The organism is Mycobacterium sp. NGS69, from assembly GCF_059812165.1.
Window position 1 is genome coordinate 334,923 of record NZ_JCALCD010000003.1, and the last position, 56,403, is coordinate 391,325.

58 protein-coding genes and 1 tRNA gene (2 of these 59 running past the window's edge) are annotated in these 56,403 nt (G+C 68.3%); 39 read left to right on the forward strand and 20 right to left on the reverse strand.

Annotated features, from left to right (window positions below):
• On the forward strand, nt 1-977 hold the 3' portion of the coding sequence (locus AC5Y2S_RS10880; protein ID WP_499956171.1) for a hypothetical protein. The gene continues 376 nt to the left of window position 1, outside the view; only the last 977 of its 1,353 coding nucleotides appear in the window; the start codon falls outside the window, past its left edge; the stop codon is at nt 975-977.
• 7 nt (nt 978-984) lie between these two features.
• On the opposite strand, the gene AC5Y2S_RS10885 is transcribed toward AC5Y2S_RS10880, so the two are convergent.
• Together AC5Y2S_RS10885 and AC5Y2S_RS10890 are read right to left on the reverse strand one after the other, a co-directional pair.
• The gene (locus AC5Y2S_RS10885) at nt 985-2,016 is read right to left on the reverse strand and encodes a fused (3R)-hydroxyacyl-ACP dehydratase subunits HadA/HadB (protein ID WP_499956172.1); all 1,032 of its coding nucleotides are present in this window, start codon (nt 2,014-2,016) and stop codon (nt 985-987) included.
• Between the two features lie 115 nt (nt 2,017-2,131).
• On the reverse strand, nt 2,132-3,004 hold the full coding sequence (locus AC5Y2S_RS10890) for an alpha/beta hydrolase (RefSeq protein ID WP_499956173.1): 873 nt from the start codon (nt 3,002-3,004) through the stop codon (nt 2,132-2,134).
• A 173-nt stretch (nt 3,005-3,177) separates the two neighbouring features.
• Here AC5Y2S_RS10890 and AC5Y2S_RS10895 point away from each other — a divergent pair, with 173 nt between their 5' ends.
• Complete coding sequence (locus AC5Y2S_RS10895; protein ID WP_499956174.1) at nt 3,178-3,894, forward strand: hypothetical protein; 717 nt, start codon at nt 3,178-3,180, stop codon at nt 3,892-3,894.
• Here AC5Y2S_RS10895 and AC5Y2S_RS10900 read toward each other — a convergent pair.
• The gene (locus AC5Y2S_RS10900; RefSeq protein WP_499956175.1) at nt 3,879-4,139 is read right to left on the reverse strand and encodes an SHOCT domain-containing protein; all 261 of its coding nucleotides are present in this window, start codon (nt 4,137-4,139) and stop codon (nt 3,879-3,881) included. The genes AC5Y2S_RS10895 and AC5Y2S_RS10900 overlap by 16 nt on opposite strands.
• Nucleotides 4,140-4,356: 217 nt before the next feature.
• Here AC5Y2S_RS10900 and AC5Y2S_RS10905 point away from each other — a divergent pair, with 217 nt between their 5' ends.
• From AC5Y2S_RS10905 to AC5Y2S_RS10935, 7 genes are all read left to right on the forward strand, one after another.
• Entirely contained in the window at nt 4,357-4,692 is a 336-nt protein-coding gene (locus AC5Y2S_RS10905; RefSeq protein ID WP_499956176.1) for a hypothetical protein, read from the forward strand.
• 27 nt (nt 4,693-4,719) lie between these two features.
• Nucleotides 4,720-7,269 carry a heavy metal translocating P-type ATPase gene (locus AC5Y2S_RS10910; protein ID WP_499956177.1) on the forward strand — a complete coding sequence of 850 codons (2,550 nt, stop codon included), beginning with the start codon at nt 4,720-4,722 and terminating at the stop codon, nt 7,267-7,269.
• A gap of 8 nt (nt 7,270-7,277) precedes the next feature.
• Nucleotides 7,278-7,811 carry a pyridoxamine 5'-phosphate oxidase family protein gene (locus AC5Y2S_RS10915; RefSeq protein ID WP_499956178.1) on the forward strand — a complete coding sequence of 178 codons (534 nt, stop codon included), beginning with the start codon at nt 7,278-7,280 and terminating at the stop codon, nt 7,809-7,811.
• 124 nt (nt 7,812-7,935) lie between these two features.
• Nucleotides 7,936-8,226 carry a copper-sensing transcriptional repressor RicR gene (gene ricR, locus AC5Y2S_RS10920; RefSeq protein WP_499956179.1) on the forward strand — a complete coding sequence of 97 codons (291 nt, stop codon included), beginning with the start codon at nt 7,936-7,938 and terminating at the stop codon, nt 8,224-8,226.
• Nucleotides 8,227-8,478: 252 nt separating this feature from the next.
• Nucleotides 8,479-9,225: a YoaK family protein gene (locus AC5Y2S_RS10925; RefSeq protein ID WP_499956180.1), complete on the forward strand. Its 747-nt coding sequence runs from the start codon at nt 8,479-8,481 to the stop codon at nt 9,223-9,225.
• Between the two features lie 285 nt (nt 9,226-9,510).
• The gene (locus tag AC5Y2S_RS10930) at nt 9,511-10,170 is read left to right on the forward strand and encodes an ATP-binding cassette domain-containing protein (RefSeq protein WP_499956520.1); all 660 of its coding nucleotides are present in this window, start codon (nt 9,511-9,513) and stop codon (nt 10,168-10,170) included.
• Nucleotides 10,170-11,681, forward strand: a complete 1,512-nt coding sequence (locus tag AC5Y2S_RS10935; RefSeq protein WP_499956181.1) for an ABC transporter permease — start codon at nt 10,170-10,172, stop codon at nt 11,679-11,681. The genes AC5Y2S_RS10930 and AC5Y2S_RS10935 overlap by 1 nt, the downstream gene beginning before the upstream one ends.
• A gap of 28 nt (nt 11,682-11,709) precedes the next feature.
• Here the strand turns inward: AC5Y2S_RS10935 and AC5Y2S_RS10940 are convergent, their stop codons facing one another.
• The gene (locus AC5Y2S_RS10940; RefSeq protein WP_499956182.1) at nt 11,710-12,867 is read right to left on the reverse strand and encodes an adenylate/guanylate cyclase domain-containing protein; all 1,158 of its coding nucleotides are present in this window, start codon (nt 12,865-12,867) and stop codon (nt 11,710-11,712) included.
• Nucleotides 12,868-13,187: 320 nt separating this feature from the next.
• Between AC5Y2S_RS10940 and AC5Y2S_RS10945 the strand changes: the two genes are divergently transcribed.
• From AC5Y2S_RS10945 to chrA, 4 genes are all read left to right on the forward strand, one after another.
• Nucleotides 13,188-14,270, forward strand: coding sequence for an MBL fold metallo-hydrolase (locus tag AC5Y2S_RS10945; protein WP_499956183.1), 1,083 nt, complete (start codon nt 13,188-13,190; stop codon nt 14,268-14,270).
• Between the two features lie 128 nt (nt 14,271-14,398).
• Entirely contained in the window at nt 14,399-14,695 is a 297-nt protein-coding gene (locus tag AC5Y2S_RS10950; protein WP_499956184.1) for a PepSY domain-containing protein, read from the forward strand.
• Between the two features lie 14 nt (nt 14,696-14,709).
• A complete protein-coding gene (locus tag AC5Y2S_RS10955) occupies nt 14,710-15,090 on the forward strand; it encodes a hypothetical protein (protein ID WP_499956185.1) in 381 nt (126 codons plus the stop codon).
• Nucleotides 15,091-15,157: 67 nt separating this feature from the next.
• Nucleotides 15,158-16,354: a chromate efflux transporter gene (gene chrA / locus AC5Y2S_RS10960; protein WP_499956186.1), complete on the forward strand. Its 1,197-nt coding sequence runs from the start codon at nt 15,158-15,160 to the stop codon at nt 16,352-16,354.
• Here chrA and AC5Y2S_RS10965 read toward each other — a convergent pair whose 3' ends face one another.
• The gene (locus tag AC5Y2S_RS10965) at nt 16,355-17,326 is read right to left on the reverse strand and encodes a DUF1259 domain-containing protein (protein WP_499956187.1); all 972 of its coding nucleotides are present in this window, start codon (nt 17,324-17,326) and stop codon (nt 16,355-16,357) included.
• Nucleotides 17,327-17,478: 152 nt separating this feature from the next.
• On the opposite strand from AC5Y2S_RS10965, the gene AC5Y2S_RS10970 reads away from it, so the two are divergent.
• Genes AC5Y2S_RS10970 through AC5Y2S_RS10980 form a run of 3 tightly spaced genes read left to right on the forward strand, consistent with a single transcriptional unit; the run spans nt 17,479 to nt 20,509 of the window.
• A complete protein-coding gene (locus tag AC5Y2S_RS10970) occupies nt 17,479-18,174 on the forward strand; it encodes a response regulator transcription factor (protein WP_499956188.1) in 696 nt (231 codons plus the stop codon).
• A gap of 2 nt (nt 18,175-18,176) precedes the next feature.
• Complete coding sequence (locus tag AC5Y2S_RS10975) at nt 18,177-19,505, forward strand: ATP-binding protein (protein ID WP_499956189.1); 1,329 nt, start codon at nt 18,177-18,179, stop codon at nt 19,503-19,505.
• A 14-nt stretch (nt 19,506-19,519) separates the two neighbouring features.
• Nucleotides 19,520-20,509 carry a cation diffusion facilitator family transporter gene (locus AC5Y2S_RS10980; RefSeq protein WP_499956190.1) on the forward strand — a complete coding sequence of 330 codons (990 nt, stop codon included), beginning with the start codon at nt 19,520-19,522 and terminating at the stop codon, nt 20,507-20,509.
• On the opposite strand, the gene AC5Y2S_RS10985 is transcribed toward AC5Y2S_RS10980, so the two are convergent.
• Complete coding sequence (locus AC5Y2S_RS10985) at nt 20,506-21,798, reverse strand: NRAMP family divalent metal transporter (protein WP_499956191.1); 1,293 nt, start codon at nt 21,796-21,798, stop codon at nt 20,506-20,508. The two genes, AC5Y2S_RS10980 and AC5Y2S_RS10985, sit on opposite strands and share 4 nt — an antisense overlap.
• A 105-nt stretch (nt 21,799-21,903) precedes the next feature.
• Between AC5Y2S_RS10985 and AC5Y2S_RS10990 the strand changes: the two genes are divergently transcribed.
• Nucleotides 21,904-22,707, forward strand: coding sequence for a mycofactocin-coupled SDR family oxidoreductase (locus AC5Y2S_RS10990; protein ID WP_499956192.1), 804 nt, complete (start codon nt 21,904-21,906; stop codon nt 22,705-22,707).
• Between the two features lie 51 nt (nt 22,708-22,758).
• Here the strand turns inward: AC5Y2S_RS10990 and AC5Y2S_RS10995 are convergent.
• Nucleotides 22,759-22,844 (reverse strand) — tRNA-Tyr (locus AC5Y2S_RS10995).
• Between the two features lie 68 nt (nt 22,845-22,912).
• Between AC5Y2S_RS10995 and AC5Y2S_RS11000 the strand changes: the two genes are divergently transcribed.
• A complete protein-coding gene (locus tag AC5Y2S_RS11000; protein WP_499903244.1) occupies nt 22,913-23,404 on the forward strand; it encodes a YajQ family cyclic di-GMP-binding protein in 492 nt (163 codons plus the stop codon).
• A 108-nt stretch (nt 23,405-23,512) separates the two neighbouring features.
• Nucleotides 23,513-25,000, forward strand: a complete 1,488-nt coding sequence (locus AC5Y2S_RS11005; RefSeq protein WP_499956193.1) for a flavin-containing monooxygenase — start codon at nt 23,513-23,515, stop codon at nt 24,998-25,000.
• Here the strand turns inward: AC5Y2S_RS11005 and AC5Y2S_RS11010 are convergent.
• Nucleotides 24,997-26,472, reverse strand: coding sequence for a trypsin-like peptidase domain-containing protein (locus AC5Y2S_RS11010; protein WP_499956194.1), 1,476 nt, complete (start codon nt 26,470-26,472; stop codon nt 24,997-24,999). The two genes, AC5Y2S_RS11005 and AC5Y2S_RS11010, sit on opposite strands and share 4 nt — an antisense overlap.
• 148 nt (nt 26,473-26,620) lie before the next feature.
• On the opposite strand from AC5Y2S_RS11010, the gene AC5Y2S_RS11015 reads away from it, so the two are divergent.
• Nucleotides 26,621-27,646: an NAD(P)H-dependent glycerol-3-phosphate dehydrogenase gene (locus AC5Y2S_RS11015; protein ID WP_499903304.1), complete on the forward strand. Its 1,026-nt coding sequence runs from the start codon at nt 26,621-26,623 to the stop codon at nt 27,644-27,646.
• A gap of 229 nt (nt 27,647-27,875) precedes the next feature.
• Complete coding sequence (locus AC5Y2S_RS11020) at nt 27,876-29,387, forward strand: SulP family inorganic anion transporter (RefSeq protein WP_499956195.1); 1,512 nt, start codon at nt 27,876-27,878, stop codon at nt 29,385-29,387.
• Between the two features lie 28 nt (nt 29,388-29,415).
• On the opposite strand, the gene htpX is transcribed toward AC5Y2S_RS11020, so the two are convergent.
• Entirely contained in the window at nt 29,416-30,276 is an 861-nt protein-coding gene (htpX, locus tag AC5Y2S_RS11025; RefSeq protein WP_499956196.1) for a zinc metalloprotease HtpX, read from the reverse strand.
• 72 nt (nt 30,277-30,348) lie between these two features.
• On the reverse strand, nt 30,349-31,356 hold the full coding sequence (grcC1, locus tag AC5Y2S_RS11030) for a nonaprenyl/(2E,6E)-farnesyl/geranylgeranyl diphosphat synthase (protein WP_499956197.1): 1,008 nt from the start codon (nt 31,354-31,356) through the stop codon (nt 30,349-30,351).
• Between the two features lie 53 nt (nt 31,357-31,409).
• Between grcC1 and menJ the strand changes: the two genes are divergently transcribed.
• The 3 genes from menJ to AC5Y2S_RS11045 all read left to right on the forward strand — a co-directional run bounded on the left by menJ (nt 31,410) and on the right by AC5Y2S_RS11045 (nt 33,790).
• Entirely contained in the window at nt 31,410-32,630 is a 1,221-nt protein-coding gene (gene menJ / locus AC5Y2S_RS11035) for a menaquinone reductase MenJ (protein ID WP_499956198.1), read from the forward strand.
• A gap of 118 nt (nt 32,631-32,748) precedes the next feature.
• On the forward strand, nt 32,749-33,426 hold the full coding sequence (locus tag AC5Y2S_RS11040) for a class I SAM-dependent methyltransferase (protein WP_499956199.1): 678 nt from the start codon (nt 32,749-32,751) through the stop codon (nt 33,424-33,426).
• Between the two features lie 25 nt (nt 33,427-33,451).
• Nucleotides 33,452-33,790 carry a DUF732 domain-containing protein gene (locus AC5Y2S_RS11045; RefSeq protein ID WP_499903235.1) on the forward strand — a complete coding sequence of 113 codons (339 nt, stop codon included), beginning with the start codon at nt 33,452-33,454 and terminating at the stop codon, nt 33,788-33,790.
• Here AC5Y2S_RS11045 and AC5Y2S_RS11050 read toward each other — a convergent pair.
• From AC5Y2S_RS11050 to AC5Y2S_RS11060, 3 genes are read right to left on the reverse strand one after another with little or no spacing between them, the layout of a single operon-like run.
• On the reverse strand, nt 33,787-34,476 hold the full coding sequence (locus tag AC5Y2S_RS11050; protein WP_499956200.1) for a demethylmenaquinone methyltransferase: 690 nt from the start codon (nt 34,474-34,476) through the stop codon (nt 33,787-33,789). The genes AC5Y2S_RS11045 and AC5Y2S_RS11050 overlap by 4 nt on opposite strands.
• A gap of 18 nt (nt 34,477-34,494) precedes the next feature.
• Nucleotides 34,495-35,799, reverse strand: a complete 1,305-nt coding sequence (locus tag AC5Y2S_RS11055) for a DUF1214 domain-containing protein (protein WP_499956201.1) — start codon at nt 35,797-35,799, stop codon at nt 34,495-34,497.
• Complete coding sequence (locus AC5Y2S_RS11060; protein WP_499956521.1) at nt 35,789-36,895, reverse strand: sulfotransferase family protein; 1,107 nt, start codon at nt 36,893-36,895, stop codon at nt 35,789-35,791. The genes AC5Y2S_RS11055 and AC5Y2S_RS11060 overlap by 11 nt, the downstream gene beginning before the upstream one ends.
• A gap of 145 nt (nt 36,896-37,040) precedes the next feature.
• Between AC5Y2S_RS11060 and AC5Y2S_RS11065 the strand changes: the two genes are divergently transcribed.
• Together AC5Y2S_RS11065 and AC5Y2S_RS11070 are read left to right on the forward strand one after the other, a co-directional pair.
• The gene (locus tag AC5Y2S_RS11065; protein WP_499956202.1) at nt 37,041-37,508 is read left to right on the forward strand and encodes a MarR family winged helix-turn-helix transcriptional regulator; all 468 of its coding nucleotides are present in this window, start codon (nt 37,041-37,043) and stop codon (nt 37,506-37,508) included.
• Nucleotides 37,509-37,555: 47 nt separating this feature from the next.
• Nucleotides 37,556-38,380, forward strand: a complete 825-nt coding sequence (locus AC5Y2S_RS11070) for an SDR family oxidoreductase (RefSeq protein ID WP_499956203.1) — start codon at nt 37,556-37,558, stop codon at nt 38,378-38,380.
• Nucleotide 38,381: 1 nt separating this feature from the next.
• Here the strand turns inward: AC5Y2S_RS11070 and AC5Y2S_RS11075 are convergent, their stop codons facing one another.
• From AC5Y2S_RS11075 to AC5Y2S_RS11100, 6 genes are read right to left on the reverse strand one after another with little or no spacing between them, the layout of a single operon-like run.
• A complete protein-coding gene (locus tag AC5Y2S_RS11075) occupies nt 38,382-39,536 on the reverse strand; it encodes a glycosyltransferase family 4 protein (protein ID WP_499956204.1) in 1,155 nt (384 codons plus the stop codon).
• A 39-nt stretch (nt 39,537-39,575) separates the two neighbouring features.
• Nucleotides 39,576-40,109, reverse strand: a complete 534-nt coding sequence (locus AC5Y2S_RS11080) for a DUF3592 domain-containing protein (protein WP_499903228.1) — start codon at nt 40,107-40,109, stop codon at nt 39,576-39,578.
• Nucleotides 40,106-41,731, reverse strand: coding sequence for a 2-succinyl-5-enolpyruvyl-6-hydroxy-3-cyclohexene-1-carboxylic-acid synthase (menD, locus tag AC5Y2S_RS11085; protein ID WP_499956205.1), 1,626 nt, complete (start codon nt 41,729-41,731; stop codon nt 40,106-40,108). The genes AC5Y2S_RS11080 and menD overlap by 4 nt, the downstream gene beginning before the upstream one ends.
• Nucleotides 41,732-41,763: 32 nt before the next feature.
• Nucleotides 41,764-42,552: an alpha/beta fold hydrolase gene (locus AC5Y2S_RS11090; protein WP_499956206.1), complete on the reverse strand. Its 789-nt coding sequence runs from the start codon at nt 42,550-42,552 to the stop codon at nt 41,764-41,766.
• On the reverse strand, nt 42,549-43,520 hold the full coding sequence (locus tag AC5Y2S_RS11095; protein WP_499956207.1) for an o-succinylbenzoate synthase: 972 nt from the start codon (nt 43,518-43,520) through the stop codon (nt 42,549-42,551). Before AC5Y2S_RS11095 ends, AC5Y2S_RS11090 begins: the two co-directional genes overlap by 4 nt.
• Nucleotides 43,517-45,121 carry an amidohydrolase gene (locus AC5Y2S_RS11100; RefSeq protein WP_499956208.1) on the reverse strand — a complete coding sequence of 535 codons (1,605 nt, stop codon included), beginning with the start codon at nt 45,119-45,121 and terminating at the stop codon, nt 43,517-43,519. The genes AC5Y2S_RS11095 and AC5Y2S_RS11100 overlap by 4 nt, the downstream gene beginning before the upstream one ends.
• A 66-nt stretch (nt 45,122-45,187) precedes the next feature.
• Between AC5Y2S_RS11100 and fadD8 the strand changes: the two genes are divergently transcribed.
• Nucleotides 45,188-46,789, forward strand: coding sequence for a fatty-acid--CoA ligase FadD8 (fadD8, locus tag AC5Y2S_RS11105; protein ID WP_499956209.1), 1,602 nt, complete (start codon nt 45,188-45,190; stop codon nt 46,787-46,789).
• Here the strand turns inward: fadD8 and AC5Y2S_RS11110 are convergent.
• Nucleotides 46,786-47,340: a TetR/AcrR family transcriptional regulator gene (locus AC5Y2S_RS11110; protein ID WP_499956210.1), complete on the reverse strand. Its 555-nt coding sequence runs from the start codon at nt 47,338-47,340 to the stop codon at nt 46,786-46,788. The two genes, fadD8 and AC5Y2S_RS11110, sit on opposite strands and share 4 nt — an antisense overlap.
• Nucleotides 47,341-47,424: 84 nt before the next feature.
• On the opposite strand from AC5Y2S_RS11110, the gene AC5Y2S_RS11115 reads away from it, so the two are divergent.
• The 12 genes from AC5Y2S_RS11115 to AC5Y2S_RS11170 all read left to right on the forward strand — a co-directional run.
• A complete protein-coding gene (locus AC5Y2S_RS11115; protein WP_499956211.1) occupies nt 47,425-48,312 on the forward strand; it encodes an aldo/keto reductase in 888 nt (295 codons plus the stop codon).
• Nucleotides 48,313-48,322: 10 nt separating this feature from the next.
• Nucleotides 48,323-48,778 (forward strand): nitroreductase family deazaflavin-dependent oxidoreductase, encoded by a 456-nt coding sequence (locus AC5Y2S_RS11120; RefSeq protein WP_499956212.1) that lies wholly within the window; start codon nt 48,323-48,325, stop codon nt 48,776-48,778.
• Between the two features lie 5 nt (nt 48,779-48,783).
• On the forward strand, nt 48,784-49,479 hold the full coding sequence (locus tag AC5Y2S_RS11125) for a hypothetical protein (RefSeq protein ID WP_499956213.1): 696 nt from the start codon (nt 48,784-48,786) through the stop codon (nt 49,477-49,479).
• On the forward strand, nt 49,476-50,378 hold the full coding sequence (locus AC5Y2S_RS11130; RefSeq protein ID WP_499956214.1) for a 1,4-dihydroxy-2-naphthoyl-CoA synthase: 903 nt from the start codon (nt 49,476-49,478) through the stop codon (nt 50,376-50,378). The genes AC5Y2S_RS11125 and AC5Y2S_RS11130 overlap by 4 nt, the downstream gene beginning before the upstream one ends.
• 32 nt (nt 50,379-50,410) lie before the next feature.
• The gene (locus tag AC5Y2S_RS11135; protein ID WP_499956215.1) at nt 50,411-51,301 is read left to right on the forward strand and encodes an SDR family oxidoreductase; all 891 of its coding nucleotides are present in this window, start codon (nt 50,411-50,413) and stop codon (nt 51,299-51,301) included.
• Nucleotides 51,302-51,319: 18 nt separating this feature from the next.
• Nucleotides 51,320-51,709 (forward strand): VOC family protein, encoded by a 390-nt coding sequence (locus tag AC5Y2S_RS11140; RefSeq protein ID WP_499903213.1) that lies wholly within the window; start codon nt 51,320-51,322, stop codon nt 51,707-51,709.
• Between the two features lie 113 nt (nt 51,710-51,822).
• Nucleotides 51,823-53,040, forward strand: coding sequence for an inorganic phosphate transporter (locus AC5Y2S_RS11145; protein WP_499956216.1), 1,218 nt, complete (start codon nt 51,823-51,825; stop codon nt 53,038-53,040).
• Nucleotides 53,037-53,336 (forward strand): hypothetical protein, encoded by a 300-nt coding sequence (locus AC5Y2S_RS11150; protein ID WP_499956217.1) that lies wholly within the window; start codon nt 53,037-53,039, stop codon nt 53,334-53,336. The genes AC5Y2S_RS11145 and AC5Y2S_RS11150 overlap by 4 nt, the downstream gene beginning before the upstream one ends.
• Before the next feature lie 46 nt (nt 53,337-53,382).
• Nucleotides 53,383-53,688, forward strand: a complete 306-nt coding sequence (locus AC5Y2S_RS11155) for a DUF3349 domain-containing protein (protein ID WP_499956218.1) — start codon at nt 53,383-53,385, stop codon at nt 53,686-53,688.
• Nucleotides 53,689-53,756: 68 nt separating this feature from the next.
• The gene (gene menE, locus AC5Y2S_RS11160; RefSeq protein WP_499956522.1) at nt 53,757-54,833 is read left to right on the forward strand and encodes an o-succinylbenzoate--CoA ligase; all 1,077 of its coding nucleotides are present in this window, start codon (nt 53,757-53,759) and stop codon (nt 54,831-54,833) included.
• 14 nt (nt 54,834-54,847) lie between these two features.
• Nucleotides 54,848-56,200 carry a hypothetical protein gene (locus AC5Y2S_RS11165; RefSeq protein ID WP_499956219.1) on the forward strand — a complete coding sequence of 451 codons (1,353 nt, stop codon included), beginning with the start codon at nt 54,848-54,850 and terminating at the stop codon, nt 56,198-56,200.
• A 125-nt stretch (nt 56,201-56,325) separates the two neighbouring features.
• Nucleotides 56,326-56,403 carry the 5' portion of a methyltransferase gene (locus tag AC5Y2S_RS11170; RefSeq protein WP_499956220.1) on the forward strand. It continues 1,008 nt past the right edge of the window, so only the first 78 of its 1,086 coding nucleotides appear in the window; its start codon is at nt 56,326-56,328; its stop codon lies off the right edge, out of view.

Here is a 56,403-nt window from a genome sequence, read left to right on the forward strand (position 1 = left end):
CGGGGACGGCCGCCGACAACACGAGGGTCGTTTACGTGGTGACGACGACCAAGCCGGCGCAAGGGTCGCAGCCCGAGGTCACCAAGGCCACGGCCTACGCCTTCGACCTCAAGACGAGCCAGCCTGTGGTGACCAAGGAGCTGGCCCCGCCGACGCCCGACCTGAAATTGACAGCGGCGAACGAATGGGGCCTGGCGGCCACCGCGACCGGTGTGGCGTGGGTGAACGCCTTCACCGACGGGCACAGCGCCGCGTCGCCGCCGCGGACCGTCATCCTGTCCGGGACCGATCTGTCGATGATGTGGAACGACCCGCAGCCCGGCCGGGTGTGGCAGGACGTCCTGTCGTTCCAGCGCAACACCGACGTCGCCAAGGCGTCCGGAGCCGAGCTGCGCCGGCCGAGCGGGGAAGCGATCTATCAGGACAACGACATCTGGACCGTCGACGGCGAATTGTCCGACGGCCCGGACGAACTGGTGAAGATCACCCACTGGGATTCCTACAACCCCCCGGTGGTGTCGACGATGTTCTATGACCTGAACGCGAAATCCCTTATCAAGGTGGGCGATTCGGACCGGGTTTCCGGCGGCGGACTGTCCGCCACGTTGTCGGACGGGAAATTATTCGTCGACGGCCGCAACTCGGACAATTCGCAGTTCGGGTTCGGCGTGTGGAACCTGCGCACCCAGCACTGGGATTTGTTGAAGACGCGTGACGACGCGAAGAAGATGAATATCGCGAAGCTGGCCTTCTTCGAAGACCACCTCTACATCACCAACGTCGGCAACACGTTCGCCGTGCTCGCCCTACCCGCCCCGGATCCGGTCGCGACGACGTGGTCGGTCCGGCCGTTCGCGCGGATCTCGGGCTGGACCCTGGTGTGCCGCGGCGAGAACGCCGCCGCACTGAACGGCGACTGCAAGGACATCGTGATGGTCCAGGACCAGGACGGCCACTTCCCCGGACCGTGGTTCTGAAATTCGGTCAGCGAAAGCGGACGTTCAGCGTCGCCATGCCGAAGATCTTCTGACCACCCGACTTCGCCGCGACGACGACGACGCCGCTGCGGGTCTCCGGGTCCAGCGACTTGACCCGCCCGGTGAACTCGATGTCGGCGCCCTCGGCCGCCGACACGATCGCGGGCTGGGACAACCGCACCGCGTACCGGGTGACCGCGCCTGGATCGCCCGTCCACGCCGAGGCGAATCCGGCGCCCAGGCCCATGGTGAGCATTCCGTGGGCGATCACGTCGGGCAGGCCGGCCAGCTTGGCGATGCCCTCGTCCCAGTGGATCGGGTTGGCGTCGCCGGCCACGCCGGCGTAGTTCACCAGATCGCCGCGGGACAGTCGGGTGTGATGCGCCGCCAACTCGTTGCCGACCTTCACGTCCTCGAAGGACGGCGTCCCCGGCGTGCGGGTCGCGCCTTCCTGGGCGATCCGAACCTCACCCTCGGGGCGCACCGTCTTTTCGTACTCGGCGCCCGCTTCGGCGATTGCGAGGATGTCCACGTCGTGCATCATGATTTTCGGCGCGGCCAACTTGACCTGGGGATCGACATCTTCGGCGGTGACGCCGACGACGGTGGTGTGCAGGGTGTGTACCCGCTCGCCGGCGGCGTCGGTGAAGGTGTTGGTGACGGTGATGAAGTCCCTGCCGGCGGTCCTGCGCACCGATGTCAGCTCGACGTCGATGTACAGCTCGTCGCCGGCCACGATTGGGCGGTGCTGCTCGAAGACCTCTTCGGTCTGGAGGTAGGTGTCGTAGCCGACCACCACCGACTCGAACATGCGGCGATTGCACATCATGCCGGGGACCGACGTGAACGTCAGCGGCGCCACCAGGCCGGAGTAGCCCAGCTCGGCGGCCGCGGCGACGTCCCAGTGCGCGGGGTGATAGTCCTGCACCGCGCGGGCGTATTCGCGGACCTTCTCGCGGCCGACCAGGTAGGTGCCGTCCATCTGGTAGTAGTGGCCGACCCGCGATTGAAGCGCCGGTGCTTCCGCTGCTGCGGTCATGGATTTGCTCAACTTTTCTACCGGCTTGTTCGCTGGGGCCGGTCGCAACACCCTAGCGCGCCGGCCCGGTAGCGATACACGCCGACGCGTTTCGCCGGAGTGGTTCAGAACTTCGTCAGTCATCTCGTGTCAAGTGGCGCCGCAGAAAATCCGCCTCGAGTGAGCTGATCTCCTCGAAGAGCGAACCGGTGTAGACGTCGAAGTGCCCGACCGGATAGCGGTGCAGTTCGACGTCACTCATCAAGGATGCTATCCGTGCCGCGAACCTCGGCGAGGCTTGCTGGTCGTGGTCCCCCAGGCACGTCAGGACCGGCATGCGCAGTTTTTCCGCCGTGCCCGTGCGGTAGCGCGGCAAGGCGAAGAGCATGCGCGGTGCGAGCGCATTGCGCCAGCCGACGGCTTCGCCACCGAGCGCCTCGAACGCTGCTTTCGCCTCGGGCTCGGTGAACACCGCCACGTCTCCCGAATTGGCGACCACGGGAACCAGATACGGCCCCTTGCCCAACTTCGCGCCAACCGCATCGCGCACCGCCGCGACGCTGAATTGCAGCGTCCGCCGCGCCACATCCCAATTGAGGCGCTCGCCAAGCGTGCGCCCGCGGTGCCAGCCGTCGATCAGGGGTACCTGCGACACCACCGCGGCGATATCCGGATCCGTGGCGGCCACCGCCAGCACATGACCACCGCTGAGCGACGTCCCCCACAAGGCGACCCGATGCGGATCGATGTCGTCGCGACCCCGCACGTATCGCACCGCCGCGCGGTAGTCGTCCTGTTGTTCGGCAATGCTGATAACTTGCCGGGGCTCACCGCCGCTGTCTCCGAAATGCCGGTAATCGAACGCCAACGCCGCCAGGCCCGCCGTCGTGAACTTCTCCGCGTACGCGGGCAAGCCGAGGCGCTTGGTGGCGCTGCCGCCGTGCCCCATCACCACGCAAGGCGCGCTGCCCGCGGTCGCGGGCAGGTAGAGATCGGCCGCGCACCGCACACCGTCGGAGTCGAAGAACACTTCCTCGGGCACGGACACATCCATTCGGTCTGAGTCACCGCAACTCTGTCCTAATCTGCACCGCCGGCTGGACGGTAGCCAGGACCATATGGGCTGGTCTTCGGTGACCTTGGCCCCTACTGAACGGTCGCGCGGATGTCGATGCTGTCGACGTGGGCGAAAAACAAACCCACGCGCAGTTATTGCTCGACCAATTGCGCGACGAGCGCGGCCGGCAGGTGATCTTGGTGTCACACTGCCTGCTGAACGAGAACACCCGCTATGCCGGCGGGGCGACGCGACCGGGTGCGGTGGCCGAGGCGGTCGAGCAGCTGATCGGTGCCGGCTACGGGATTCACCAAATGCCGTGCCCGGAACGGCTGGCCTGGGGCGGGGTGCTGAAGCCGCACAGCCTTCGGCTTTATCACTCGAAGGGCGGCTGGCTGTATCCGTTGCGGGCCCCACTGCTGCGCGCGTTCGTGGTGTGGACCCGCCTTGTGTATCGACGATTGGCGCGCCGGGTAGCTCGCGACGTTGCCGACTACCAGCGCTCCGGGATCGCGACCGCCGGCATAGTCGGGATCGGTGCCTCGCCGTCGTGTGGCGTGGCGACGACATTGGATCTGCGGGCGTCGCTGGAAGTCGTCGCGTCCTGTCCGGCCGCCGCTCTCACTCGTGACGTCATGAACGAGCGAGCCGTGTTGGCGTGCAGGCGCAAGGGTGAGGGCTTGTTCATCGCCGAGCTGGATCGCCAGTTGCGCCGTCGGGGTCTGAAGGTCCCGGCGTTCGAGCACGATCTCGCTGCAGAGCTTCGCGGTTCACGGCAGGCGCTATTTACCACCGGTCCGTTGCGGACCCTAGGCGCGCGCGCGAATCACGGGCGCGCGTGATCCCGCAGCACGGCCATCCGATCGCGGTATTCGGCCTCGTTGATCTCACCACGCGCGAATCGGGCGGCGAGCACCTGTTCCGGCGAGGCGGGCGGCGTTATGCCTGAGCGGATTTGGCGATCTCCATTGATATAGGCGACGAGGGCGACAATGCCGGCGACAAGCAGCGCCCAGAACAGCACCATGCCGACGCCCATTCCGGCCCATCCCCACCACCCCATGTTGTGGTCATACCAGAACATCATCGCGTTTGCCTCCAATCGGACGACCCAAAAATCATTCACTCGCCATCAGTTTGACTCGTTGTCAGGGTGTCGTCAGGGGCCGGTGGGCACGAGCGTCAGGGACCTTCGACCCTCGATCCTTCCCCGGGACAAGTGACGCAAGTCCCTACCCCTAGGGGGTATGATGAGAGGATGCTGAACCGGTCGTGCAGTTGCGGCGGAAGAGGTGGGCACGGCCATGGCGGCGTCCGGGCAAGTTACCAGCGGCTCTTGGGCTGCGGTGCTGATAGGTGTGGTGTTGCTGCTCACCTTTTCGGCGACCACGTCCGCGGTGATCGCGCGGGCTTTCAGGGCGCGTCGCCGCGAAACGCCGCTCCAGCCCGGCGACGAGCTGTTCGATCTGTTGCCGTCGGGCATGGGCGCGAGCCTATGGAGGTGTCAGGCGCTCATCGCCGAGGCAGTCATCGTGCGACAGCGGCTGTCCGGGTCGATCGATGCCGAGACGTACCAGATCCGCATGAACGAGCTGGCGCGGCAGGCCACCCCCGAGCGCCGTTCACAGCCCAACCCCTAATCCGTTCCCGCCCTCGAGGAGTACATGGTGTCCGGTGTCGATATTGCCGTCCTGGTGGGTGCTGCCTCGGTGGTCGCCGGGCTGGCGTGGTACTTCTTCTCGCCGCGACGCGCGCACGCCGCCACGGTCAACGCCGGACTGCAGCAGCTCCAGGTCACGGTCCGCGGCGGTTACAGCCCCAACGTCATCCAAGTGCGCCAAGGCATTCCGGCCGAGATCGAATTCGACCGGCAGGAAGCGGGGGATTGCAGCTCGCGGGTGGTCTTTCCCGATCTCCAGCTGTCGGCGGCCCTGCCGGCGCATCAACGCACGACGGTCAGGTTCACCCCAACACAGGCAGGATCATTCGGGTTTGCCTGCGGCATGAACATGATTCACGGCACGCTGGTCGTCACCCCGGACGGCATGGCCGCTGAAACCGACAAGCCCGACGCCGGTGCCGGATATGCGCCACCCGACGGCGTCGACGAGCCTGCCGCCACGGAAATTGAAGCCGCTCAGGCCGAAGACCGGCGCGCGGAGATCGCCGATCTGACGCGCCGGGTGTTCGTCGGCGCGGTGCTCACCGTTCCGGTGCTGTATGCCGTGATGGCCGAACCCCTGGGCGCCCATTGGGTTCCGGCGTTCTTGCTCAACCATTGGGTGCAGCTGACTCTGATCACCCCGGTGATGTTCTACGTGGGATGGCCGATCCATCGCACCGGCTGGCTCGCGCTGGCGCACCGCAGCGCCGACATGAACAGCCTCATCACTTTGGGCACCCTGGCGGCCTACGGCTACAGCCTGCTCGTGACGGTCGCCGCCGGTGCGTTGCCGGCCGAAGTGCGCGACGTGTATTTCGAGGCCGTCGGAGTGATCCTGACGCTGATCATGCTGGGCCGACTGCTCGAGGCCCGCGCCAAGGCCGGCACCGGCGAAGCCATCCGCGCCCTGCTGGGCCTGCAAGCCCGCACCGCCCGTGTGCTGCGTGACGGCACCGAAACCGAAATCCCCGTCGACGAGGTCGTCGTCGGCGACGAGATCCTCATTCGGCCCGGCGAGAAGATCCCGGTCGACGCCACCGTGTTGTCCGGACAGTCCGCCGTCGACGAGTCGATGGTGACCGGCGAATCGATGCCGGCCACCAAACGCACCGGCGACACCGTCATCGGCGCGACCGTCAACACCACCGGCTCGTTGCGAGTGCGCGCCGCCAAAGTCGGCGCGGACACCATGCTGGCTCAAATCATCCGCATGGTTCAACAGGCGCAGGCTTCGCGGGCCCCGATCCAGCGCTTGGCCGACGCGATCTCGGCGTACTTCGTCCCGGTTGTGATCGCTACCGCCATAGCAACTTTCGCGATCTGGTTCGTCCTCGGCCCGGCACCCACGCTGACGCAGGCGTTGGTGTCGGCGGTGGCCGTGCTGATCATCGCCTGCCCTTGCGCGCTGGGCCTGGCGACGCCGCTATCGATCATGGTCGGCACCGGCAAGGGGGCCCGGGCGGGAATTCTGATCCGCTCGGCCGAGGCCCTCGAGACCGCGCACAAGCTCGACACCATCGTGCTGGACAAGACCGGCACCATCACCGCCGGCAGACCTGCTCTCACCGACGTCGCGGTGACCGGGACCGTGGCCGAGAACGAACTGCTCACGCTGGTTGCCGCCGCGGAAGCCGACAGCGAACACCCGATCGCCAGCGCCGTGGTGGCAGGCGCTCGCGATCGCGGTCTCACCCTTCCCGCCGTGTCGGCCTTCGATTCGATCACGGGCAAGGGGGTCCGGGCCACGGTGTCGGGCCGCGCCGTGCTCGTCGGCACCGCAAGATTGTTGGCCGAAAACGACGTCGACACAACCGAACTCGAGCACATCAGCGCCGACCTGGCCGCCGAGGGGAAGACCCCGATTCTCGCCGCCGTCGACGGGCACCCAGCCGGTGTGATCGCCGTGGCCGATACCGTCAAAGACGATTCCGTCGCTGCGATTTCCGCCCTGCGCAAGCTGGGCCTGCAGGTCGTGATGCTCACCGGGGACAACGCCCGCACCGCGGCCGCGATCGCCCGACAGGTCGGCGTCGAACGGGTGCTGGCCGAGGTCCTGCCCGAGCACAAAGCCGACGAGATCCGCCGTCTACAGGCCGAGGGACGCCGGGTGGGCATGGTCGGTGACGGCATCAACGACGCACCCGCCCTGGCCCAGGCCGACGTCGGACTGGCCATCGGCACCGGCACCGACGTGGCGATCGAAGCCGCCGACATAACCCTGATTTCCGGGTCACTGGCCGGTGTCGTCACGGCGATCCGGCTCTCGCGTGCCACCATGCGCAACATCCGGCAAAACCTGTTCTTTGCCCTGATCTACAACGCCGTCGGGATCCCGCTCGCGGCGGGCGTCCTGTATCCGGTGTTGGGGCTACGACTTTCACCGATGATCGCCGCCGCCGCGATGGCTCTGTCCTCGTTGTCTGTCGTCGGCAACGCCAACCGCTTACGCCGCTACCACGCCGACCCACTGCCACCCGCCGAGCCGCCCACGATTGAGCCTCGCGTGGAAACCTTCGCCGCCCGACGTCCGCCCCTGTCGTCGACAGCCCCATGAATCGGGCGGTGACGCCCGAGCTCGTGCTGCGCGAACTATCGACCCACAATTTCGCGATCCTCTCGACCGTCGACGGGCAGGGCCGGCCACACTCGGCGGGGGTCAACTATGGCGTCTCGGAACGCGGCGGCGAGGTCGCGCTGTATGTCATGACGAGGCGCCAGTTGAAGAAGGCGCGAAACGTCGCGCACAACCCACAGGTGTCGCTGGTCGCGCCGCTGCAGCGGCGGGTATTGCGATTCGTTCCGCCGGCGACGATCCAGTTGCGTGGCCGCGCCGAAATCCTCGACTGGACCGACGGGGACGGGACCAACGTCTTCCGCGGTTTCTGGATAGGCCGGCAGATTCTGAGTGCGTACGAAAAATCCCGGCGCAAAGGCGAAGCGGGGGTCTGCTTTCTCAGGATCACCCTGGATCCCGTGATTCGAACCTATGGGGTCGGCCGCAGCGTCGTGAGCATCCGCCGACATATGGAGGCTGCCGCCGGCAAGGTTCGACTGGCGCCCGTCGAGGTTCTTTCACCGACTCCGAGTGTGGCCTAGAACCCTCATAATCGATGGACGCCATTGGTAGGGTCTCGGACAAAGATGTCCTTGGCGGCCGACCACACCCGTCACCACGCGGCGACGCCGAGAACGACCTGATGACGCAGTGCCGGGAGATGACTTGGAAACCACGTACGGATATGTAGCCAACAAGGACAACTACGCCAGACGAATGCGCCGGATCGAGGGCCAGGTCCGCGGCATCGCAAAAATGATCGACGACGACAAGTACTGCATCGACATCCTCACCCAAATCAGCGCACTAAGTAGCGCTTTACGGTCCGTGGCGCTAAACCTGCTCGACGACCACCTCGACAATTGCGTAAGCCAAGCACTCGCAAAGGGGGGAGACGAAGCTGACGTGAAGCTGGCCGAAGCCTCCGCGGCCATCGCACGGCTTGTTCGCTCCTGATCGAATCGATATCGGCGGGCGATCCGAGCCGCAATCGACTGCCGACGCGCAGATCTGCGATTGACAGGGATACCCTACGGGGGTACCGTCTAAGACATGAACGAAACTCACATCTGCCACTGCAAATCCACCGGTTGTACTTGCGGCGAATCCGCCTGCACGCAAGCGGGCGGCTGCAACTGCGGTCACCCCGATTGCACGTGCAACGACTGATCACCTTCAGGGACCCCGGCGCTCCCAGCATTAGCGACCGTGATGCGTGAGAGATTCGACAGCGAAACACGATTGTCGTGGGTCCTGGCCGCGCTGGCCGGGCTGATCGGTGCCACGGCGTTCACTCACTCCGCCGGATACTTCGTAACGTTCATGACCGGAAACACGGAACGTGCCGCGTTGGGATACTTTCGTCACCAACCCTGGCTCGTTCTGACGGCGGCGGTGCTGTTGGCGGCCTTTCTCAGCGGCGTAGTAGTCGCGTCATTGTGCCGGCGCCATCTGTGGGTGGCGCATCCTCATGGCCCGACGGTGCTCACAGCTTTGTCACTGGCAGTCGCCACCACTGTCTGCGTCGCCACACACGGGTGGTCGGCGATGGGCGAACTCTCCTTTGCGCCAATCATTTTCGTTGCGTTCGGAATTGGCGCTCTCAATACCTCATTTGTCAAGGATGGCGAGGTGTCGACCCCGCTGAGCTACGTGACCGGGACACTCGTGAAGATGGGCCAGGGCATTGAACGTCACATCAGTGGCGGCTCGGCGGCCGCGTGGTTGGGATACTTTCTGCTATACATGGGCTTCATTTTGGGTGCCGTCATCGGCGGGTTGATTAGCCTGGTCGCCAACGGATCCCAGATGTTGGCGGTCGCGACGGTCGTGTGTTCGATAGCCGCCGGATACACCTATTTCCACGGTGACCGCCGCGCACTCGTGAGGGAGTCGAATGGCGGAAGTCCGCCTAACCGCCCATTTCCAAAGATGATGCGAAAGACGCCGCGTTGATGGATTGCCGGCCATAGCGTCGTCTGGTTAGACGCCGCTCACGTCGGCTCCGCTTGTCCCCATGAGCCAATGACTTTGGTCCCGGACGCCTCGGCCCTTGTTCTCTGGTCCCGCGCCGAGCAGCACGGCAGTATCGACCGCAAACATCACCAACGCTGACCACAGCCACACGGACTCGAGAAGCAATTGACGCTGGAGGGTGTCGAGGAGGCAGCCGTGAATGAGCCAGCAAGCGGCGCCGCGGTGACGACTCCGCGGCCGCGTGAAACCGAATCCGGCCCGTTACTGACTGCCGAGGGTGTCGAAAAGTTCTTCCGGCGCGGCGTTTGGCCGTTTTGGCGGCGCCACCAGGTGCTGCGTGGCGTGGATCTGAACTTGGGCCCCAGTGAAGTAGTTGGGTTGGTTGGTGAGAACGGCTCGGGCAAGTCGACGATCATGAAAATCTTGGTCGGCGAGTTGGCCGCCGACGCCGGCACCGTGACGCGTACCGGAGTGCTGGGATACTGCCCGCAACGACCGGTGGTCTACGAGCGGCTGACGTGTGATGAGCACATCGAATTATTCGCCCGCGCCTATCGAATGACTCATGAGGCCGAACGACGTGCGCGACGAGACCTTTACGGGGCGTTGGGCTTTGAGCGATACGCGGGCACGCGGGCGGATCGCCTGTCCGGCGGCACGCTGGCCAAGCTCAACCTCACCCTGGCGATGCTGGCCGATCCGCCGGTGCTGCTGCTGGATGAGCCCTACGCAGGATTCGATTGGGACACCTATCTGAAGTTCTGGGATCTGGTGGCCGCACGCCGCGCCGCCGGTAGATCCGTTTTGATCATCAGCCATTTTGTGACCGACGAGCAACGGTTCGATCGCATCCTTAGGCTGTGCGATGGGCAATTGTGCGCCGGCCAGTGCGAAGGGCAGTGCAACGTGCAAGAGGTTGACTGATGACGACCGCCGCGCATGAACAATGGCGCCCGACACTGCTTTTGACACGCAGTTTCGCCACGGAGTATGTGCGCAACCCGGTAAATCTGATCATGCTGGTCCTGGTGCCGCTGGTCTTTGTGCTGGTGGCGGCGGCTTCGATCGCTGATGCCATGCAGTTGTTGCGAGGTAGGCCCGGCATGGCGACGGAGACCGCGACGGCGGGGTGGGCCGCCGGGTTTCTGTCGGGGTTGGCGATGTACTTCCAGATCCGCTCGGCTCGCGCCGCCGACAAGCGGTTGCTGCTAGCTGGGCTGCGGGTGTCGCGGCTACTGGCCGCCCGGGCGGCCACGGGCCTGCTGATGGCAGGGCTGGTTTCCGCGGCGGCGCTGGGTGCGCTGGCGGTACGCACCGGCATCGACGACCCTGGTCGGGTGATCGCCGGCACTCTGATGTTCGCGCTGGTCTACCTGGCGATCGGCGCGCTCGTCGGGGTGGCCGTCGGCAATCCGGTCAACGGCGCGGTGGTCATCCTGTTGATCTGGCTGCTCGATGTATTCGTGGGACCCGCCGGGAGCGGCGGCGACTATCTGTTCACCCGGTGGTTCCCCACCCACTTCGTCACGCTGTGGATGGCGGGCACGCCCTCGCATCACGCCGGACGCTTCGGTGATCTCGGCCTCTCCCTGGTGTGGGTGATCGGCGCCCTTGTGGTAGCCGGGGTAGTTGTGGCCACCGGATCGCGCACCGCGCGCCGGCGGCAGCGCTCATCGGGGCAATTCTTGACCGCGCTGCGGTTCGGATTGGTCGATCTGGGTCGCAACCCAGTCTTGCTGGTGTTACTGGTGATCGTGCCGGCGGCGTTCGTGCTGCTGGCCCGGGCCACCACCCCCCCACGCAGCATCGCGGTGGCGGTCACCGAAAACGGCGTCAACGCGAATCACATTTTCTGGTTCCCAGACATCCACGGGGGGGTCATGGCCCCGATCGGGATCGGCGCACTGGCAGCGCTCGTGGGCATGTTCGTGGTTGTCGATGCCGCTGACGGGGATGAGCGGCTGCGGTTGGCCGGCTACCGCACCGGCGCCATCCTCGCGGCCCGGCTCGGCGTTGTCGCCGGGGCCGCCATCGTGATCACAGCGGCCACGATGCTGGTCACCGCGGCTGTGTTCGATGCCAAACAGTGGGCGGGGTACGCCGGTGCCAACCTGCTAGTTGCCGGGACCTATGCGCTGATCGGTGTCATCGTCGGCCCCCTCCTGGGCAAGGTCGCCGGTGTGTTCGTGGCGTTCCTTATCCCATTCCTCGACCTGGGCATCATTCAAAGCCCGATGCTGCGACCCACACCAGCAGCTTGGGCCGACTTCTTGCCCGGCTACGGCGTGACCAAGGTGCTGTTCGACACCGGGCTGACTAAGCAATTCACCCAAACCGGATCCCTACTGGTCGCGTTGGCCTGGTTGGGCGGACTACTCCTTCTGGCGGCAGTGACGCTCCTGCGAGCCAAGCCCTGGACGCGCCCGATGGGCTAACCGCGCCTAGCAGCCGGCCTGCGCACGGTCAGTCGGATCGCAAATCGGGCGCTGTGGTTGCGAATTGGGCGGGATCATCGGTGAAGGTGTCCTTGCACAGCTCACAACAGAACGCGAAAGTCGCTCCGCGCCAAGTGGTTGTGACCGCGACGTCTTCCGGATGAAGTAGCAGGCCGCACACCGGGTCGGTCTGCCGGCCGGCTCGCCTGGGGCCGCGGCGGCGGACTTCGGTCAGGCGCAGCGGATGGCGAAGTCCCTTGAGCCGCCGCGGCGGCAAGGGCACGAGTTCGGCCTCGGCGACCTCGCCCGCGGCGTCGCGCAGCTCCTGGGTGATCAGAAATTGTCCCGCCGCACCGGCCGATGCCACGCGCGCCGCCAGATTGACCGTGCCGCCCAGATAGTCGCCTTCCCGGTACAGGACGCGGCCATGGTGCGCACCGATGTGCAGGGCGGGAAATTGCGGCTCCGCGTCGACGAAACGATCCATGTCCAAACCGAATTCGATGGCGTCGACCGGCTGGTCGAACGTCAGCATGAACGCATCGCCGATCTGCTTGACGATCCGCCCGTGGTGTCGGCCGGCGCCGCCACGCACCGTGGCGCCAAACCGTCCTAGGACGTTGGCGGCCACGTGATCTCCCATGGTTGCCGTCAGCGGAGTGAAGCTGGCCAGATCGACAAACAGCACGCTGGCGTATTCCTCACCTGGTGCCGTGGCGGCAGGGGTGGCGTCTTCGGCAAGATGCCGCAGCATGTCTTCGCGGTAAGCACGCCGATATGCGCGGCGGTGAAAGTACAGCAGCGCCGGCTCGGCCAGCGCCAGCACGGGTTTGCCAACGGAGCGCGTGGCGTCCAGCAGCTGAGGGCCAACGAGCCCTTGGCTGCGGAATCGCTCATGGACGTAATCGTGGAACGTGCGCACCTCGGCATCGGCGAGCCGATCGGTGTGGTCTGCGAGCGCCCGCACGATCTGCATCAGCGCGTCACGCGGCATACCTAACTCCAACGCCTGCGCGAAAACGCGCAGCGCGCTGGCGTCGGACTCGGTGCCGGTGAGGCTGTCCCAGCCCATAATGTCGGCCAGTTCGGCCGTCGTCTTCGCATCGAGGCCCAGCTCCCGCGCGGCGGCGGCCAAGTCGGCGGCCGGGTCGTCGCCCGGATCGAGTTCGTCGAAAACGCCCAGCACGTCGCCTTGGTCGGCGGCCACCGCCGCCAGCCGATCGTCGTCGACTCCTCGGGCGCGTGCGAATTGGATCAGCCGGACGCGGTGCAGGGAACCGGGCTCGAGGTCGCCATCGGGTTGCTCGCGCAGCAACCCAACTCGGACGTAACGGCGAAGGCCATCGGCCGACTCACCGGAAGCGGCGGCCAGTGCGTCCAGACTCCACGGCCCGGCCATCGATTCATGCTATGGCGGCACCGTGCGCGGCAGAAGGGCCAAACGGCTCTGACCGCCACTGGTGGCGGGCGGCTACCGTGCGAAGCATCCGAATAGGGAGGCCAGCGATGTGCACAGAACCCCACCACCACCATCCCGGGCCCGCGGCCGTGCCACGGATCCATCCCGAACCGGCCCAGGCGCCAACGGATCCCATCGCCCTTTCCCCCGTCGACGCCGTCGTGCTCACCACGTTGGTGGACAACAACACCGACCTGCTGCTGACGGATCAGGGACCGGTACGCCGGCACGGCCTGCTCGCCGCCACCACCGCATCACGTCTGCCGACCAATCTGCTGGACACCGGTGAGGCGTATGACATTCCGTTGGCCGAGCACGGGTTCTCGATGCTGGTCACCGTCACGCGCAACGGCCACGACCACCACCTGCTGTTCGACGCCGGCATGACCCCGACCGGGTTGTCCGAGAACATGCGCCGACTCGGGTTGTCCCCGTTCGATATTGAGCTGGTGGTGCTCAGCCATGGGCACTCCGACCATGTGACCGGGCTTGACGGATTCGTCCGCACGGTGGGCCCGTCGAACCTGCCACTGGTCGTGCACCCGGGCGCGTTCACCAAGCGTCGCATCGCCATTCCCGGGCTGCTCGAACTCGAACTTCCCTCACCGTCTCGCGCGGCGCTGCAGCAGGCCGGCCTGGACATCGTCGAACGGCGCCAGCCCTCGTTGCTCTTCGACGATTCGGTGCTCATCACCGGTGAGGTGGACCGCACCAGCGACTTCGAACACGGCATGCCGTTTCACGAGGCCCTGGCCAACGCTGCCTGGGAACCGGATCCGCTGATCCTCGACGACCAGGCGCTCATCATCAACGTCGCCGACCATGGCTTGGTGGTGCTCACGGGCTGCGGGCACGCCGGCATCGTCAACATCGTCCGCTACGCGCGCCGCCTCACCGGCATCGACAACGTCGCCGCCGTGGTCGGGGGCTTTCACCTCAGCGGCCCGGCGTTCGAGCCGATCATCAAACCCACCGTCGACGCGCTGGTCGCGACCGGTGCGGCGACCGTCATCCCCGCCCACTGCACCGGATGGCGCGCCGCGCACGCGATTGCCGGAGCGATGCCGGATGCCTATATCCCCAACAGCGTGGGCTCGCGCCTAGAACTGCGCAGCGCACGATCCGCCTGAACCAGGTGTTGGCCATGCAAGCGGTTTCACTGCTATACAAACGAATTCGATCACATTCATCCTGGCTTCATGTGCCGGCGTTAGCGTCGCTCTCGCAACCGGGCTTCCGGACGAGAAGGGATGGATCGATGAGAGTCAGAACGAGGATCGGCATTGGCGTCGCAGCCGCCACCGTCTTGGCCGCGGCCGCAGGCGTCGGCGTCGCCGCCGCCGATGACCAGGAAATCACCGGCCCGGCCGCGGACCAGGCCCGCGCCGCGGCGGTACAAGCGATACCGGGCAAGGCTGGGAAGGTCGAAAAGGAAACCAATGAGGGCGCCGCCTATTACGGGGTTCTCGTCACCAAAACCGACGGCACCCAGGTGGAGGTGCACCTGGATCAGGGCTTCCGCTTCGTGGGCACCGAAGCCCCGGACAACGATTGACGTCCACTCAAACCGTGGGCGCGCCAATCAGTCTCGCCGTAGAGGCAGGTAGCTTTAGCGCGGCACACATCGCACTCACCGGCGCGCTGACCGGCGTGCTAGCACTCGCGGTGGCGGCGTGGCGGTTGCCGCGGTCTGCCTGGCCCGACGTCGTGATGGTCGGCGTCCTCAGCGGGGTCGCGGTCTTCCTGTGGCGGATTTCGTCCAACACGCCGCAACTGAATAGCGACGGCCTCCCCGGCTTTTCCGCCAACGACTGGCTGGCACCGGTCATGACCTACGTCTTCCTCTCGGCATACGCCGATCTCCGGTCGTCCGCCGATCCGCGTCGTTACGGCCAAGCCCGCGCGCTTGCGGTTGCCATAGCGCTGCTCGTCAACGTCGTCACCATCTGAACGGAACATAGCCGCACGGCGCGCTCAGCGGTCGCCCATCGAATGCAAACGAGGTTACATACTCGATATGAGTGAGCCCGACGAGGAACCCGGCGCGCCCGTTGGGTTCGGCCGGATCCTCGCCTACTTCCTCAAGCTCGGCGCGATCGGGTTCGGCGGACCGATCGCCACCGTCGGCTATATGCAGCGCGACCTGGTCGAACGGCGGCAATGGATCAACCGTCAGGACTTCCTTGACGGCGTCGCCCTCGGACAGACCATGCCCGGCCCGCTGGCGGCGCAGGTCGCGATGTGGGTCGGCTACCTGCGCCGCGGCGCCCATGGCGCCGCCGCGGTCGCGGCGGCCTTCGTCGCACCCTCGTTCGCCATCGTGGTGGCCGTGGGCGCCGTCTACTCGCACTACTCGGGCTCGCATGTCGTGCAGGCGCTGTTCTACGGAATCGCCCCGGCCGTGATGGCGATCATCACGATCGCCGCGATCAAGCTGATCAAGCTCACCGACGGCCGGGACTGGCGGCTGTGGAGCATCAGCGCCGTAGTGTTTGCGCTGACCGCGCTCACGGGGTCTGAACCGGTGCTCGTCATCGTCGGCGCGGGTGTGTTGATGATCCTGCTCGACGCCCGGCCACGCATCCGGCTACGCCGCCGCAAACCCTCGAAAGACGTTGCTGGAAAGGAGGATAACGCCAAACCCATGCCGCTGGTCATCGGGCTCGGCACGCTGGCCGGCGGGGGGACGCTGGCATCGCTCGCGCTGTTCTTCCTGAAAACCGGGGCCATCGTGTTCGGATCGGGGCTGGCGATCGTGCCGTTCATGCGCGCCGGTGTCGTCGACCAGCACCACTGGCTGACCAACAGCCAGTTTCTCGATTCCGTGGCCATCGGGCTGATCACCCCGGGACCGGTCGTGATCAGCGCCGGCTTCATCGGCTACCTGGTCGCGGGATTGCCCGGGGCGATCGTCTCGAGCGTTGCCATCTTCACCCCGATCTATCTCGGCGTCGTCGTGCCCGGCCGCTGGTTCTTACGCCACCGCGACAATGCCCAGGTGCGCGCCTTCGTCGCCGGCGCCACCGCCGCCGCCGGCGGGGCACTCTGCGGCGCCGTTGTGGTCCTGACTCGCCAAGCCGTCACCGACTGGATCACCGCCGGCATCGCCGTGGTGACGCTGGGCGTGCTGTGGCGATTCAAGGTCAAAGAGCCGTACGTCGTCGTCGCGACGGGAGCGCTTGGCATCCTGCTGTTCGGAACCGCCCCCGCCTGATCACGACCGCAGATTCGTCGCGTCCAGCGCCGGGCGCAGCGCCCTGCCAAGCGCCACGGCGTCGTCGACCGCCCAGTAATGCATGTAGAACAGGCGGGGTTCCTCGGTGAGGCCATGGTTGTGCAGTTCGACGATCTGGATGTTGCCGGCGCGCAACGCCTGGATGACCTTCTGCACCTCGGGCGCGATCAGGATGAAGTCGCCGTTGATCGCCGCCCGGCCACCCCCGACTGGCTGAAAGTTGATCACTGTCGTCAGGTTCAACGACGCCGGCGGCAGCGCGCGCCCGTCCTCGACGATGGTGTCCTTGCGGGGGATGCTGTACTTGAACAATCCGCCGTCGGGAGTTCCCTTGCGGCCCAACGCCTGCTCGACACCCGCGGTATCGATGTCGACGCGCGGTTGCTGTGCCGGCGGCGGGGTGGCCGGGCCGATCGAGGTCGCGTCCAGCGCGGCCTTGAGCCCTTGGGCGAGCTGTACGGCGTCGCCCATGCCATGAACGTGCGTCCACCACACCGGCGGGGTTTGTTGCAGCAGATGCTTATGCAGCCCGGTCTGCGCGATGCCGTGAGCCTGTAGGGCGTCGGTGACCTTCGGTAGCTCGGCCTCTGTGACCACCAGATCGCCCATCAGCAGCGTCTGGTTGTCGTCGTAGCGTGCGAACGCCGCATACCCGCCCAGGGACAATCCCGGTTTGATCGGGACACCGTCGGTGGTGACCTGAAGATCGTTGCGCACCAATGCGACTCGATAGGCGGTGTTGTTGTCGCCCAGCTTGCCGGCACGTCCCAGCGCGTCGGCCACCGGCTTCCAGTCGGCATCGGTCGTCGTCGCCGCCGACCGCGGATTGCCGGATTGGACTGTGCTGCTACCGGCACCTCCCTTGGAGCCCGAACCACAACCCGCCAGCACCAGCGCCACCGCCGCAGCCATCGCGACGGTGCGCAAGGCGCCCACTCGTTTCCTGGCCATAGGGCACGGTCTATCGCCCTTTGATGAAGCCACGATGAAGCCCAGTGTGGCGTCCTCATCGTGGCTTCATCAACGCCGACTACACCTGCCTTACCCGGTTAAAGGCGATGATGGAGTCGGCACGACACCGAGCGCAGAGAGGATGGTCAACCGTGCGTGTGCTGGTGGTCGAGGACGAACCCAAGATGGCCGATTTGTTGCGCCGCGGCCTGATCGAAGACGGCTATGCCGTCGATGTCGCGGCCGACGGCCCCAGCGGTTACCACGCCGCCACGGTCTGCGACTACGACGCGGTCGTGCTGGACGTGATGCTGCCGGGCATGTCCGGCTTTGACATCTGCCGGAAATGGCGCAGCCGGCAGAATTGGGTGCCGGTGCTGATGCTCACCGCCCGGGGCGCCGTCGTCGACCGGGTCGCCGGGCTTGACGGCGGTGCCGACGACTACCTCACCAAGCCTTTTCACCTCGAGGAGCTGTTCGCCCGCCTGCGATCGCTGATCCGCCGCGGACCGACCCCGCGACCCACCGTGTTGACCGTCGGAGCGCTGCGCGCCGACCCCGCCAGCCGCAGATGCTGGCGCGGCGATATCGAAATCGAGCTCACCACAAAGGAGTTCGGGCTCCTCGAACTGCTGATGCGCCGACCCGGCACGGTGCTGACCCGAGAGCTGCTGATCGAACACTGCTGGGACTTCGCCTACGAATCTCGTTCCAATGTCATCGACGTCCACATCCGCGCGCTGCGTGACAAGATCGATCGGCCGTTCGGGGTGCGCTCCATCGAGACCGTCCGCGGCATTGGCTATCGGATGCGCACCGACGGCGGCGCGCCCGAGATAGCGGGCTGACGATGCGCCGCTGGCCGATCCGGATCAGGCTCGCCGCCGCCTTCACCGCCGTCATGGCACTGGTGCTGTTGGCCGTTGCCGCTTTCACCGTCCACCACACGAGAGAGTCGCTCGATACGGCGATCACCGAGTCGCTGTCCACCCAGTTGGCCAATCTGCGCCCGATCGCCGCGGACGACGATCCGTTGCTGGCCGGCGGCGACCCCGACACCGCCCAGCAGATCGTCGCCCCCGGCGGCCAGGTGCTGACCGCGACGTCGAATCTCGCCGGGCAGGCGGCGCTCTCACCCGCACAGCTGGACACCGCACGGCGAGGACAGATGACCTCCGACCGCCCTCGCCTGGGCGATATGGAGGGCCCGGTGCGGGTGGCGGCGGGCCCGGGCCCCGGCGGACGGGTCGTCGTGGCGGCCCAGAGCCTGGCCGACCGCGATGCCGCGGTCGCGGATCTGCGTGACGAGCTGGCGGTCAGTTTCCCGATCTTATTGTTGGCCACCGCAATTGGCGCCTACCTCCTGGCGGCCGCCGCGCTTCGGCCGGTCGAGCGCATGCGCGCTCGCGCCGCCGGGATCAGCGCCACCGATGCGCACGCCCGCCTGCCCGTGCCACCGGCCCGCGACGAAATCCACCAGCTCGGAACGACGTTGAATGAACTCCTACAGCGGTTGCAGGACGCGCTGGAGCGAGAACGGCAATTCGTGATCGACGCCGGCCATGAACTTCGCACCCCGCTGAGCTTGCTGACCACCGAATTGGAACTGGCCCTGCGGCGCCCACGAAGCAACCCGGAACTGCTCGCCGCGGTGCGCTCGGCCCTGCACGAGACCACTCGGCTATCCCGATTGGCGCGCGACCTGCTCACCGTCGCAGACACCGGCCGCTCGGCCGACGCGCCGACCATCGACCTGGGCGCCCGCCTGCGCGAGATCGCCGAGCGCTACCACTATAATCTCGACGGGCAGCTCGACATTGATTGCCCCGCGGGCCAATATGTGCGCGCCGACCCCGATGATGTCGATCGGATCTTCGGCAATCTCATCGACAACGCCGTCCAGCACGGCGCCCCACCGATCGCGATCCGCGTCCAGGCCACCACGGACGGCGTCGAGATCCGCGTCACCGACCACGGCCCCGGATTCCCCTCCGGCTTCCTCCCCCACGCCTTTCAGAGATTCACCCGCGCCGACAGCGCGCGGACCACGGGGGGCACCGGGCTCGGACTGGCCATCGTCGAGACCCTCACGCGGCGCAATCACGGCACCGTCACCGCCGCCAACCACAACGACGGCGGCGCCGAAATCACGGTGCGGTTTCCTCCCGACGAGAAGTAACTTATTATCTGCGTATGCATGCAGATAGCCATGCCCACGACCATGGGCACGAACACGCCCACGGCATTCGTGGCATCGTGTCGCAGCTCCTGGTCCCGCACAGCCACGACGCCGCCGACAGCGTCGACACCGCCCTGGAATCCAGCTCCATCGGCATCCGGGCGGTCAAAGTCAGCCTCGTCGGGCTGGGCGCGACCGCGATCGTGCAGGTCGTCATCGCCGTCATCTCCGGATCGATCGCCCTGGCCGCCGACACCATCCACAACTTCTCGGACGCCCTGACGGCGGTCCCGCTGTGGGTCGCGTTCGCGTTGGGCACCCGACCGGCGACGCGGCGCTATACCTATGGCTACGGCCGGGCCGAGGACATCGCCGGCTTATTCGTGATCGGCATGATCACGCTGTCGGCGATCGTCGCCGGCTACGAAGCCGTCCTGCGTCTGATCCACCCCGTCGCCATCGAGCACGTCGGCTGGGTCGCCGCCGCCGGTGTGATCGGCTTCCTCGGCAACGAGGTCGTCGCCATGTACCGGATCCGGATCGGCCGCCGCATCGGGTCGGCCGCCCTGGTCGCTGACGGACTGCACGCCCGCACCGACGGATTCACCTCGCTGGCAGTGCTTTTCGGGGCCGGGGGCGTCGCGCTCGGCTACCCGCTGGCGGACCCGATCGTCGGCCTGATCATCACGGTGGCGATCCTGGCCGTGCTGCGCGGCGCCGTGCGCGACATCTTCCGCCGGCTGATGGACGCCGTGGACCCCGAGCTCATCGACACCGCCGAGGCAACCCTGGCCGCCCGGCCTGGCGTCCGCAGCGTGCGCCGCGTCCGCATGCGCTGGATCGGGCACCGCCTGCACGCCGATGCCGAGCTGGACATCGATCCCAACACCAGCCTCGAGGACGCCCACCGCATCGCGCACGACGCCGAACACCAACTCACCCACGCCGTGCCCCGGCTCGACAGCGCGCTGGTGCACGCCTACCCCGCGCACCCGGGCGCTTAAGTCAAACCCAGGGCCTGCGGAACCATGTACAGCCCGAAGCCCATCACGACGAGGCACAGGGCCCACGCGATGTATTTGCGCGGCCCGCGCATGCGCCACTCCTCGGGCAGCGCGCGGGATTCCAACGCCAACAGCAGGCCCAACACGATGGGCAGCAGCAAGGCGTTCATCACCTCGACGTCGACGGCCAGGTTGACCAGGTCGACGCTGGCCAGCACGAGCGCCGCGCCGATGACATGGGCGAGCCCGTAGGTGATGTAGAACTTCGCGGTCGCCCGGTTGGGCCGCTCGTTGAGGGTGTGCTTCCAGCCGAAGACCTCGGACAGTCCCCACGCGCCGGCGAGGGACGCCACGATCGCGGCGACCAGCGCCGCGCCCAGCATGCCCAGCCCGAACAGGACCGTGCCGCCGACGCGGCCCAGGTACGGCGTGAGCGCGTCGGCGATGTCGCCGACGGTGTTCAGCGCGGTCTCGCCGTTGTGGGCCCCGATCGTCGAGGCGACGGTGACCACCACCGAGATCATGATCAGCTGGGTCAGCACGGCGCCGGCGGCGGTGTCATTGCGGGCCTGGCGGATCGTGGCCACCGACAGGTGCTTGTCGACCACCGCGCCCTGCTGGTAGAAGACCATCCAGGGCATGATGACGGCGCCGACGTTGGCGGCGACCAGCAGCAGATACGACGAGTTGCCCAGCGGCATCGACTTCAGGCCCTCCACAAAGGCTTTGGGCTCGGGCCGCGCCATCACCATCGCGACCAGGAATGCCAGCTCGGCCGAGCCGATGACGAGGCCGATGCGTTCCACGCGCCGGTAGCTGCCGGTCAGCGCCAAAGCCAGCAGTGCGGCGGTGGCGACCGGGATGCTCACCCAGCGCGAGACGCCGAACAGCTCTCCGACGCCGGCGACGCCGGCGAACTCGGTGAGCAACGCCCCGATCGACGACGCGAACAGGGTGAACGCCGAAACCCACGCCCAGAAGCGGCCGAACCGCTCCCGGATCAGCGCGCCGTGCCCCTTCTTCGTGACGATGCCCAGCCGGACGGTCATTTCCTGCACGACGTAGAGGATGGGCATCAGGATCAGCTGCGGCAGGACCATCCGATAGCCCCACTGGGCGCCGGACTGCGACGCGGTGATCAGCGAACCCGCGTCCGTGTCGGCCAGCATCACGACCAGGCCCGGGCCCCACACCGTCAGCAGGCCCCAGCGCAGCCACCGGCCGCGGCGGGAGGCTGATTCGGGCGGCTGGTCCGACGCGTCGGCCACCGGTGTGGTTGTTTCGGTCACCCTCGGCTAGCTCCTTCGTGCGGCGGCAGCGACAGACCCGTCCAACTTAGCCTTACCTAACCAGCCGGTGTCAACGCTCCCGGTTTGCGGTTACCGTTGCCCGCTATGGGTGCATTGAACGGGCGCGTGGCGCTGATCACGGGAGCGGCAAGGGGACAGGGGCGCGCGCACGCCCTGGCACTGGCGGCCGAAGGCGCGGACATCGTCGCCGCCGACGTGCCCGGGCCGATGGTGGACCTGACCTACCCGCTTGGCACCGAGGACGACCTGCGAGACACGGCCAAGCGAGTCGAAGAGCTCGGCAAGCGTTGCCTGCCAATGACTCTCGACGTGCGCGACTCGGCGCAGGTCGACGCCGCGGTGCGGCAGACGGTGACAGACATGGGTGGCCTGCACATTGTGGTGGCGAACGCCGGCATCGTCAGCACCGGTCCCCTGGAGCAGGTGAGCGACCAGGTCTGGCAACAGCTGCTCGACACCAACCTGACCGGTGTATTTCACACGCTGCGCGCGGCCATCCCGGTGATGCGACAGCAGCGCTTCGGCAGGATCGTGGTGACGTCCTCGATGGGAGGCAGGATGGGCATCCCCGAGTTGGCGGCATACAACGCCACAAAGTGGGGCATCATCGGCCTGGCCAAATCCGTCGCCCTCGAGGTCGCCAAAGAGGGCGTGACGGTAAACGTCGTGTGCCCGACGACAACCCAGACACCGATGGTTCAGCCCTCCGAAAGTGACGACGTTCCCGACGATTTGGTGCGCCGGATGATGCGGGCTAACCCGATACCTCGGCCGTGGCTGCAACCCGAGGACGTCAGCCGCGGGGTCGTGTACCTGGTCACCGATCCCGGAGTCGTCACCGGCAGCGTTCTCGAGATCGGCCTCGGTGGCAGCGCGCGGATGCACTAGTCCGCCCTGAACCTGGTCGTCGCGCCGCGGCGCACGAGTAGCCCCTGACCTTGGTGGCAGGTACAGGATTCGAACCTGTGTAGGCGTAAGCCGACGGATTTACAGTCCGCTCCCATTGGCCGCTCGGGCAACCTGCCGCCAGACAGGTTACAACGAACGGGTAGACAAGGCACAAACGGCTAACCAGATGGAAGGGACGGATCGAATGGCCGACTCATCGTTCGACATCGTCAGCAAGGTCGATCGGCAGGAGGTCGACAACGCGCTCAACCAGGCCGCCAAGGAGCTCGCCACCCGTTTCGACTTCCGCGGCACCGACACCAAGATCGAGTGGAAGGGCGACGAGGCCATCGAGCTGACGTCGTCCACCGAGGAGCGCGTGAAGGCCGCGGTCGACGTCTTCAAGGAGAAGCTGATCCGCCGCGACATCTCGATGAAGGCCTTCGACGCCGGCGAGCCGCAGGCCTCCGGCAAGACCTACAAGGTCAGCGGCACCCTCAAGCAGGGCATCAGCAGCGAGAACGCCAAGAAGATCACCAAGCTGATCCGCGACGAGGGGCCCAAGAACGTCAAGACCCAGATCCAGGGCGACGAGGTCCGCGTCAGCAGCAAGAAGCGCGACGACCTGCAGGCCGTACAGGCGCTGCTGCGCAACGCCGATCTGGACGTGGCGCTGCAGTTCGTCAACTATCGATAGCTATGCACACCCCCACCGGACCCGCGAGCCCAACGCCACTGCGAAATTTCGCGCCATTTCTCGCAGTGCCGTTAGGCTCGCGGCGTTGCTTTTCCAAGCGAGGTTGAGATGGCGGTGACTCCGCAGCAGGTCGAGCAGTTCGACGTCATCATCATCGGCGCGGGCATCTCCGGCATCGATGCGGCCTATCGAATCACCGAGCGCAACCCGGGCGTGACCTACACCATCCTGGAGCGACGGGCCCAGATCGGCGGCACGTGGGACCTGTTCCGCTATCCAGGCGTTCGCTCGGACAGCAGCATGTACACGCTGTCGTTTCCGTTCGAGCCGTGGACCCGGAAAGAGGGCATCGCCGACGGCGGCCACATCCGCGAGTACCTCAACGCCACCGCGCGCAAGTACGGCATCGACCGCCACATCCGGTTCAACAGCCGTGCGCGCGCCGCGGATTGGGACTCGTCCACCGACACGTGGACGGTGACCGTCGAACAAGACGGCGCCAGCAAGACTTTGCGCGGCCGGTTCGTGTTCTTTGCGAGCGGCTACTACAACTACGATGAGGGCTACACACCGGAGCTGCCCGGTATCGAGCGGTTCGGTGGGACCGTTGTCCATCCCCAACGCTGGCCCGAAGACCTGGACTACGCCGGCAAGGAGGTCGTCGTCATCGGCAGCGGGGCCACCGCCGTCACGCTGGTCCCGTCGATGGCCGAACGCGCCGGAAAAGTGACCATGCTGCAGCGCTCGCCCACGTATCTGGTCTCGGCGGCCAAACACGGCAAGGTCGCCCCCCTTGCCCGGAAACTGCTGCCGCGCCGGGCCGCCGCCCTGGCGCTCCGGATCTACACCGCGCTGTCGGAGGCGGTGTTCGTCTTATTGTCCGGCAAGGCACCGGGTTTCGTGCGCTGGCTGCTGCGGCGCAGGGCAATCAGCAAGCTGCCCGCCGGCTACGAGGTCGACGTCCACTTCAAGCCGCGATACAACCCGTGGGACCAGCGGATGTGCCTGATTCCCGACGCCGACTTCTACAACGCGGTCAGCTCCGGCCGCGCCGAGGTGGTCACCGACCGCATCGATCACTTCGATGCCACCGGCATCGCGCTCGAATCCGGCGCACACCTGGACCCCGACATCATCGTCACCGCGACCGGCCTGCAACTGCAGGCGCTGGGCGGTGCCGCCATCAGCATGGACGGCGAACCGATCGATCACCGCGACCGGTTCGTCTACAAGGCACACATGCTCGAGGACGTGCCCAACCTGTTCTGGTGTGTCGGTTACACCAAAGCGTCGTGGACGCTGCGCGCCGACATCACCGCCCGGGCGACGGCAAAGCTGATGGCGCACATGGCCTCCCACGGCTACACGCACGCCTACCCGCATCGCGGCGACGAGCCGATGGACGTCAAGCCGTCGTGGGACATTCAGGCCAACTACGTGAAGCGCTCGGGCCACGCGCTGCCCAAGTCGGGCACCAAGCGGCCGTGGAATGTGCGGCAGAACTATTTCGCCGATGCCATCGACTACCGGTTCGACCGCATCGAGGAGGCGATGGTGTTCGGCCGGGTGGCCGACCGGGCGCAGCTGGCAGGTTAGCGGTTTGCTCCCCGAGCGGATTCGTCATCAAGTATCTCTTTGCCGCAGTTGGGACAGAACCTTTCGGCGGGGTGGTGTTCGGCTCCGCAACCCGAACAGAAATGGGGTTCCGCCGGGTCGTGTGTCGGCGCCGCGCCGATGAGCCGGGCGGCACCGATCTTGATGCCGGCCCGTGCGGAAACCCGTTTCCCGCTACCGGGACGCTTTCCCGAAACCAGCCGCAATCCGGGCGCTTTCACCGGAGCGTCGAGGTGCCAACGGTTTCGCACCGCGAGAAACGTGAAACCCGCGGCGACCGCAAGCACCAGGACGACGCCACCCGCGATGTACCACAACAGATTTGCGCCGCTGAGCACCGAGAAATCGCCGTGCTGCTGGCGCAGGTTGGCCGCGTTCGTCCTAAGATCGGCCAGCCCGGGATAGTCGGGTGACATCGACAGGGTCTGGTCGAAGTCGTCGATCGCCTCGGTGTATTGGCCCGCGTAGTAATGCTTGAGCCCCTTGCGGTAGTAGGCGTCGGCCGGGCCCAGCGTCGCCTTGACGCCCTTGCTCGCCATGATCGCGGCGAGGCCGTCGGCGGGCGCGATGAAGTTGAACGCCTGCGGTTCGCCGACCGGGGCGAAGCTGTTGATGCCGATCACCTTGCCGTTGAGGTCGACGGTCGGGCCACCGCTCATGCCCTCCGAGACGGCGGCATCGATCTCGTACTCGGCGGCCGAGCCCATGGTCGACTTCTTGCTGACCTTGCCGCTCTTATTCGTCGGGTCCAGCGAGGGGCCGGTGACGTTCTCGGTGCTTTGCGAAAAGCCCACCGCCAGAACCGATGTGCCGATGCTGACGTCGGCGTCGGTGGCGAGCTCCGACGACGGCAGGTTGTGCTTGTCCACCTTGAGGAGGGCGACGTCGCCTTTGCCCAGCGGCCGGAAATCCACGACGTTGGCGGCGACCTTGCCGGCGACCTTGGTGCCGGTGCCGTACGTCAGGGCGAGGCTGATTTCGGGACCCCGGTCGGCGGTGTCCCCTTCGACCCGCGCGTTCTTGCGCAGCCAGTCCAGCGTCGTGGCGGGATCCCGCGATTCCGGCGCGTCCGGGAATTGGGCGATGTATTCCTTGGCCGCGCGCTTGAGGATGAGCAGCTTGGCGCTCTCGGAGTCGACGCAATGACCGGCCGTGGCCACCCAGCCGTCGGGGTTGACGACGAAGCCGGTGCAGCTCCAGGTCGCGATGAACGGCATGGTCGTGCCGGGGCCGAACTGGGACAGGATCTGGCCGTCGGGCAGCCGGACCGCACCGTAGCTTTGGCCGGCGAGGTACATCACGGCCGGCCGGATCATGGCCGCCGCCCGTTCCTCCGGGTTGACGCGCGGACGGCCGTCGTCGGCGGCGGCGATCCCGGGGGAGCCGACCAACACGGCGAGAGCGGCCGCCGAGACCAACGCGGACACGCGACCGCAACGAGCGCGTCCGGGCATGCATCCTCCTCCTATGAACCTGTCCCTTGACGATCGGGCACGCGGGCCGGCGGAGGTAGGGGCGGAAGTCCCCTGCCTTCGGGCCCTTGGTTTCGAGAGCCCACAGTTGGTGAACTGCTTCTAAATCTCCGGTGGCGGCAATACTGTGATCGCCATGGCTATGCGTGAACCGAACGTCGTCGTTCTCGGTGGCGGATCGTGGGGGACCACCGTCGCGTCGATCTGCGCGCGCCGCGGGCCGACGCTGCAGTGGGTGCGTTCCGAGGAGACCGCCACGGACATCAACGACAACCATCGCAACACGCGTTACCTCGGCGAGGGCGTCGAACTGAGCTCGACCCTGCGCGCCACCAGCGACTTCGCCGAGGCCGCGAACTGCGCCGACGTCGTCGTCATGGGCGTTCCCTCGCATGGCTTCCGGGGGGTCCTCACCGAACTGGCCAAGGAGCTGCGACCGTGGGTTCCGGTCGTGTCGCTGGTCAAGGGGCTCGAGCAGGGCACCAACATGCGGATGTCGCAGATCATCGAGGAGCTGCTGCCCGGTCACCCGGCGGGGATCCTGGCCGGGCCTAACATCGCGAAGGAGGTCGGCGAGGGCTACGCCGCCGCGGCGGTGCTGGCCATGCCCGACCAACACCTGGCGACCCGGCTGTCCGGACTGTTCCGCACCCGGCGATTCCGCGTGTACACCACCGACGACGTCGTCGGCGTCGAGTTGGCCGGCGCGCTGAAGAACGTCTATGCCATCGCCGTCGGGATGGGCTATTCGCTGGGGATCGGGGAAAACACCCGGGCGCTGGTGATCGCGCGGGCGCTGCGCGAGATGACGAAGCTCGGGGTGGCGATGGGCGGTGATCCGGACACCTTCCCCGGCCTGGCGGGGCTCGGTGACCTGATCGTGACCTGCACCAGCCAGCGCAGCCGCAATCGGCACGTCGGCGAACAACTCGGCGCCGGCAAGCCGATCGACGAGATCATCGCTTCGATGAACCAGGTCGCCGAGGGCGTCAAGGCCGCCAGCGTGATCACCGAGTTCGCCAATGAGTTTGGCCTGAACATGCCCATCGCGCGCGAGGTCGACGCGGTGATCAACCACGGTTCCAGCGTCGAGCAGGCCTACCGTGGCCTGATGGTCGAGGTTCCCGGCCACGAAGTGCACGGGTCCGGCTTCTGATTCGTCAACCAAACAACTCGTAACGAAATTATTTGCATTCGCTATGCGCCCGCGCGGGCGGCTTGACCCGCGCTTTGTCGCGCCCATACCGTCGAACGAGGCAGCCAGGCCCTGACCGCCAAATGGCGCAGTTGTAATCGCCTGTGCGCCAACAAGCTACGCCGACGTAGCCAAGAGCAATACGGGGCTCGGAACATTCCCCGCTAACTCCTAACGAGGGAAGCGACCGATGCAAGACATTCAAATCGAACGCATACGATCCGTTGTCCGGCACGACCTGCCCTCGTCACTCGTGGTGTTCCTGGTCGCACTTCCGTTGTCGCTGGGGATCGCGATCGCGTCGAACGCCCCGGTGCTGGCCGGGCTGATCGCCGCGATCGTGGGGGGAATCATCGCCGGCTCGCTCGGTGGATCGCCGCTGCAGGTCAGCGGTCCCGCCGCGGGCCTGACCGTCGTGGTCGCCGATCTCATCTCCGATTTCGGCTGGGGGGTAACGTGTTTGATTACCGCCGCCGCCGGCGTGCTGCAGATCCTGTTGGGACTCAGCCGCGTTGCCCGGGCGGCGCTGGCGATTTCCCCGGTGGTCGTGCACGCCATGCTGGCCGGAATCGGGATCACGATCGCACTTCAGCAAGCGCACGTCCTGCTGGGCGGAAAATCGAAAAGCACGGCCTGGCACAACCTGATCGGCCTGCCGGGCCAAATCATCGACGCGCACCGGCCCGGGGCGGTGCTGGGCGCGCTGGTGATCGTCATCCTGATCGCCTGGCGCTGGGTTCCGGCTCGCCTGCGCTTCGTTCCGGGACCGCTGGTCGCGATCGTTGCGACGACGGTCATCTCGCTGGTTTTCCCGTTCCACGTGCGGCGCATCGAGATCGACGAGTCGCCGCTCAACGCGCTGCGGCTGCCCGACATTCCGCACGGCAACTGGGGCGCCGTGGCCATCGGCGTCATCACCGTCACGCTCATCGCCAGCGTCGAGAGCCTGTTGTCGGCGGTGTCGGTCGACAGGATGCACAACGGTCCGCGCACCGACTTCAACCGCGAGTTGATCGGCCAGGGCACCGCGAACTTCGTGTCGGGGACCATCGGCGGGCTGCCGGTCACCGGCGTGATCGTCCGCAGCTCAACCAACGTCAACGCGGGCGCGAAATCCCGCGCCTCCGCGATCATGCACGGCGTGTGGATCCTGCTGTTCACGGTGCCGTTTGCGGAACTCGTCGAGCAGATCCCGACGGCGGCGTTGGCCGGCCTGTTGATCGTCATCGGCATTCAGCTGTTGAAGCCGGCGCACATCGAAACCGCAATGAAGCACGGCGATCTCGCCGTGTACATCGTGACCGCGGTCTGCGTCGTCTTCCTCAACCTGCTGCACGGGGTGATGATCGGGCTGGCGCTGGCCATCGCGCTGACCGCATGGCGGGTGATCCGGGTCAGGGTCTCGGCGACACCGGTGGGGGCGGAGTGGCGGGTGGCGATCGAGGGGCCGGCCTGCACCTTCCTCGCCCTGCCCCGACTGACCCGCGTCCTGGCGTCCATCCCAGCCGGAACCGTTGTCGCGGTTAATATTTCGGCCCAATACCTCGATCATGCCGCGCACCAGGCGATCACCGATTGGCAGCGCCAGCACGAGGCCACGGGCGGCACGGTGCGGATCGAGGGGATTTCCGAGACGGGTCACCTCGTCCGTCGGCGCGCGGACGATCTGGTCGATCACGAAACGCCGGGGGCCGCTGCCTAGTCGAGCGTGGCGCCGGGAGTCACCTCACCTACCCCCGCGCCATCGCCTCCAGCCGGCGGATGCGGTCCTCGATCGGCGGGTGCGTCGAGAACATCGATCCGATCCGCTCGCCCGTGCGGAACGGGTTGGCGATCATCAAGTGGGCCTGGCTGGCCAGCTGCGGCTCCGGCGGCAGCGGCGCAACCTGAACGCCGCCCGAGATCTTGCGCAGCGCCGACGCCAGCGCCAGCGGGTCGCCGGTCAGCACGGCGCCCGACTCGTCGGCCTGGTACTCACGCGACCGGGACACGGCCAGCCGGACCACGGTGGCGGCGATCGGGCCCAGCAGCGAAACCAGCAGCAGCGCAAAGGGATTCTCGCCGTCGCGGTTGCCGCCGAACATGCCGGCCCACATCGCCATATTGGCCAACGCGGTGATCACCGACGCCATCGCCCCGGCGACGCACGAGATCAGGATGTCGCGGTTGTAGACGTGCGAAAGCTCGTGCCCCAACACGGCGCGCAGCTCGCGCTCGTCGAGGATTCCCAGGATTCCGGTGGTGCAGCACACCGCCGCGTTGCGCGGGTTGCGGCCGGTCGCGAACGCGTTGGGCGCGTTGGTGTCGCTGATGTAGAGCCGGGGCATCGGCTGGTGCGCGGAGGTGGCCAGCTCACGCACGATCCGATACATCACCGGCGCCTGCAGCTCGGAAACCGGCTGCGCGTGCATGGCCCGCAGCGCCAGCTTGTCGCTGTTGTAGTACGTGTAGACGTTCATGCCGATGGCGAACAGCACCGCGATGAACATCGCCGTCCGGCCGAACAGCGAGCCGACGAACACGATCAACGCGGACATGCCGACCAACAGGGCGAAGGTCTTCAACCTGTTGGCATGCGGATGCCAGGTCATCGGTGTCCTCCTCGGAGCGTCGACTATCGCTAATTGAACGCTCTAACCGGCGGCCAAGGTTCCTCCGACGCGCTAACCGTGCCGGCTCACCGTGTAATCGACCAGCGTCTCCAGGGCGCGCCGGCCGGGCAGGTCGGGCAAAAGCTCCAGCTCAGAGCGCGCGTCCGCCGCGTAGTGCACCAGGAACTGCTTGGCCTTGGCCATCCCGGGTGACGCCCGCAACAGCGCCAGGGCCTCGGTCACCGCCCCGTCGTCCTCGACGGGCCCGGACAGCAGCTCGCGCAGCCGCGCCGCATCGGCTCCCGGCTCGCGCAGCGCATAGACCATCGGCAGGGTGTGCACCCCCTCGCGGATATCGGTGCCGGGCAGTTTGCCGGACTCGTGGGAGTCGCTGTCGATGTCGATGATGTCGTCGGAGATCTGGAACGCGGTGCCCACGATGCCGCCCAGCCGGCTCAGCCGCTCGACCTGATCGGCGTCGGCGCCGGAGAACATCGCGCCGAACCGGCCCGCGGCGGAGATCAGGCACGCCGTCTTCTCGTACACCACCTTCAGGTAGTGCTCGACCTGATCCGCGCCCTCGGCCGCGCCGCGGCCCTCGCGCATCTGGCCGGTGACCAGCTGGGCGAACGTCTCGGCGATCAGCCGCACCGCCTCCGGGCCCAGCCGGGACACCAGCCGAGACGCGGTCGCGAACAGATAGTCACCGGCGAGGATGGCGACGTTGTTGCCCCAGCGCACGTTGGCGGTGGGCGTGCCGCGGCGGACCTCCGCCTCGTCCATCACGTCGTCGTGGTAGAGCGTGGCCAGGTGCACCAGCTCGATGACCGCGCCGGCGATCGTCACCTCCTCGGCGTCCGGGTCGGGTCCGAGCTGCGCCGACAAGACGGTGAACAACGGCCGAAACCGCTTGCCGCCGGCCTTGAACAGGTAGGTCAACGAGTCGGTCATCACCGCGTCGGCGCTGCGCAGCTCGGTATCCATGAGCTGCTCGATCCGCCCGACGCCGTCCCGCACGGTCGCGGCGAACGCGGCATCCCCGAAGTCGATGCCCGCCACCACCGTCGCCGGAGTCCTCACCCGACCCACCTACTGCTCGCCGGAGTACTCACGCGACCAACATACTGGGGGGTGTGAAGATCGGAGCTGACCTGGTGGTCGTGGGCGCCGGACCTGCGGGTTCGGCGGCGGCCGCCTGGGCCGCGCGCGCGGGCACCGACGTGCTGGTCATCGATTCCGCCAGCTTCCCCCGCGACAAGGCGTGCGGCGACGGCCTGACGCCGCGCGCGGTCGCCGAGCTGGAACGCCTGGGGCTGGGCGACTGGCTGGACACCCGCATCCGGCACCGTGGGCTGCGGATGAGCGGATTCGGCGGCGAGGTGGAGGTCGACTGGCCGGGCCCGTCGTTCCCGTCGACCGGCAGCGCAGTGGCCCGCCTCGAGCTGGACGACCAGATCCGCAAGTGCGCCGAGGATTCCGGGGCGCGGATGCTGCTGGGCACCAAAGCCGTTGCCGCACATCATGACTCGTCGAGACGAGTGTTGTCGCTGAGGTTGGCCGACGGCACGGAAGTGGCCTGCCGCCGGTTGATCGTCGCCGACGGGGCGCGCTCGTCGCTGGGCCGCAAGCTGGGCCGGCGCTGGCACCAGGAGACGGTGTACGGCGTGGCCGCGCGCGGGTATCTGACCACCCCGCGGGCCGACGATCCCTGGCTGACGTCGCACCTGGAACTGCGCTCCCCCGACGGCGCCGTGCTGCCCGGCTACGGCTGGATCTTCCCGCTGGGCAACGGCGAGGTGAACATCGGCGTGGGGGCGTTGTCGACCTCGAAGCGGCCGGCCGATCTGGCGCTGCGCCCGCTGATCTCGTACTACACCGACCTGCGCCGCGACGAGTGGGGCTTTTCCGGCGAGCCGCGGGCGGTGTCGTCGGCGCTGCTGCCGATGGGCGGCGCGGTCTCCGGCGTGGCCGGGCCGAACTGGATGCTGATCGGCGACGCCGCCGCCTGCGTCAACCCGCTGAACGGCGAGGGCATCGACTACGGCCTGGAGACCGGGCGGCTGGCCGCCGAGCTGCTGGACTGCCCCGACCTGTCGCGGGTGTGGCCGTCGCTGCTGCAGGAGCACTACGCCCGCGGCTTTTCGGTTGCCCGCCGGCTGGCGTTGTTGCTCACCTTCCAGCGGTTCCTGCCCGCGACCGGACCGATGGCGATGCGCTCGACGCGGCTGATGACCATCGCCGTGCGGGTGATGGCCAACCTGGTCACCGACGACGACGCCGACTGGGTGGCGAGGGCCTGGCGCGGTGGCGGGCGGTTGTCGCGGCTGATGGATCGCCGCACACCGTTCAGCTGAGCCGCCTTCCCGCGAGGAGTAGCAAAAGCCTCTATTTCGTAGCGAAATGGGGGCCTTTGCGACTGCTCGCCATATCAATGTCATTGACATGTATCAGCCTGATTGATATATCTAAGGCATGACCCAACCAACAGATTTCCAATTCGAAAGCGCCTACCGCGGCGACTCCCCGTTCGGCGCGGGCGTGCGTCCGCCCTGGAGCATCGGCGCGCCGCAACCCGAGCTGGCCGCCCTGATCGAGCAGGGCAAGTTCCACGGCGACGTCCTGGACGTGGGCTGCGGGGAGGCCGCGATCTCGCTGACGCTGGCCGAGCGCGGATACACCACCGTGGGGCTGGACCTCTCGCCCACCGCGATCGACCTGGCCCGCCGCGAGGCCGAGAAGCGGGGCCTGACCAACGCCACCTTCCAGGTCGCCGACATCAGCGACTTCACCGGGTTCGACGGCCGGTTCGGCACCATCGTCGACTCGACTCTTTTCCATTCGATCCCTGTCGAGGCGCGCGAGGGCTACCAGCAGTCGATCACGCGGGCCGCCGCACCGGGCGCCTCCTACTTCGCCCTGGTCTTCGACAAGGCCGCGGTTCCCGGGGGCCCGATCAACGCCGTCACCGCCGACGAGCTGCGCGACGTCGTGTCCAAGTACTGGGTCGTCGACGAGATCCGGCCGGCGCGCATCCACGCCTACCTGCCCGAGGGCGCCGTCATCGACATGCCGTTCGGCGAGGTTCGCGACGAGCCCGAAGGCCGCAAGTCGGTCGGGGCCTGGCTGCTCACCGCGCACCTGGGCTCCTAAAACAACCAGGTGTATAGTCCGTCTAATGAAGGCTTCGAGGCTGGCTTCTCTGATCGCCATGGCGGGCGCCGCCGTCGCACTTGCGGCGCCCGCGCAGGCCGACGACTACGACTACGTGTTCAAGAGCACGGTCAACTCGTTCGGCGTGTATGGCCCGCAGGACCAGCTGGCCTGGTTGGCGAAGATCAGCTGTGAGCGGATCGGCCGGGGCGTGGACGGCGACCCGTACAAGTCCGCCACCTTCGTCCAGCGCAACCTGCCGCGCGGCACCAGCGAGGGCCAGGCGTTCCAGTTCCTGGGCGCCGCGATCGACCACTACTGCCCGGACCAGGTCGGCTTCATCCAGCGGGCCGGCGCACACTAGGCAGGCTTATACCCGGCGTGCAGCGCCACGATGCCGCCGGTCAGGTTGCGCCAGCGGACCGCCGACCATCCGGCCGCTGAAATCCGGTGCGCCAGCGTCGGCTGGTCCGGCCAGGCCCTGATCGACTCCGCGAGGTACACGTAGGCGTCGGGGTTGGACGACACCGCCCGCGCCACCCGCGGCAGCGCCCGCATCAAATATTCCTTGTAGACGGTGGCGAATAGCGCGTTGGTGGGCGTGGAGAATTCGCACACCACCAACCGGCCGCCCGGCCGGGTGACGCGGAACATCTCGCGCAGCGCCGCCTGCTGGTCGGCCACGTTGCGCAACCCGAAGCTGATCGTGACCGCGTCGAACACCCCGTCGCCGAACGGCAGCTTGGTGGCGTCACCGGCGACCTTGGGAACCCTGCGGCCCGCACCGGCGGCGAGCATGCCCACCGAAAAATCGGCGGCCACACACCATGCCCCGGATTTCCTCAGCTCCACGGTCGACACCGCGGTGCCGGCGGCCAGGTCCAGCACCCGCTGACCCGGGCCGAGCCGCAGCGCCGCGCGCGTGGCCCGGCGCCAGTAGCGGTCCTGCCCCGCCGACAGCACGGTGTTGGTCACGTCGTAGCGGCGGGCGACGCCGTCGAACATCGATGCGACGTCCCGGGGGTTCTTGTCTAGCGCCGCGCGGCTCACGACGTCGACCGTACCGGGTCAATATTGCCGGTACCTTCGCTGGACGTGCTCCTGGCGGACCCTGATCTGCTCTCGGCGCTGCTCGGGGGAAACGGCGCGGGTGGTCGCCGGGAGGTGTTGACGGACCTCGGCCACTGGCACCTTGCTGACCGTTGCGGTCGGCAGTTGGGGTGGCGGCTTGGAGTACGTCCACCGCAGGGCCAGAAACCCGCCGCGGTGCCCGGCGGTGTCGAGCCAGTTCGGCACGCCGGGATCGTCCCCGGCGACCACGTAACGGAAGGTCCCGTCGGGGTCCGGCTCGGACTGAAACCCGTTCAGGCTGCTGACGTGGTTGGCGTAATCGAGCGACTCGCCCCAGAGGTTGGACAGGTGAAAACCCATGTACGCCGGCGCCACCGGGACGACGACTTCGATGAGCAGGGCCTCGTCCGGCTGCAGGTCGAACACGCCGCCGGAGTAGACGTTGGTGCTCTGGCCGCCGCCCATGGCGAGGTTGGCGAGCGCCGGCTCGTTGAGCGCGTTGCGGGGCATGAGGGTGAAGCCGTCACCGTTCTTGTCGCCGTGCGCCTCCAGCACGACGTCGTAAAACTCGTTCCAGAATCTCATCTGGTTTTCCACGATCATGCCGACGCGACGAAGCTGGTGGGCCGCGGCGGCCGGGTCGATCGGCGACGGGCGGGCGCCCTCCTTACCCAGCTGGGCGATGTGCAGCTCCGGTGACTCCTCGCGTTCCCAGTCGTGAAAGAGCATGCGCGCGATCAGAAATCGCGCCGTCTGGGCGCCATCGGCCGTGGCCGTGGCGATGAAGTTGCCCGCGTGGCCGGCCGGCCGGCGGGGAGCCAGCAGGATCTCGAAGCGGCCGTCGTCGTCGACGGCGAGGTCGGCGACGTCCAGCGATCCGGTGACGGCGCGCCCGCCAGGCGCGAGTTCGGCGAGGCTGCCGGTGTCGCCCGCGTACACGGTGTGGGCCTCAAAGATGATGTACTGCGGCGGTTTAGCACCCAGGCGGCCGCGCACCCGGTAGTCCCTGGCGCCGTCGATCGAGGCCGACAGGTACAGGGCGTCGGCGTTGTCGATGGTCGCCTTGTCGAGCGGTTGGATGGCGCGCCGGAAATACGGGAATTCGGGATCCTCGAAGAAGGCGCGCTCGATGGCACTGAACACGAAGCCCAGCAGGTAGCGGTGCCCCTCCGCCAGTCCCTGTTCGGTGAGCGGCGGCGCGTGCAGCTCGGCGGAGTCGACGGCGTCGCGGGCCCGGGTCAGGGCGTCGATCATGTCCGTCCAGGCCGCGCGCAGATCGTCCTGGCTTGATTCAGCGGACATCTGCGTCCTCTCCTTCGGTGTCCCACTGGTATTCGTCGAACAGGTCGGCCAGGCGGGTGTGGATTTCTTCGGCGTCGAGCCCGAATTCCTCGAGGCTGTAGCGGTGGGCCGATTCGTGCCCCCCGCCGGCCGCCGCGAATGCCTTGGCGGCCACCGGCCCCAGCTCGAGCTCCAGCTCCCGGTAGATCCGGCGCATGGTGGCCTCGGGCCGCGCCACCAGCTCGCGATAGTCGACGACGACCGAGCGGACCTCGGGGTGCCGGGACAGGACGTCGAGCGGACGCTGGTAGGCGTCGAACGATTGGTCGGCCAGCACGCGCAGCGATTTCGCGATCAGGCGCTCGTCGCGCCCCCGCAGTCCCCATTCGGTCTTCAGCAGCTTGAGCAGGCTCGGGATCGTCTCGTCGGGATTGCGCATGGGCACGATGAATCTTGCGTCGGGGAACGTCTCGATCAGCGATTCGACGCGACCGCAGAAGGTGGGGTTCTTGCTCAGGTGGGTCCCGCCGCCGTTGAGCGCGATCTGTCGCCGGACGCATTCTTTGTAGAAGTTCATCGCCCGGCGTCGTTTGCGTTCGGGCCACTCGTCGACGTGGTAGAAGTCGAGCTCGCCCATGAACGGGAACATCAGGATCCAGAAGCCCGAGCACAGCGACCAGGTGAGAAAGAAGTCGTCCTCTTCGGGGACGAAGAACCCGGTCTTGTGCATGTCGTCCGTCTGCGCGAACCGGCGCTCCTCGAGCGCGTCGAGGCGGTGCCGTAGCCGCTTTCCGAACAGCGCGGCATCGACCCGAAACAGCAGGCGCAGCAAGCGCTTCTCCAACAGCGACGGGAAGAACAGCTCGTACATCAGGCCGTAGCTGAACTGTGGGTCCGCGGCCATCAGCCGATGCAGGTAGGTCGTGCCGCTGCGGGCGTGGCCGATGCAAAACGTCGGCCCGGTCACCCGCGTGCGGCGCAGCGATCCGAACACGATCGGGTCGAGCGTGAAGCACGCGGCGTGGATCGCCGCGACGAACGGAACGCCGACCAGGAATGCGAAGTAGCGCGACCAGCGTTTCGAGCCCGGTGGGTCCCGGCGCAACAGCCGCAGCATCGTCCGGTAATTGGCCCAGTCGAAGTAGAAGCGCGTGCCCAACGCGAAACCTCCTCAGCGCACGCTGATTTCGGCAGCCGTGCCGCGGCCAGGCTATCGGCATGTATTTGACATTGTCAAGCATATCTTTGGTACCGTCGCGGATGTGACGTACGCGCCCAAGCTGGATTCCGTGGATTCCATCAGCGCCGCGCTTTCGCGGGTAGTGCGGCTCAGCGTGAGTCGTTCGGCGTTCGCGCGCCAGGCGTCGGCGGCGGACACCGAGCTGTCCCAGCCGTCCTACATGCTGCTTCGCGTGTTGATCGACGAGGGACCCCTGCCGATCGGGCGCCTGGCCACCATGGCCCACATGGACGTCGGGATGGCCACGCGCCGGGTGCGGGCGCTGGCCGATGCGGGACTGGTTACGCGGCGCCGCGATCCGGGCGACGGGCGGGTTTCGGTCATCGAAGCGACGGCGGCCGGCGAACGCGCCGCGGGCTCATTGCACGAGGTGCGACGGGAGCACCTGGCCCGCGCGCTGTCGGGCTGGTCGGCGGCCGAGCTGGCGCAGTTCGATCGGCTGTTGACGAAGTTCCTCGAGGACACCACGCAGACGCCGATCACGGTCTAGCCGCGCGGACCGGGAATGGGACGCGGGCGAACGCGTTATAGGGCTGCGTGAGCGAAAAAGTTTGGTTTATCACGGGTACATCAAGAGGCTTCGGGCGAGACTGGGCGATCGCCGCGTTGGAGCGCGGCGACAAGGTCGCCGCGACGGCACGCAACACCGCGACGCTTGACGACCTGGTCGACAAGTACGGCGACGCCCTGTTGCCGATTCAGTTGGACGTCACCGACCGCGACGCCGACTTCGCCGCGGTCAAGCGGGCGCACGATCATTTCGGCCGGCTCGACATCGTCGTGAACAACGCCGGCTACGGCCACTTCGGGTTCGTCGAGGAACTCTCCGAGCAAGACGCGCGCGAACAACTCGAGACCAACGTGTTCGGCGCGCTGTGGATCACCCAGGCGGCGCTGCCGTACCTGCGCGAACAGCGCAGCGGGCACATCATCCAGGTGTCCTCGATCGGCGGCATCACCGCGTTCCCGTTGGTCGGCATCTACCACGCGTCCAAGTGGGCGCTGGAGGGCCTCTCGCAGGCGCTGGCCCAGGAGGTCGCGCCGTTCGGCATCCACGTCACCCTCATCGAACCGGGCGGCTTCGACACCGACTGGGCCGGTGCGTCGGCCAAGCACTCCGATCCGCTGCCCGCATACGACGAGGTTCGCGCCGCGGTTGCGGCCGAGCGCAGCAAGCGATGGGCCAGCCCGGGCGACCCGTCGGCATCGGCGGCCGCGCTGCTGAGGGTGGTTGACGCCGAGGAGCCGCCGCTGCGGGTGTTCTTCGGCGCCACCCCGCTGCAAACGGCCAAGGCCGACTACGAGAGCCGGCTACGCAACTGGGAGCAGTGGCAGCCCGTCGCGGAACTGGCGCAGGGGTAGCTCACTCCCCCTGCGCGTAGCGGTTGGCGAGCGTCCGGCGCCGGGCGAGGGGCGACAGCACCGCCTCGTAGTGGCCCAGCAGCTCGTCGCAGATCACCGGCCAGCTGCGGCCGAGCACGCTGCGCCGGGCGGCCGGCGCGTAGCGGTGTCGTTCGGCGAGCAGGTGCTCGACCGCGGCGGGCAGCCGCGCCTCGAACTCGTTGACTTCCAACAGCAGCCCGGTGCGGTAGGGCGCGATCAGGTCGCGCGGTCCCCCGGCGTCGGGGGCGATCACCGGCAGCCCCGACGCCAGCGCCTCCTGCACGACTTGGCAAAAAGTCTCGTGTTCACCGGGATGTACGAAGACGTCCATGCTGGCGTAAGCGGCGGCGAGCTCCTCGCCGTACAGCGCTCCGGTGAAAACCGCTGTGGGCATGGCGGATTGCAGTTTCGCTTGGTCGACGCCGTCGCCGACGATCACGACCTGCACGGAATCGTTGGCGTTCAACGCAGCCAGACGTTCTACGTGCTTTTCCGGCGCGAGGCGGCCGACGAACCCGACGATCGGCTTCCCGGCCGGCGACCAGCGCCGCCGCAGTGCCTCGTCGCGCCCCGACGGCGCGAACCGTAGCACGTCGACCCCGCGCGCCCACCGATGCACCCGCGGGAACCGATGAGAGACAAGCGATTCCATCGTCACGCTGGACGGGGCCAGGGTGCGGTCGGCCAGGCTGTGCAGGTGGCGAAACCACGCCCACGCGGCGCGCGTCGTCATCGGGATGCCGTAGCTGGCCGCGAAACCGGGGACGTCCGTCTGGTACACCGCGACCGTCGGCACCCCGAGCCAGCGGGCCGCCTTCACCCCGCCGTAGCCGAGCAGCGCCGGCGACGCGAGGTGCACCACGTCGGGATCGAATCCCTTGAGCACGCTCACCATTCGGGGCATCGGAACCCCGAGCGGCAACGTGGTCACCTTGGGGAACATTCGCGACGGCACCCGATGCACCCGGATGCCGTCGTGAATGCGGTCCGCCCGCGGCTGACCCGGCGGATTGTCGGGGGCGATGACGAGGGCCTCGTGCCCGGTGCGACGCAGGTGCTCCAGGACGCGCAGCACTGAGTTGCTGACACCGTTGACATTGGGGAGGAAGGACTCGGCGACGATTGCAACGCGCACGAACCCCACGATCGCAGCGTCGGCTGTCGATAAGGTTGCCTACGGGCATACGTCGTGCGAAATTTGCTGGTCGGACGCCGCGTCGCGGCGGTCCAGCCACCTATCCAGCAGCGCCAGGCCCGTCAGGGCGGCCGCCGCGACCAGCCAGGCCACCACCGCGATGGATCCCGCCGGGATGATCGCCAGCCCGGCGTTGCGGTGCTGCACCCGAACCAGGTTCGGATCGTTCTTGTTGTATTCGACGTAGATCCGCATGCCCGTCGCCAATTCCGACGGATACAGCACACCGAGCTCGGGCCGGTAGGTGACGCGCTCGGGTGTGACGAATTCGATGGTGGAGCGCCGCGGCCCGGCGCTGAGCACCTCCGCCTGCGCCACCCCCATGTGGTGCCGAATCGCGAGGTCGTCGCGCCACGCCCCGGCCACCAGGAGCAGCGACTGCAGCGTCACCAAGCCGGCGACGATCAACACCGCAATCCGCAACCAGCGCAACGCAATCCTGGCCCGCGTCTTCGGCGGCTCATCGCTGCGCCCATGAAGAAGTATGTGCAGCAACACTTTTGGATTGGTCACAGGGCAGCCTTGATGGCGGCGTGCAGCTGTCGCAGCGAGGACCGGTCGGCCTTGACCTCCAGCACCCGCATGCCCGCCGCGGGTTCGTCGAGGGCCGTGGCCAGCTCGTCGACCTCGATCTGGCGGCTCTCGACGTGATAGGCGCGACACAGCGCGCCGACGTCGACGTCGTGCGGGGTGCCGAAGATCCGCGAGGACACGTCGGAGAACCTCGGGTCGCCCTGCTCGAGCAGCTCGAAGATGCCGCCGCCGTTGTCGTTGGACACCACGATCGTCAGCCGCTGCGGTGTCGGCTCGGTGGGGCCGATCAACAGGCCGGAGCTGTCGTGCACGAAGGTCAGGTCACCGATCAGCGCCACGGTGCGCCCCTCGTGTGCCAGGGCCGCCCCGATGGCGGTGGACACAGTGCCGTCGATGCCGGCGACCCCGCGGTTGGAGCGCACTGTGATGCCATGGGTGTCCAGACCCACCAGCGCCGCGTCGCGGACCGGGTTGGAGGCGCCGAGCACCAGCTGGTCCCCCGGGCGCAGCGCGTCGGCCACGGCCGCCGCGACGTGCAGCCCGGTGGTCAACGGGTGCGCCTCGAGCTGGTCGCGCACCGCCAGGTTGGCGTGGCGGTTCAGCTCCGCGCAGCGGCGCAGCCACGCCTCGTGCGGCGTGCCGGTGGTGACCGCCCGGGTGCCCGTGGCCTGCGAGTTTCCGGAGACGTCGGGCCAGCGGGGGCCGGTGGTCAGCGCGTACACCGGCACGTGCGGGTCGGCCAGCAGCGCCGACACCGGCCGGTGCAGCGTCGGGCGACCCAGCATGATCACCTGCTTGGGTCGCAGCAGCGGCAGCGTCAGCGGGTGCAACGGGTTGGCCGGCGCGGGGGCCGTCGGCTCGGCGACGGTGGGCAGCCGCTCCAGGTTGGGGTGCGTACCCGCGCCGTGCCCGGCGATGACGACGGTGTCGGGCGTCAGGTCGATTTCCAGCGGTTGGTCGAACGTGACGGGCGGCGTGTACGTCCACGGCCTGCCGCCGGGCCGGCCCTGCGGGACGGCCGCGCCGTGGGGTTCGGGATCGGGCACCAACGGTTCGCGCAGCGGGATGTCGAACTGCACCGGGCCAGCGTTGGCGGTGCGAGACCCCGTGGCGGCGGCCAACACCCGGCACGTGGCCGATCGCCAGGTGGCGTTGAGCGAATCCATCCGCTCGGGCCCCCCCTCGGCCAGGCCCAGGCTGATGGTGGCACGGACCTGGGTGCCGAAGTAGCCCAGCTGCTCCATGGTCTGGTTGGCCCCGGTGCCCAGCAGTTCGTAGGGCCGGTTGGCCGACAGCACGATCAGCGGCACCCGGGCATAGTTGGCCTCGACGACCGCGGGGCCCAGGTTGGCCACGGCGGTGCCCGACGTCATCGCGACGCACACCGGCGAGCCCGCCGCGATCGCCAGCCCGATGGCCAGGTAGCCGGCGGTGCGCTCGTCGATGCGGACGTGCAACCGCAGCCGCCCGGCGCGGTCGGCGTCCTGCAGGGCGAATGCCAGCGGCGCGTTGCGCGACCCGGGGCACAGCACCACGTCGCGGACGCCGCCGCGAATCAGCTCGTCAACGACGACGCGGGCCTGTGTCGTCGAGGGGTTCACTCCTACAGCGTGTCACAGCCGGCCGGGACGGCTCAGGCCCGCACGCTCGCGAAGAACTGCAGCGCCGCGGTGTTGACGGCCTGCGGCCGCTCCAGGAACCCGAGGTGCCCGGCGTCGGGTATCTGCAGGTACCGCCCGTTTGGCATGGCGTCAGCGACCTCGCGTCCCAGGTAGGCCGGCGTCACGATGTCGTCGGCGAAGCCCATCACCAGCACCGGCGCGGCGATGCTGCGGTAGGCCGCCAACCGGTTGGTCTGCGGGGAGACGTACATCTGGGCGCGCAGCCCCGGCGTCTGCTTGACCGGCCAGGTGCAGAACATCGCGATCCAGTCGTCGACGGCCGCGTCGTCGTTCAGCGTCTTGCGCGAAAAGCTTTCCAGCAGACGGTTTCTCGCGTCGAGCATGGGCGGCACCGTGACCCCGGAGGCGTGCAGCTCGACCTCGGCCTCGTGAAAGAACTGGCGGGCGCGGTCCAGGCGGCCGCGGGTGGCCATCAGCACGGCCGAACTGACCAGCTCCGGCCGCGCCACCATGAGTTCCTGCGCGATGAACGCGCCCATGGACACGCCGACGATCCGCGCCGGGGCGGCGCCCAGCGATTCGATCAGCGCGGCCGTGTCGGCGACCATCGTCTGCGTCGTGAACCCCTCGGCGTTTTCCGTGTCGCCGATCCCGCGGTTGTCGAAGGTGATGCAGCGGTACCCGGACGCCAAAAAGGCCGGGACCTGATGCGGGTGCCAAGTTCGCCCGGCGCCCCCGCGGCCGGCGATGAAGACGACGGGCTCACCGGAGCCGCGGTCGTCGTAAGCCAGATTGATCACCCGGACGACGGTACAAGCAGCGGATGGCAGGCCCGGACCCGGTCGATCCACCATTGGCGCCGCTCGGGTGGTGCGGCCAGCGCCCGCAGCCGCGCCGGGTCCGGCGTCACCGGCCCGACCGGCAGGAAGCCGTCGACGGGCGCGGCGACGTCCGCCACGTCTTCCGCGAACAGCCCGCCGGTGCCGAGCCCGCAGGCGTGGCGGAGTTGCGGCAGGGCCGCCGCGGCGGTCAAACCATGGCCGATGCCGACCGCCGAATCCAGCGCGCTGGAGACCACGACCGGGACGTCGATCTGCGCGGCGATCGCGAGCATGGCCGAAACCCCGCCCAGCGGAGCGACTTTCAGCACGGCGATGTCGGCGGCCCCGGCGCGGACCACGGCGAGCGGGTCGTCGGCCTTACGGATGCTCTCGTCGGCCGCGATCGGCACGTTGACCCGCGCCCGGAGCGCCGCGAGTTCGCCGACCGTCGCGCAGGGCTGCTCGAGGTACTCCAGCGGGCCGTCCGCGGTGAGGGCTTGAGCGGCCCGCACGGCCTCCTCGACGCTCCAGCCGCCGTTGGCGTCCACCCGCACGGTCTCGACCAGCTGGCGCACCGCGTTGACCCGGGCGATGTCGTCGGCCAGCGTCTGGCCGGGCTCGGCGACCTTGACCTTGGCCGTGCGCGCCCCGGGGAACCGCGATAAAACCTCGCCGACCTGGGCGGCGGGCACGGCCGGCACGGTGGCGTTGATCGGGACGCGGTCGCGGCGCACCGGCGGCGGCGGCCGGTAGGCGCCCTCGATCCCCGACGCCAGCCAGTGCGCGGCTTCGCGCGGGCCGTATTCGACGAAGGCGCCGAACTCGCCCCAGCCGGCCGGGCCCTCGATCAGCGCGAGTTCGCGGGTGGTGATGCCGCGGAAGCGCACCCGCATCGGCAGCGCCACCACGTGCAGGCGGTCGAGCAGGTCCTGCAAGTCCGGCCTCACTGGCCGTAGACCTGGCGGCCCGCCAGAAACGTCGCGCGCACGTCGAGGTCGGCGATCCGCTCGGGCGGCACCGTCCGGGGATCCGCGGACAGCACCACCAGGTCGGCGTACTTGCCGACCTCCAGCGAGCCGATCACGTCGTCGGCGAACAGCTGCCAGGCGGCGTCGATGGTCTGCGCGCGGATCGCCTGTTCGACGGTCAGCCGCTCCTCGGGCGCCAGCACGCGGCCGCTGGGCGCCATGCGGGTCACCGCGACGCTGATGTTGCGCAGCGGCTCCTCGGGCGTCACCGGCGGATCGTTGTGCAGGGAGATCCGCATGCCGGTCGCGACCGCGGAACCCGCCGGCATCCAACGGGATCCGCGCTCGGGCCCGAACAGGCCGTCGACGATGACGTCGCCCCAGTAGTGGATCTGGTCGACGAAGATGCTGCAGGTGACGCCGAGGTCGGCGGCCCGTTGGAGTTGCTCGGGCCGGATCGCGCCGACGTGCTCGAGGCGCAGCCGGTGATCGGGGCGCGGATGGCGCTTGATGGCCTCCTCGTAGACGTCGAGGATGGTGTCGACGCCGGCGTCGCCCTGCACGTGGCAGGCCATCTGCCAGCCCAGCGGGTAGTACGCGCCGACGATTTCCCTCAGCTGTTCGGCGGTGTAGTTGGCGCATCCGCAGGAACCGGGCGGCACCCCGATGGTGCGCGTCGCCTCGGTGTCCAGGTACGGGAACGACAACGCGATGTTGCCGATCCACGGGGAGCCGTCGACCCAGATCTTGATCCCGACCTGGCGCAGCATGTCGTCGCCCTGGCCCGGGGTGGCGGCGGTGGCCATCCGCGGGTTGGACACCTCGTAGGTGCGCAGCCGCACCGTCAACCGGTCGTGCAACTGCGCCACCATCGGCCCGAAATTCGGGTCGAACGCCATCTCCGAACACGTGGTGAGTCCGGCCCGGTTGAGCCGGGCGCACTCGGCGAGCAGCATCGCCGGGTAGCTGTCGGCCTGGATGGCGCCGCCCAGCAGCGGAAACACCGCACCGATCTCCTCGGCGGTGCCGTCGAGCTCCCCGTCGGCGGCGCGGCCGTACTTGGCGCCCTTCGGGTCCGGGGTGTCCCGCGTCAGCCCGTTGAGCCGCGCCGCACGCGAATTGAAGAAGGCCTTGTGCCCGGAGTTGTGGATGATGACCAGCGGCCCGTCCGGAGCGATCTCGTCGAGCCAGGCCAACGTGGGCTGCGGAAGTCCGGGCTGCAGCAGGGCGTCCCAACCGTTCAGGTAGGCCCCGGCCGGTCCCCGGGCGGCGACCTCACGGCGGATCCCGGCGACGACGTCGTCGGCCTCGGGAACGGTGACCGGTCGGATGTCGACGATCCGGTCCGACAGCGCCACGGCCTCCATCAGCGGATGCCCGTGCGCCTCAACGAATCCCGGCATGACGCAGCCGTCCCCGACGTCGATGGTTTGGGTGCCGGGGCCGATGAACGGCTCGACCTCCGTGCGGGTGCCCACGGCGACGATCCGGCCGTCGGCCACGGCGAGCGCCTCGGCCGTGGGGCGCGCGTCGTCGACGGTCAGTACGGTCCCGGTGACGACGAGATCTGCCTGCCCCATGTGCACGGATGCTAGTGCGTGGAGGGTCCAGCCGACCCGAATTGCAACACGTTCTAGTCTTGCCCCATGAGTGACGACCTGTTGCGCAACCCGACCCACAACGGCCACCTTCTGGTGGGGGCGCTCAAGCGCCACAAGAACCGGCCGGTCCTGTTTCTCGGCGACACCACGCTGACGGGTGGTCAGCTGGCCGAGCGGATCAGCCAGTACACGCAGGCGTTCGAGGCGCTGGGCGCCGGCACCGGTGTCACCGTCGGGCTGCTGTCGCTCAACCGCCCCGAGGTGCTGATGATCCTCGGCGCCAGCCAGACCCAGGGCTATCGGCGCACCGCCCTGCACCCGCTCGGCTCGCTCGACGATCACGCGTACGTGCTCACCGACGCCGGGGTCAGCTCGCTGATCATCGACCCCAACCCGATGTTCACCGAGCGCGCGCTGGGCCTGCTGGAGAAGGTGCCGTCGCTCAACCAGATCCTGACCATCGGCCCGGTCCCCGAGGCGCTGCGGGGGGTGGCCGTCGATCTGTCGGCCGAGGCGGCGAAGTACGAGCCCAAGCCGCTGGTGGTCGCCGACCTGCCGCCGGACAACATCGGCGGCCTGACCTACACCGGCGGGACCACCGGCAAGCCCAAGGGCGTGATCGGGACCACCGGCAACATCGCCGCCATGACCGCCATCCAGCTCGCCGAGTGGGAGTGGCCCGAGCACCCCCGGTTCCTGATGTGCACGCCGCTGTCGCACGCCGGCGCCGCGTTCTTCACGCCCACGGTGGTCAAGGGCGGTGAGATGGTGGTGCTGAGCAAGTTCGACCCGGCCGAAGTGCTGAGAGTCATTGAAGAGCAACGGATTACGGCGACGATGCTGGTGCCGTCGATGCTCTACGCGCTGATGGACCACCCCGATTCGCACACCCGCGACCTGTCGTCGCTGGAGACCGTCTACTACGGCGCCTCGGCGATCAACCCGGTGCGCCTGGCCGAGGCGATCCGGCGCTTCGGTCCGATCTTCGCCCAGTACTACGGGCAGTCCGAGGCCCCGATGGTGATCACCTACCTGGCCAAGGCCGACCACGACGAGAAGCGGCTGACCTCCTGCGGGCGTCCGACGCTGTTCGCCCGGGTGGCGTTGCTGGGCACCGACGGCAAGCCCGTGCCGCAGGGCGAGCCGGGCGAGATCTGCGTCAGCGGACCGCTGCTGGCCGGCGGCTACTGGAATTTACCTGACGAGACGTCGAAGACTTTTAAAGACGGCTGGCTGCACACCGGCGACATGGCCCGCGAGGACGAGGACGGCTTCTACTTCATCGTCGACCGGGTCAAGGACATGATCGTCACCGGCGGCTTCAACGTGTTCCCCCGCGAGGTCGAGGACGTCATCGCCGAACATCCGTCCGTCGCGCAGGTGTGTGTGGTCGGCGCGCCCGACGAGAAGTGGGGCGAGGCCGTCACCGCCGTGGTGGTGCTGCGCGCCGACGCGTCCCGCGACGACGCCGCGGTCGAGACCATGACCGTCGAGATCCAGACCGCGGTCAAGGAGCGCAAGGGGTCGGTGCAGTCGCCCAAGCGGGTGGTGGTCGTCGACGCGCTGCCGCTGACCGGGCTGGGCAAGCCGGACAAGAAGTCGGTCCGGGCGCAGTTCTGGGAGGGCGCCGGCCGCGCCGTCGGCTAGGCCTTAGCCGCGATGCCGGCCGCCAACAGGTCCAGCATGCGGGCCGTCTGCTCGGGCGAACCGGTGACCAGGAAGATGCCGATCAGGCTGGACACCACGTCCTCGGCGTGGACATCGGGACGCAGGCTGCCGTCGTTTGCGCCCGCACGCAGCAGCGTGTCCACGGCGCCGACGATGCTGTCCCGGGTCTGGCTGGGCTGCAGGGCGCCGGAGTCGAAGATCGCATGCAGCGACTCCGCCATCCCGCGCTTGGCGGCCACGAAAGCGGCATACCGGTCCATCCAGCGGCGCAGGGCCGTCCTGGGCGGATGGCGCTCGAGCAGCTCTTCGGCCGCCGCCGCCACTTCGGCGAGCTCGGCGCGGTAGATCGCCTCGACGAGGGCCTCCCGGTTGGGGAAATGGCGATAGAGCGTGCCGATTCCGACGCCGGCGTCGCGCGCGATCGATTCCAGCGACACCGGCCGGCCCTCCGCGGTGGCGAACGCCGCGGTCGCCACCTGCAACAACTTCTCGCGGTTGCGGCGCGCGTCGGACCGGGTGGGCGCGGCCAAAGCGGAGGTCCCTCCGTTTCTGCTAGGCTCGGTGCAAGCGGAGGATCCTCCGCATTTCTTACCAGTGTGTCAGACGGGAGCGCCATGACAACCTTTCCCACCGTTGCCCGCGTCGGCTACGGCGCGATGCAACTGTTCGAGGCCACGCCGGAGGACGCGACCGCGGTGCTGCGCCGCGCCGTCGAACTCGGCGTGAACCACATCGACACCGCGTCGTTCTACGGCCCGGGCGAGGTGAACCGCCGGATCCGGGCGGCGCTGGCCCCCTACCCCGAAGACCTCGTCATCGTCAGCAAGGTCGGCGCGCGCTACACCGGCGAGCAGCCGATGCCGCTGGCCGCCGCGCAACAGCCCGCCGACCTGCGCGCCGCGGTCGAGGACGACCTGCGCCAGCTGGGCCTGGACCGTGTTCCCGTGGTCAACCTGCGGCGCATGGACCTCGGGCCTTCTGCGGCCGTCGAGGGCGACCAGGATGTCGACGTCGACGACCAACTCGCCGAGATGATCGCGCTGCGCGACGAGGGCAAGATCGGCGCGATCGGCATCAGCAGCGTGCCGCTCGACGTGGTACGCCGGGCGTTGCCCGCGGGCATCGCCTGTGTGCAGAACGCGTACAGCGTGCTGGACCGCTCGCAGGAAGCCACCCTGGACCTATGCGGGTCCGAGGGCATCGCGTGGGTGCCCTACTTCCCACTGGGCTCGTCGTTCCCCGGCTTCCCGAAGGTCGCCGACCAACCCGTGGTGACCGAGATCGCCGACGCGCTCGGCGTCACGGGCGCCCAGGTCGGCCTGGCGTGGCTGCTGGCGCACGCCCCGAACACGCTGCTGATTCCCGGCACGCGATCCGTCGGGCACCTCGAGGAAAACCTCGGCGCCGCGGACGTCACCCTCGATGCCGATGCGCTGGCCAGGCTGGACGCCATCGGTTCGTTCGAACCCCAGCCCCATGTTGTGGAGTCCCTACAGAGGTAACGTCGCCCCCGTGGGCACCCAAAAACCGATCCGGCCGCCGTGGTGGCTGAAACCGGCCAACAAGGTCTTCATCCAGATGTCGCGGCTGGGAATGAGTTTCGGCGGGGAGAGCCCCGTCGTGCTCACGGTCAAAGGCCGCAGGTCCGGGCGGAACCGGTCGACACCGGTGACCCCGATGACGGTCGACGGCCAAGAGTTCGTCGTCGCGGGGTTTCCCGGCGCCGACTGGGTGGCGAACGCGCGCGCAGCCGGGCAGGCGACGGTGGCCCGCGGCCGGCGCGTCGAAAAGGTGCGGATGGTGGAGTTGGCGCCCGACGACGCGCGGCCGATCCTGCGGGCCTTCCCGACGGAGGTCCCGACGGGCGTCGGCTTCATGAAGCGGGCGGGACTGGTCACCGACGGTCGCCCCGAGGAATTCGAAGCCCTGGCCGGCCGGTGCGCGGTGTTCCGGCTGGACCCGGCGTAGCCATGATGCGGCGTGTGCTGTTGGCGGTGACGCTGGTCGTGGCCGCGTTGGGCATACCCCCGGCACGGTCGCTCGCCACGACGGGCTGCGCTCCCGGCGGTGACCCTCCCCCGTCCGGCGCTGCACAACGCAAGGTCGGTGATCTCGACTGGGACGGCCAGCCGGACACGTTGTGGCTCGGGCAGTTTCGCGACGGCAGCGGCCGCACCAACCGAATCGCCGGCGTCACGACGGCAAGCGGCGCGAACTCCGGCGTACAGATCACCTCGGCGAGCCCAATCCCGTTGAGCGCCTTGGCGATCGATGCCCAGCAGGACGGCCAGCACCAGGTCATCGTCAGCGACGGGCGCGGCGCGTACCTGTACGTGTTCGCCGACTGCCGGCTGCAGGCCGCCGCCGACAATCAGGGCGCGCCGTTCCTGTTCGACCTGCAGGACCTGCGCGGCAACGGCACCGGAATCGGTTGCAGCAACATCGGCGCGCCGGCGCCCGGCCGGCACCTGGTCGGGCTGCGGGCCTCGAACCAGGACGGCCAATGGTCGGTGCGCCGCACCGAGATCAACCTCAACGGCACCCTGGCTACCATCGGAGCGTCCGACACCGTGGCGGCCGCTTCCGCGCAGGACCCCGCGGTGCTCTCGGCGCAGACGATCAGCTGCGGCGACCTCACCATCAGCAAGGACGGAGTTCAACAGCCTTGAGTGACAACCCCTTTGACGCGCAGGCCTGGCGACCCGTCGACGGCTTCGGCGACCTGACCGACATCACGTATCACCGCCACGTCACCGACCCGACGGTGCGGGTCGCGTTCAACCGCCCCGAGGTGCGCAACGCGTTCCGGCCCCACACCGTCGACGAGCTGTACACCGCGCTCGACCACGCCCGCATGTCCCCCGACGTGGGCGTGGTGCTGCTGACCGGCAACGGCCCGTCGCCCAAGGACGGCGGCTGGGCGTTTTGCTCCGGCGGCGATCAGCGCATCCGCGGCCGGTCGGGCTATCAGTATGCGAGCGGGGAGACCGCCGACACCGTGGACGCCGCCCGCGCCGGCCGGTTGCACATCCTCGAGGTGCAGCGGCTGATCCGGTTCATGCCCAAGGTGGTCATCTGCCTCGTCAACGGGTGGGCCGCCGGGGGCGGACACAGCCTGCACGTGGTGTGCGACCTCACCCTGGCCAGCCGCGAACACGCGCGCTTCAAGCAGACCGACGCCGACGTCGGCAGCTTCGACGGCGGTTACGGCAGCGCCTATCTGGCCCGCCAGGTGGGCCAGAAGTTCGCCCGCGAGGTCTTCTTCCTGGGCCGGCCCTACACGGCCGAGCAGATGCACCGCATGGGCGCGGTCAACGAGGTGGTGGACCACGCCGACCTGGAGAAGGTAGGCGTGCAGTGGGCGGCCGAGATCAACGCGAAATCCCCTCAGGCGCAACGCATGCTGAAGTTCGCGTTCAACCTGCTCGACGACGGGCTGGTGGGCCAGCAGCTCTTCGCCGGCGAGGCCACCCGGCTGGCGTACATGACCGACGAAGCCGTCGAGGGCCGCGACGCGTTCCTGGAGAAGAGGCCGCCGGACTGGAGCGCGTTCCCGCGCTACTTCTGAGGCGCCCTCGGACGCCCGCCTACACTCCCCCCGTGAGCAAGAGTCCCCTTGGCAGGTTCAGAGACCAGCTGGTGCTGGCGACGATGCGACCGCCCGCCGCGCCGCAGATCCTGGTCAATCGCCCCGCGATCAAGCCGGTCAACCTCGACGGCAAGCGGATCCTGCTGACCGGAGCGTCGTCGGGCATCGGGGAGGCCGGGGCCGAACAGCTGGCCCACGCCGGCGCGACCGTGGTCGTCGTCGCCCGCCGCGGGGACCTGCTCGAGGCGCTGGCGGACCGCATCGCGAAGGCCGGTGGCAGCGCGATACCCATCCCGTGCGACGTCTCGGACATGGACGCGGTCGACGCGTTGGTGGCCGACGTCGACAAGCGCCTCGGCGGCGTCGACATCCTGATCAACAACGCCGGCCGGTCGATCCGCCGGCCTCTGGCCGAGTCGCTGGAACGCTGGCACGACGTGGAGCGGACCATGGTGCTCAACTACTACGCGCCGCTGCGGCTGATTCGCGGGTTCGCGCCCGCGATGCTCGAGCGCGGCGACGGCCACATCATCAACGTCTCGACGTGGGGGGTGCTGTCGGAGGCGTCGCCGCTTTTTTCGGTCTACAACGCCTCCAAGGCCGCGCTGTCGACGGTGAGCCGGGTCGTCGAAACCGAGTGGGGCCGAAAGGGCGTCCATTCCACGACGCTGTACTACCCGCTGGTGGCCACGCCGATGATCGCGCCGACCAAGGCCTACGACGGGATGCCCGCGCTGACGTCCCAGGAGGCCGCCGAGTGGATGGTCACCGCGGCCCGTACCCGCCCGGTGCGGATCGCGCCGCGCATGGCGATCGCCGCCAAGGCGCTGGACACCTTCGGCCCTCGCTGGGTCAACACGCTCATGCAGCGCCAAACCATCCAGCCCAACCGTGAAGCCTGACGTGATAGACACGAGGCTATGGAGATCCTGGCCAGCCGTATGCTGCTCCGGCCGGCGGACTACCAACGGTCGCTGAGCTTCTACCGCGACGAGATCGGGCTGGCGATCGCCCGCGAATACGGCGCGGGCACCGTTTTTTACGCGGGCCAGTCTTTGCTGGAGCTGGCCGGTTACGGGTCGCCGGACCACTCCCGCGGCCCGTTCCCCGGCGCGCTGTGGCTGCAGGTCCGCGACGTCGCGGCGACCCAGGCCGAACTGGAGGGCCGCGGGGTCCCGATCGCCCGCGAGGCGCGCCGCGAGCCATGGGGCCTGCGCGAAATGCACGTGACCGACCCGGACGGCATCACGCTGATTTTTGTCGAGGTTCCGGGGGATCACCCACTGCGCCGCGACACCCGCGGTGATTGAGGGAACGCGGGGTTAACTAACGGCTAACATCGGAAGACAAGTCGAGGTACACCTGCGTTTCGGCCGTCTCTCCATTCGACAATTTAATCCCCCAACTACCAGAATCAGGCGCTGTGAACATCGATTTGTTCCTCCTCATCATTGTCGTAATCACGGCACTCGCTTTCGATTTCACCAACGGCTTCCACGACACCGGCAACGCGATGGCAACGTCCATTGCCAGCGGCGCGCTGGCGCCCAAGGCCGCGGTCGCGCTGTCGGCGGTGCTGAACCTGGTGGGCGCGTTCATGTCCACCGCGGTCGCTGCCACGATCGCCAAGGGCCTGATCGACGGGCACATCGTGACGCTGGAACTGGTGTTTGCCGGCCTCGTCGGCGGCATCGTCTGGAACCTGCTCACCTGGCTCCTCGGCATCCCGTCGAGCTCCTCGCACGCGCTGATCGGCGGCATCGTCGGCGCGACGCTCGCCGCGGTCGGCTCGCACGGGGTGATCTGGAAGGGCCTGGTGTCCAAGGTCCTGATCCCGGCCGTCGTCGCCGCGATCCTGGCCATCGTGGTCGGGGCGATCGCGACCTGGCTGGTCTACCGGATCACCCGCGGCATCCCGAACGACCGCACCGAAGCCGGGTTCCGGTACGGCCAGTGGGGCTCGGCCTCGCTGGTGTCCCTGGCGCACGGCACCGGCGACGCGCAGAAGACGATGGGCATCATCTTCCTGGCGCTGATGTCCTACGGCGCGGTCAGCAAGACCGAGTCGTCACCGCCGTTCTGGGTGATCCTGTGTTGCGCCCTGGCGATGGCCGCGGGCACCTACCTGGGCGGCTGGCGGATCATCCGCACCCTGGGCAAGGGGCTCGTCGAGATCAAGTCGCCGCAGGGCATGGCGGCCGAATCCTCCTCGGCCGCAGTCATTCTGCTGTCCACCCACTTCGGCTACGCGCTGTCCACGACGCAGGTCTGCACCGGCTCGGTGATGGGCAGCGGGCTGGGCAAGCCCGGCGGCGAGGTGCGCTGGGGCGTGGCCGGCCGGATGGTAACCGCGTGGCTGATCACCCTCCCGCTGGCCGGGCTGGTCGGGGCGATCACCTACTGGACCGTGCATCTCATCGGCGGCTACCCCGGGGCGATCATCGGCTTCGGGCTGCTGGTCGCGGTCTCCGCCGCCATCTACATCCGGTCGCGGCGGGTCAAGGTCGACCACAAGAACGTCAACGCCGAATGGGAAGGCAGCCTCACCGCCGGCCTCGAAGGCGAGGAACATCCGCCATCCGATAGGGGGTCCAAGGTGGGGTCCGACGACGACACCGTGAGCGCGGGGAACCCGTCATGAGCCACTTCAGCGACTGGTTCAACTACCAGGCCTCCCTGAGGATTTTGGTCTTCAGCATGCTCGCCGGCGCCTTCCTGCCGGGGATGTTCGCCCTCGGTCTGCGGTTCCACGCCGTCGGCGGCGGCCAGGTCAGCCCCGACGGCAGCCCGCCGCAGAAGAACCCGGCGCTGCTGGCCATCGCGTGGGTGATCTACGCGGTGGTGCTCGCGGTGATCCTCTTCGCCCTGCTCTACATCTCGCGCGACTTCATCGCGCACCTGACGGGTCAGGCGTTCTTGGGGGCCAAACCTAAGTAGCATTGAATCGTCCACCAGCCGATCCCCCGCGCGGAGTGAGAGCAACGTGAACGGATTCCTCAGCTCGATTGTTTCGTGGTTGCGCGCGGGATACCCCGAGGGCGTCCCGCCGACCGACACCTTCGCCGTGCTCGCGTTGCTCACTCGGCGGTTGAGCAACGACGAGGCCATCGCCGTGGCCCGAGAGCTGATGGAGCGCGGCGAGTTCGACGACATCGACATCGGTGTGGCGATCAGCAAGATCACCGATGGGCTGCCGTCGGAAGGTGACGTGGAGCGGGTGCGGGCGCGGCTGGCCGAACACGGCTGGCCGTTCGACGAGCCCAGCGACGCCGCGGAGGACCCCGCATAGCTGCGCTGCGCGCGCTGCACGTCGCGTCGGGCTGCGCCGCCCCGCTGTTGCTGCCCGCCCTGGAGCGGGTGCTGGACGGCCGCGATTCCGCGCTGGTCGCGGTGCCGGCCGGCGACGACGCGGTGTCGCGCGGCCTGCGGGTGGGTGAGCCCATCGACGACGACGTGGCCCTGGTGGCGACGACGTCGGGCACCACCGGCGCGCCCAAGGGCGCCCTGCTGACCGCGCGCGCCCTGACCGCCAGCGCGACGGCCACTCACGACCGGCTCGGCGGGCCCGGCTCCTGGCTGCTGGCCTTGCCGCCGTACCACATCGCCGGCCTGCAGGTGCTGGTGCGCAGCGTGCTCGCCGGCTCCGCACCCGTCGAGCTGGATGTCTCCGGGGGATTCGATGTCACCGAATTGCCCTCCGCAATAAGGCGATTGGGACCCGGGCGGCGGTACGCGTCGCTGGTCGCCGCCCAGCTGGCCAAGGCGCTGGCCGACCCGGCCGCCGCCGCCGCGCTGGCCGAACTGGACGCGGTGCTGCTCGGCGGCGGGCCGGCCCCGCGCCCGATCCTGGACGCCGCGGCGGCCGCCGGCATCGCCGTGGTGCGCACCTACGGGATGAGCGAGACCGCGGGCGGCTGCGTCTACGACGGGGTCCCGCTGGACGGGGTGGCGCTGCGGGTGACGCCCGGCGGGCGCATCGTGATCGGCGGCGCGACACTCGCCAAGGGGTATCGCAACCCGGTCCACCCCGACCCGTTCGCCGAGCCGGGCTGGTTTCACACCGAGGACCTGGGCGCCATCGACGGGGCCGGTGTGCTGACCGTGCTGGGCCGCGCCGACGACGCGATCAGCACCGGCGGGCTGACCGTGCTGCCGCAGCCGGTCGAGGCCGCGCTGAGCACCCACCCCGCCGTCGGCGACTGCGCGGTGTTCGGAATTGCCGACGACCGACTGGGCCAGCGGGTGGTCGCGGCGATCGTGGTGCGCCCGGGCAGCGAGCCGCCGGCGCTGGAGGCGCTGCGCGCCCATGTGGCTCGCGCCCTGGATGTCAGCGCCGCGCCCCGCGAGCTGCACGTGGTGGACGCGCTGCCGCGGCGTGGCATCGGCAAGGTCGACCGCGCCGCGCTGTTGCGCCGGTTCGCCGGCACCGACTAATAGGCTGGGCGACCGTGAGGGTCGCGCGACGGGAGTCACTAGCCGTCGCGGTCGCGGCCGCGCTGGTGGCGGCGGCGTTCGGGCTGCCGCGCCTGCATCTGGGCGTCCGGCCGCGGCTGGACGTCACCCAGGAGCGGTTCGGCGCGCGCGCCGGGGCCACGCCCATCTTCGGGCCGTGGGAGATCCACGCCAGCTGGGGAACCGGGCCGGCCATCCTGCTCGCGGCGGCCGCCGTGGTGTGGGGTCCCCGCGTGGCGCAGCGGCTTTCGTGGCGGGCGTTGACGCTGGGCACGTGGGCCACCGCCGGCGTGTGGGCGTTCGCGCTGGCGATGATCGACGGCTGGCAGCGCGGCTTCGCCGGGCGGCTGACCACCCGCGACGAGTACCTGTCGCAGGTGCCCACCATCACCGACATCCCGGCGGCGGTCCGCACGTTCTCCAGCCGCATCGTCGACTACCAACCGAACTCGTGGGTCACCCACGTGTCGGGACACCCCCCGGGCGCGCTGTTGACGTTCGTGTGGCTGGACCGGATCGGGTTGCACGGCGGAGCCTGGGCCGGGCTGCTGTGCCTGCTGGCCGGCTCCAGCGCGGCGGCGGCCGTCGTGATCGCCGTGCGCGCGCTGGCCGATGAACAGACGGCGCGCCGGGCCGCGCCGTTCGTCGCGGTCGCTCCGACCGCGATCTGGGTCGCGGTCTCGGCCGACGGGTATTTCGCCGGGGTCGCGGCGTGGGGCCTGGCGCTGCTGGCGGTGGCGGCGCGTCGCCCCGTCCGGTTCCCCGCGCTGCTCGCCGCGGCCGCGGGCCTGCTGCTGGGGTGGTGCGTCTTCCTGAGCTACGGCCTGATGTTGCTGGGGCTGCCGGCGTTGGCGGTGCTGGTCTCGGCGGCCGATTGGCGCGCCGCGCTGCGCGTCCTCGGCCCGGCGGCGCTGGCGGCGCTGGCGGTGGCGGTGGCGTTCGCCGTCGCGGGGTTCTATTGGTTCGACGGGTATACGCTTGTGCAGCAACGCTATTGGCAGGGCATCGCCAAGGACCGCCCGTTCCAGTACTGGTGGTGGGCCAACCTGGCGTCTGTGGTGTGTGCGATCGGGCTGGGCAGCGTCGCCGGCATCACGCGGGTGTTCGACCGGGCCGCCATTCGCCGCCGCTCCGGCTTCCACCTGGTGCTGCTGGCGATGCTGGCCGCGATTGCCTGCGCGGACCTTTCGATGCTGAGCAAGGCCGAGGTGGAACGGATCTGGCTGCCGTTCACCATCTGGCTCACCGCGGCGCCCGCGCTGCTGCCGGTGCGGTCGCATCGGTTGTGGTTGGCGGTCAACGCCGTTGGCGCCCTGCTGGTGAACACCCTCATCGTCACCAACTGGTAGCGCCCTACCCACGCGGCGTCGGGCACCTCGTCGACCCGGTATTTTCAATGGCTATTGAAATACTGGGCGTTTGACGGCATAGTTCCTTTGCGGACGGATCGATCGGTCGCGCAGCAGGAGGACACTTGACGTCTAAAGTTCCGCCGGCCAAGGTCGCGCGCGCCGTTGAACGGGCCCGCCACCACCTGTCGCGGCTTCGCCAA

Excerpts from the sequence above, each read along its gene's own strand:
- AC5Y2S_RS10965 (WP_499956187.1), bottom strand. The coding sequence starts at position 17,326 with ATGGCCAGGAAACGAGTGGGCGCCTTGCGCACCGTCGCGATGGCTGCG.
- AC5Y2S_RS11115 (WP_499956211.1), top strand. The coding sequence starts at position 47,425 with ATGACAACCTTTCCCACCGTTGCCCGCGTCGGCTACGGCGCGATGCAA.
- AC5Y2S_RS10945 (WP_499956183.1), top strand. The coding sequence starts at position 13,188 with ATGTGCACAGAACCCCACCACCACCATCCCGGGCCCGCGGCCGTGCCA.
- AC5Y2S_RS11040 (WP_499956199.1), top strand. The coding sequence starts at position 32,749 with ATGACCCAACCAACAGATTTCCAATTCGAAAGCGCCTACCGCGGCGAC.
- AC5Y2S_RS10980 (WP_499956190.1), top strand. The coding sequence starts at position 19,520 with ATGCATGCAGATAGCCATGCCCACGACCATGGGCACGAACACGCCCAC.
- AC5Y2S_RS10885 (WP_499956172.1), bottom strand. The coding sequence starts at position 2,016 with ATGACCGCAGCAGCGGAAGCACCGGCGCTTCAATCGCGGGTCGGCCAC.
- AC5Y2S_RS10990 (WP_499956192.1), top strand. The coding sequence starts at position 21,904 with ATGGGTGCATTGAACGGGCGCGTGGCGCTGATCACGGGAGCGGCAAGG.
- AC5Y2S_RS11045 (WP_499903235.1), top strand. The coding sequence starts at position 33,452 with ATGAAGGCTTCGAGGCTGGCTTCTCTGATCGCCATGGCGGGCGCCGCC.
- AC5Y2S_RS10900 (WP_499956175.1), bottom strand. The coding sequence starts at position 4,139 with ATGATGTTCTGGTATGACCACAACATGGGGTGGTGGGGATGGGCCGGA.
- AC5Y2S_RS11000 (WP_499903244.1), top strand. The coding sequence starts at position 22,913 with ATGGCCGACTCATCGTTCGACATCGTCAGCAAGGTCGATCGGCAGGAG.
- chrA (WP_499956186.1), top strand. The coding sequence starts at position 15,158 with ATGAGTGAGCCCGACGAGGAACCCGGCGCGCCCGTTGGGTTCGGCCGG.
- AC5Y2S_RS10905 (WP_499956176.1), top strand. The coding sequence starts at position 4,357 with ATGGCGGCGTCCGGGCAAGTTACCAGCGGCTCTTGGGCTGCGGTGCTG.
- AC5Y2S_RS11020 (WP_499956195.1), top strand. The coding sequence starts at position 27,876 with ATGCAAGACATTCAAATCGAACGCATACGATCCGTTGTCCGGCACGAC.
- AC5Y2S_RS11140 (WP_499903213.1), top strand. The coding sequence starts at position 51,320 with ATGGAGATCCTGGCCAGCCGTATGCTGCTCCGGCCGGCGGACTACCAA.
- AC5Y2S_RS10935 (WP_499956181.1), top strand. The coding sequence starts at position 10,170 with ATGACGACCGCCGCGCATGAACAATGGCGCCCGACACTGCTTTTGACA.
- AC5Y2S_RS11055 (WP_499956201.1), bottom strand. The coding sequence starts at position 35,799 with ATGTCCGCTGAATCAAGCCAGGACGATCTGCGCGCGGCCTGGACGGAC.
- htpX (WP_499956196.1), bottom strand. The coding sequence starts at position 30,276 with ATGACCTGGCATCCGCATGCCAACAGGTTGAAGACCTTCGCCCTGTTG.
- AC5Y2S_RS11060 (WP_499956521.1), bottom strand. The coding sequence starts at position 36,895 with ATGCTGCGGCTGTTGCGCCGGGACCCACCGGGCTCGAAACGCTGGTCG.
- AC5Y2S_RS11100 (WP_499956208.1), bottom strand. The coding sequence starts at position 45,121 with ATGGGGCAGGCAGATCTCGTCGTCACCGGGACCGTACTGACCGTCGAC.
- AC5Y2S_RS11005 (WP_499956193.1), top strand. The coding sequence starts at position 23,513 with ATGGCGGTGACTCCGCAGCAGGTCGAGCAGTTCGACGTCATCATCATC.
- AC5Y2S_RS11125 (WP_499956213.1), top strand. The coding sequence starts at position 48,784 with ATGCGGCGTGTGCTGTTGGCGGTGACGCTGGTCGTGGCCGCGTTGGGC.
- fadD8 (WP_499956209.1), top strand. The coding sequence starts at position 45,188 with ATGAGTGACGACCTGTTGCGCAACCCGACCCACAACGGCCACCTTCTG.
- AC5Y2S_RS10950 (WP_499956184.1), top strand. The coding sequence starts at position 14,399 with ATGAGAGTCAGAACGAGGATCGGCATTGGCGTCGCAGCCGCCACCGTC.
- AC5Y2S_RS11150 (WP_499956217.1), top strand. The coding sequence starts at position 53,037 with ATGAGCCACTTCAGCGACTGGTTCAACTACCAGGCCTCCCTGAGGATT.
- AC5Y2S_RS10975 (WP_499956189.1), top strand. The coding sequence starts at position 18,177 with ATGCGCCGCTGGCCGATCCGGATCAGGCTCGCCGCCGCCTTCACCGCC.
- AC5Y2S_RS11010 (WP_499956194.1), bottom strand. The coding sequence starts at position 26,472 with ATGCCCGGACGCGCTCGTTGCGGTCGCGTGTCCGCGTTGGTCTCGGCG.